The 57,671-nt window shown below is 46.5% G+C and carries 53 protein-coding genes and 2 riboswitches (2 of these 55 cut by a window edge); of the genes, 27 read left to right on the top strand and 26 right to left on the bottom strand.

The features are described from left to right. Positions 1-578, bottom strand: the start of a protein-coding gene (locus B2M23_RS20535) for a uroporphyrinogen decarboxylase/cobalamine-independent methonine synthase family protein (protein WP_038351228.1). It extends 580 nt beyond the left edge of the window; only the first 578 of its 1,158 coding nucleotides appear in the window; the start codon lies at positions 576-578; the stop codon falls past the left edge of the window. Between the two features lie 162 nt (positions 579-740). Between B2M23_RS20535 and B2M23_RS20530 the strand changes: the two genes are divergently transcribed. From B2M23_RS20530 to B2M23_RS20475, 12 genes are all read left to right on the top strand, one after another. Beyond that, positions 741-1,451, top strand: a complete 711-nt coding sequence (locus B2M23_RS20530) for a TetR/AcrR family transcriptional regulator (RefSeq protein ID WP_038351229.1) — start codon at positions 741-743, stop codon at positions 1,449-1,451. 147 nt (positions 1,452-1,598) lie between these two features. Next, positions 1,599-1,722, top strand: a riboswitch (cobalamin riboswitch). Between the two features lie 149 nt (positions 1,723-1,871). After that, on the top strand, positions 1,872-2,624 hold the full coding sequence (locus tag B2M23_RS20525; protein WP_013381138.1) for an energy-coupling factor ABC transporter permease: 753 nt from the start codon (positions 1,872-1,874) through the stop codon (positions 2,622-2,624). A gap of 1 nt (position 2,625) precedes the next feature. Then, a complete protein-coding gene (locus B2M23_RS20520) occupies positions 2,626-2,946 on the top strand; it encodes an energy-coupling factor ABC transporter substrate-binding protein (RefSeq protein ID WP_013381137.1) in 321 nt (106 codons plus the stop codon). 81 nt (positions 2,947-3,027) lie between these two features. Further along, a complete protein-coding gene (gene cbiQ / locus B2M23_RS20515) occupies positions 3,028-3,915 on the top strand; it encodes a cobalt ECF transporter T component CbiQ (RefSeq protein ID WP_081571323.1) in 888 nt (295 codons plus the stop codon). 11 nt (positions 3,916-3,926) lie between these two features. Further along, complete coding sequence (locus B2M23_RS20510) at positions 3,927-4,760, top strand: energy-coupling factor ABC transporter ATP-binding protein (protein WP_038351230.1); 834 nt, start codon at positions 3,927-3,929, stop codon at positions 4,758-4,760. Positions 4,761-4,906: 146 nt separating this feature from the next. Beyond that, entirely contained in the window at positions 4,907-5,551 is a 645-nt protein-coding gene (locus tag B2M23_RS20505) for a cobalamin B12-binding domain-containing protein (protein WP_038351724.1), read from the top strand. Next, a complete protein-coding gene (locus B2M23_RS20500) occupies positions 5,524-6,240 on the top strand; it encodes a GntR family transcriptional regulator (RefSeq protein WP_052237094.1) in 717 nt (238 codons plus the stop codon). The genes B2M23_RS20505 and B2M23_RS20500 overlap by 28 nt, the downstream gene beginning before the upstream one ends. Further along, the gene (locus B2M23_RS20495) at positions 6,237-6,938 is read left to right on the top strand and encodes a GntR family transcriptional regulator (RefSeq protein ID WP_038351231.1); all 702 of its coding nucleotides are present in this window, start codon (positions 6,237-6,239) and stop codon (positions 6,936-6,938) included. The genes B2M23_RS20500 and B2M23_RS20495 overlap by 4 nt, the downstream gene beginning before the upstream one ends. Positions 6,939-7,159: 221 nt before the next feature. Further along, entirely contained in the window at positions 7,160-8,566 is a 1,407-nt protein-coding gene (locus B2M23_RS20490) for a trimethylamine methyltransferase family protein (protein WP_038351232.1), read from the top strand. A 77-nt stretch (positions 8,567-8,643) separates the two neighbouring features. Continuing rightward, positions 8,644-9,948 (top strand): MFS transporter, encoded by a 1,305-nt coding sequence (locus B2M23_RS20485; RefSeq protein ID WP_052237095.1) that lies wholly within the window; start codon positions 8,644-8,646, stop codon positions 9,946-9,948. Between the two features lie 48 nt (positions 9,949-9,996). After that, the gene (locus tag B2M23_RS20480; RefSeq protein WP_038351233.1) at positions 9,997-11,271 is read left to right on the top strand and encodes an MFS transporter; all 1,275 of its coding nucleotides are present in this window, start codon (positions 9,997-9,999) and stop codon (positions 11,269-11,271) included. Positions 11,272-11,294: 23 nt separating this feature from the next. Further along, a complete protein-coding gene (locus B2M23_RS20475) occupies positions 11,295-12,701 on the top strand; it encodes a trimethylamine methyltransferase family protein (protein WP_038351234.1) in 1,407 nt (468 codons plus the stop codon). A gap of 55 nt (positions 12,702-12,756) precedes the next feature. Here B2M23_RS20475 and B2M23_RS20470 read toward each other — a convergent pair whose 3' ends face one another. Further along, on the bottom strand, positions 12,757-13,641 hold the full coding sequence (locus B2M23_RS20470; RefSeq protein WP_038351235.1) for a LysR family transcriptional regulator: 885 nt from the start codon (positions 13,639-13,641) through the stop codon (positions 12,757-12,759). Between the two features lie 155 nt (positions 13,642-13,796). Here B2M23_RS20470 and B2M23_RS20465 point away from each other — a divergent pair, with 155 nt between their 5' ends. From B2M23_RS20465 to B2M23_RS20430, 8 genes are all read left to right on the top strand, one after another. Next, a complete protein-coding gene (locus B2M23_RS20465; protein WP_038351236.1) occupies positions 13,797-15,560 on the top strand; it encodes an ABC transporter ATP-binding protein in 1,764 nt (587 codons plus the stop codon). After that, entirely contained in the window at positions 15,560-17,446 is a 1,887-nt protein-coding gene (locus B2M23_RS20460; protein ID WP_038351237.1) for an ABC transporter ATP-binding protein, read from the top strand. Before B2M23_RS20465 ends, B2M23_RS20460 begins: the two co-directional genes overlap by 1 nt. 214 nt (positions 17,447-17,660) lie before the next feature. Next, entirely contained in the window at positions 17,661-18,242 is a 582-nt protein-coding gene (locus B2M23_RS20455; RefSeq protein ID WP_038351238.1) for an MptD family putative ECF transporter S component, read from the top strand. Continuing rightward, positions 18,242-18,976 (top strand): energy-coupling factor transporter transmembrane component T, encoded by a 735-nt coding sequence (locus B2M23_RS20450; RefSeq protein ID WP_052237096.1) that lies wholly within the window; start codon positions 18,242-18,244, stop codon positions 18,974-18,976. The genes B2M23_RS20455 and B2M23_RS20450 overlap by 1 nt, the downstream gene beginning before the upstream one ends. Before the next feature lie 7 nt (positions 18,977-18,983). Further along, a complete protein-coding gene (locus tag B2M23_RS20445) occupies positions 18,984-20,483 on the top strand; it encodes an ABC transporter ATP-binding protein (RefSeq protein WP_038351239.1) in 1,500 nt (499 codons plus the stop codon). Further along, positions 20,473-21,468 carry a helix-turn-helix domain-containing protein gene (locus tag B2M23_RS20440; RefSeq protein ID WP_038351240.1) on the top strand — a complete coding sequence of 332 codons (996 nt, stop codon included), beginning with the start codon at positions 20,473-20,475 and terminating at the stop codon, positions 21,466-21,468. The genes B2M23_RS20445 and B2M23_RS20440 overlap by 11 nt, the downstream gene beginning before the upstream one ends. Before the next feature lie 64 nt (positions 21,469-21,532). Further along, positions 21,533-23,308 (top strand): ABC transporter ATP-binding protein, encoded by a 1,776-nt coding sequence (locus B2M23_RS20435; protein WP_038351241.1) that lies wholly within the window; start codon positions 21,533-21,535, stop codon positions 23,306-23,308. Further along, positions 23,301-25,049, top strand: coding sequence for an ABC transporter ATP-binding protein (locus B2M23_RS20430; RefSeq protein ID WP_038351242.1), 1,749 nt, complete (start codon positions 23,301-23,303; stop codon positions 25,047-25,049). Before B2M23_RS20435 ends, B2M23_RS20430 begins: the two co-directional genes overlap by 8 nt. A 211-nt stretch (positions 25,050-25,260) precedes the next feature. On the opposite strand, the gene B2M23_RS20425 is transcribed toward B2M23_RS20430, so the two are convergent. Genes B2M23_RS20425 through B2M23_RS20415 form a run of 3 tightly spaced genes read right to left on the bottom strand, consistent with a single transcriptional unit; the run spans position 25,261 to position 28,610 of the window. Then, entirely contained in the window at positions 25,261-26,841 is a 1,581-nt protein-coding gene (locus B2M23_RS20425; RefSeq protein WP_038351243.1) for an ABC transporter permease subunit, read from the bottom strand. A gap of 13 nt (positions 26,842-26,854) precedes the next feature. Next, positions 26,855-27,619 carry an ABC transporter ATP-binding protein gene (locus B2M23_RS20420; protein ID WP_038351244.1) on the bottom strand — a complete coding sequence of 255 codons (765 nt, stop codon included), beginning with the start codon at positions 27,617-27,619 and terminating at the stop codon, positions 26,855-26,857. Position 27,620: 1 nt separating this feature from the next. Continuing rightward, the gene (locus B2M23_RS20415; protein ID WP_038351245.1) at positions 27,621-28,610 is read right to left on the bottom strand and encodes an extracellular solute-binding protein; all 990 of its coding nucleotides are present in this window, start codon (positions 28,608-28,610) and stop codon (positions 27,621-27,623) included. Positions 28,611-28,911: 301 nt separating this feature from the next. Here B2M23_RS20415 and B2M23_RS20410 point away from each other — a divergent pair, with 301 nt between their 5' ends. Then, positions 28,912-30,297 (top strand): sigma-54 interaction domain-containing protein, encoded by a 1,386-nt coding sequence (locus B2M23_RS20410; RefSeq protein WP_052237097.1) that lies wholly within the window; start codon positions 28,912-28,914, stop codon positions 30,295-30,297. 38 nt (positions 30,298-30,335) lie between these two features. On the opposite strand, the gene B2M23_RS20405 is transcribed toward B2M23_RS20410, so the two are convergent. From B2M23_RS20405 to B2M23_RS20375, 7 genes are all read right to left on the bottom strand, one after another. Beyond that, on the bottom strand, positions 30,336-31,787 hold the full coding sequence (locus B2M23_RS20405; protein WP_038351246.1) for a trimethylamine methyltransferase family protein: 1,452 nt from the start codon (positions 31,785-31,787) through the stop codon (positions 30,336-30,338). Positions 31,788-31,824: 37 nt separating this feature from the next. After that, positions 31,825-33,081 (bottom strand): MFS transporter, encoded by a 1,257-nt coding sequence (locus B2M23_RS20400; RefSeq protein ID WP_038351247.1) that lies wholly within the window; start codon positions 33,079-33,081, stop codon positions 31,825-31,827. A gap of 280 nt (positions 33,082-33,361) precedes the next feature. Beyond that, positions 33,362-34,153, bottom strand: a complete 792-nt coding sequence (locus B2M23_RS20395; RefSeq protein ID WP_038351248.1) for an XdhC family protein — start codon at positions 34,151-34,153, stop codon at positions 33,362-33,364. Between the two features lie 14 nt (positions 34,154-34,167). Beyond that, positions 34,168-34,944 carry an ABC transporter ATP-binding protein gene (locus B2M23_RS20390; protein ID WP_038351249.1) on the bottom strand — a complete coding sequence of 259 codons (777 nt, stop codon included), beginning with the start codon at positions 34,942-34,944 and terminating at the stop codon, positions 34,168-34,170. Next, positions 34,944-35,951 (bottom strand): FecCD family ABC transporter permease, encoded by a 1,008-nt coding sequence (locus B2M23_RS20385; RefSeq protein ID WP_038351729.1) that lies wholly within the window; start codon positions 35,949-35,951, stop codon positions 34,944-34,946. Before B2M23_RS20385 ends, B2M23_RS20390 begins: the two co-directional genes overlap by 1 nt. A gap of 64 nt (positions 35,952-36,015) precedes the next feature. Continuing rightward, positions 36,016-37,056: an ABC transporter substrate-binding protein gene (locus B2M23_RS20380; RefSeq protein WP_038351250.1), complete on the bottom strand. Its 1,041-nt coding sequence runs from the start codon at positions 37,054-37,056 to the stop codon at positions 36,016-36,018. Beyond that, positions 37,047-37,181, bottom strand: a riboswitch (molybdenum cofactor riboswitch). Its footprint overlaps the gene before it by 10 nt. A 97-nt stretch (positions 37,182-37,278) precedes the next feature. Beyond that, complete coding sequence (locus B2M23_RS20375) at positions 37,279-38,190, bottom strand: DHH family phosphoesterase (RefSeq protein ID WP_038351251.1); 912 nt, start codon at positions 38,188-38,190, stop codon at positions 37,279-37,281. Positions 38,191-38,429: 239 nt separating this feature from the next. Between B2M23_RS20375 and gpmA the strand changes: the two genes are divergently transcribed. The 3 genes from gpmA to B2M23_RS20360 all read left to right on the top strand — a co-directional run bounded on the left by gpmA (position 38,430) and on the right by B2M23_RS20360 (position 41,261). Continuing rightward, positions 38,430-39,173: a 2,3-diphosphoglycerate-dependent phosphoglycerate mutase gene (gene gpmA, locus B2M23_RS20370; RefSeq protein ID WP_038351252.1), complete on the top strand. Its 744-nt coding sequence runs from the start codon at positions 38,430-38,432 to the stop codon at positions 39,171-39,173. Between the two features lie 185 nt (positions 39,174-39,358). Further along, positions 39,359-40,675, top strand: a complete 1,317-nt coding sequence (locus B2M23_RS20365; protein ID WP_038351253.1) for a sensor histidine kinase — start codon at positions 39,359-39,361, stop codon at positions 40,673-40,675. Positions 40,676-40,706: 31 nt separating this feature from the next. Further along, positions 40,707-41,261 carry a nitroreductase family protein gene (locus B2M23_RS20360; RefSeq protein ID WP_038351254.1) on the top strand — a complete coding sequence of 185 codons (555 nt, stop codon included), beginning with the start codon at positions 40,707-40,709 and terminating at the stop codon, positions 41,259-41,261. Between the two features lie 71 nt (positions 41,262-41,332). Here B2M23_RS20360 and B2M23_RS20355 read toward each other — a convergent pair whose 3' ends face one another. Further along, positions 41,333-42,010, bottom strand: coding sequence for a methyltransferase family protein (locus B2M23_RS20355; protein WP_038351255.1), 678 nt, complete (start codon positions 42,008-42,010; stop codon positions 41,333-41,335). Between the two features lie 166 nt (positions 42,011-42,176). On the opposite strand from B2M23_RS20355, the gene B2M23_RS20350 reads away from it, so the two are divergent. Beyond that, positions 42,177-42,905: an NAD-dependent protein deacylase gene (locus B2M23_RS20350; RefSeq protein WP_038351256.1), complete on the top strand. Its 729-nt coding sequence runs from the start codon at positions 42,177-42,179 to the stop codon at positions 42,903-42,905. A gap of 26 nt (positions 42,906-42,931) precedes the next feature. On the opposite strand, the gene B2M23_RS20345 is transcribed toward B2M23_RS20350, so the two are convergent. After that, positions 42,932-43,861 carry a DMT family transporter gene (locus tag B2M23_RS20345; RefSeq protein ID WP_038351257.1) on the bottom strand — a complete coding sequence of 310 codons (930 nt, stop codon included), beginning with the start codon at positions 43,859-43,861 and terminating at the stop codon, positions 42,932-42,934. Beyond that, the gene (locus tag B2M23_RS20340; protein ID WP_038351258.1) at positions 43,851-44,711 is read right to left on the bottom strand and encodes a helix-turn-helix domain-containing protein; all 861 of its coding nucleotides are present in this window, start codon (positions 44,709-44,711) and stop codon (positions 43,851-43,853) included. The genes B2M23_RS20345 and B2M23_RS20340 overlap by 11 nt, the downstream gene beginning before the upstream one ends. Before the next feature lie 308 nt (positions 44,712-45,019). On the opposite strand from B2M23_RS20340, the gene B2M23_RS20335 reads away from it, so the two are divergent. Both B2M23_RS20335 and B2M23_RS20330 read left to right on the top strand, forming a co-directional pair. After that, positions 45,020-46,813: a putative bifunctional diguanylate cyclase/phosphodiesterase gene (locus B2M23_RS20335; RefSeq protein ID WP_038351259.1), complete on the top strand. Its 1,794-nt coding sequence runs from the start codon at positions 45,020-45,022 to the stop codon at positions 46,811-46,813. Positions 46,814-47,061: 248 nt separating this feature from the next. Next, positions 47,062-48,384, top strand: coding sequence for an MATE family efflux transporter (locus B2M23_RS20330; protein ID WP_038351260.1), 1,323 nt, complete (start codon positions 47,062-47,064; stop codon positions 48,382-48,384). A gap of 47 nt (positions 48,385-48,431) precedes the next feature. On the opposite strand, the gene B2M23_RS20325 is transcribed toward B2M23_RS20330, so the two are convergent. From B2M23_RS20325 to B2M23_RS20275, 11 genes are all read right to left on the bottom strand, one after another. Then, the gene (locus tag B2M23_RS20325) at positions 48,432-49,193 is read right to left on the bottom strand and encodes a peptidylprolyl isomerase (RefSeq protein WP_038351261.1); all 762 of its coding nucleotides are present in this window, start codon (positions 49,191-49,193) and stop codon (positions 48,432-48,434) included. 62 nt (positions 49,194-49,255) lie between these two features. Further along, a complete protein-coding gene (locus tag B2M23_RS20320) occupies positions 49,256-50,269 on the bottom strand; it encodes a spore photoproduct lyase family protein (RefSeq protein WP_013381065.1) in 1,014 nt (337 codons plus the stop codon). After that, positions 50,241-50,774 carry a hypothetical protein gene (locus B2M23_RS20315; RefSeq protein ID WP_013381064.1) on the bottom strand — a complete coding sequence of 178 codons (534 nt, stop codon included), beginning with the start codon at positions 50,772-50,774 and terminating at the stop codon, positions 50,241-50,243. Before B2M23_RS20315 ends, B2M23_RS20320 begins: the two co-directional genes overlap by 29 nt. Positions 50,775-50,821: 47 nt before the next feature. Beyond that, positions 50,822-51,121: a nitrous oxide-stimulated promoter family protein gene (locus B2M23_RS20310; RefSeq protein WP_013381063.1), complete on the bottom strand. Its 300-nt coding sequence runs from the start codon at positions 51,119-51,121 to the stop codon at positions 50,822-50,824. Then, complete coding sequence (locus B2M23_RS20305; RefSeq protein ID WP_013381062.1) at positions 51,121-52,773, bottom strand: amino acid ABC transporter ATP-binding/permease protein; 1,653 nt, start codon at positions 52,771-52,773, stop codon at positions 51,121-51,123. The genes B2M23_RS20310 and B2M23_RS20305 overlap by 1 nt, the downstream gene beginning before the upstream one ends. Further along, positions 52,724-54,508 (bottom strand): ABC transporter ATP-binding protein/permease, encoded by a 1,785-nt coding sequence (locus B2M23_RS20300; RefSeq protein WP_013381061.1) that lies wholly within the window; start codon positions 54,506-54,508, stop codon positions 52,724-52,726. The genes B2M23_RS20305 and B2M23_RS20300 overlap by 50 nt, the downstream gene beginning before the upstream one ends. Then, on the bottom strand, positions 54,501-54,875 hold the full coding sequence (locus tag B2M23_RS20295; RefSeq protein WP_013381060.1) for a YbaN family protein: 375 nt from the start codon (positions 54,873-54,875) through the stop codon (positions 54,501-54,503). The genes B2M23_RS20300 and B2M23_RS20295 overlap by 8 nt, the downstream gene beginning before the upstream one ends. Positions 54,876-54,897: 22 nt before the next feature. Further along, positions 54,898-56,988, bottom strand: a complete 2,091-nt coding sequence (locus tag B2M23_RS20290) for a heavy metal translocating P-type ATPase (RefSeq protein WP_013381059.1) — start codon at positions 56,986-56,988, stop codon at positions 54,898-54,900. A 14-nt stretch (positions 56,989-57,002) separates the two neighbouring features. Continuing rightward, on the bottom strand, positions 57,003-57,245 hold the full coding sequence (locus B2M23_RS20285; protein WP_013381058.1) for a DUF6110 family protein: 243 nt from the start codon (positions 57,243-57,245) through the stop codon (positions 57,003-57,005). Positions 57,246-57,333: 88 nt separating this feature from the next. Then, the gene (locus B2M23_RS20280) at positions 57,334-57,555 is read right to left on the bottom strand and encodes a FeoA family protein (RefSeq protein WP_013381057.1); all 222 of its coding nucleotides are present in this window, start codon (positions 57,553-57,555) and stop codon (positions 57,334-57,336) included. A gap of 12 nt (positions 57,556-57,567) precedes the next feature. Continuing rightward, positions 57,568-57,671: the 3' end of a FeoA family protein gene (locus B2M23_RS20275; protein ID WP_038351731.1), read on the bottom strand. 112 nt of this gene lie beyond the right edge of the window; only the last 104 of its 216 coding nucleotides appear in the window; its start codon lies off the right edge, out of view; its stop codon occupies positions 57,568-57,570.

Here is a 57,671-nt window from a genome sequence, read left to right as displayed (position 1 = left end):
GTGATGCCCCGCAGATGGTCGGCCAGAAGGTCGAAGGGGGCATAGAACATGGTGCCATAGTAGAGCAGAGCGCCATTAGCCATGGTTTTTTCAAAAATCTGATCATAGAAATGGTGTACCTGATTCTTTTCATAGAGAAGCGCTTTGGCAAAAGCCATGGTACAGTAGGGGGCTTCACGCCCCAGTTCGGTGTACATCCTGGGCAGCACGCGGGATGCAATGCAGTGGATGGGGTCTTCGATGAGTTCGGGGTATTCCTCTGGAAGCAGTGAGGTTACCTCCGGATGCTGCATATAGCCGTTGACACGGTTTTGAATCCAAACCTTTGAACCCAGCAGGGCATTTTTCTGAGGCGGCATAAAGACCACACTTTGGGTCAGGTCGATGTCGAAGTCCTTCATAACCTGATCATAGCCTTTGATGAAGCCGTCGTAATCCCAGAAGGAACGAATACAGTCCCGTTTTGTATATTCACAGATATAGGTGGGCTCAAAGTCCATCATAATGGGAACATAGTCCATTTTTTCGCCGCGAACGCCGCGCATAAAATTATCGAGCTTTGCCTGAGCGTTTTCCATTTTATTTTTTCTCCCTTATTTTTTACAGATTTAAACAAAATGTGCACATATTTTGAATACGTTCAATATACACCCTTTTCTAAAATTTGTCAACGTTCAAAATTCATTTCTTTATTTTTTTTACGGCGGGTGCTATAATAAAATAAAAAACGTGGAGGAGCCATGGCAAACTATAAAAATGGTCTCGAGACAAAGGAGAGCCTTTACCGGAGCGCCAAAAAGATTTTTTACCAGAAGGGCTATGATAAGACAACGGTCAAGGATATCATTACCGATGCCAGAACAAAGCAGGGCCTTTTAAACTATTATTTTGGGGCGAAGGAGAACCTGGCGGTCCAGATTTATAAGGACTTTTGCAACGATGTTGTTTTCTGTGTGGATGAGCAGACGGCTGAGCTGGGCAGTCTGCCCCGGGGGCTGCTGTTGGATATGATTGGCTATCGGGCGTATTTTAAGGCGCTGTTTACAGATACCTCTGTCATGCGGTTTTACGCGGAGGTCTCAAAACTGCCGCTGTTCGCAAGAAGCATGCTTGATCTGCGGGACTATTTTTTTAACCTTGAGCTTGAAAGCGAGGCATACGCGGGTATTAACCCAAGGCTGAAGGAACGCAGGTATTTTGAGTATCTGAAATCTCTGACGGTTGGAATGGAGATTCAGGTTTTCAGAGATGTGCTTGAAAAGCAGATTGATCTGGAGCTCCAGGATGCTGTCGACTGGTTCTTTTTTGACTATTACAGCTTTCTTTTCACCGATGCGGACTATATCCGTGAAAATATCGAAAGGTCAAGGCAGGTTGTCGGCCGTTTTACTTTTGAGATCACCCCTGTATTTGAGATCAGTTTGTCGGTACAGGCAGACACGAAACTTTAGTAAGAGATAAGTAATAAAGTTAGTTGCGCCAAAGTATACCCATAAGGGGTACGGGTATAAGAGGTGCTGATGGCTTTCAAATAAATGCAACAGAGGTATTGACAAAACAGGCTTGCAAGCATATAATAAATGTAAATTCGGCATTGTTATTATTGTCCTGTGGTTGTCCATCGGCCTCACGATGGTTTGAGCACAATTGGGTGAAAATCCCAAACGGTCCCGCCGCTGTAAGACGAAAGTCAAGTCAGATTGCTGACCATAGGATTTTAAGCTGCATTTGGTTACGAGAGATAACTGAATGTAAGGACGAGGCTGTGTGTATCTTTGGCACACCCATTTCGTACTTTCATCGCTTATCTTTTTTGATGAGCGATTTTTTTATGGAAAAGTACGTTGGGAACAAGTTTGAGGAGGTAGAAAATGACAAAGAGACAAAAACAAGTTGTGACCATGCTTGGGGCATGGGCGCTGGTCTTTGGCATTGTGCCCGCGGCAAACGCGATGCACATCATGGAAGGCTACTTACCGGTTGGCTACTGCATTATGTGGGGTGTCTTATGTATACCTTTTCTGGCGGCCGGCTTTTTCTCCATTAAAAAGACTCTGACAGGCAACAGAAGAGCGATCACCTTACTTGCGATGGCGGGCGCATTTATCTTCGTGATCTCTTCTTTAAAGATTCCATCCGTTACGGGCAGCTGTTCGCATATGACAGGTACAGGCCTGGGCGCCATTTTATTCGGACCCAGCGCAGTCAGTATTCTGGGGATTATCGTATTGTTATTCCAGGCGATCCTTCTGGCTCACGGTGGTCTCACCACCCTTGGCGCCAACACTTTCTCCATGGCCATCGCAGGCCCCTTTGTATCCTTTGGGATCTACAAGCTGTGCCAGAAAATGAAGGTAAACCGCAAAATTGGGGTGTTTTTGGCAGCCTGCATCGGAGATTTGTTTACCTACTGTGTTACCAGTATCCAGCTGGCTTTTGCCTATCCCTCAGAAACAGGCGGCGTGGCAGCTTCTGCTGTTAAGTTCCTGGGTGTGTTTGCCCCTACACAGCTGCCGCTGGCCATTATTGAAGGGATTTTAACGGTTATTATTGTCATTGCTCTGGAAACCTATGCGAGCCCAGAGTTAAAATCAATTGGATTTTTAGCAGCGGAGGAAGCGTAAGATGAGCAAAAATAAAAAATTAGTCATTGTTCTGCTGGTAATCGTCGCACTTTTGGTGGTTGTTCCGCTCTTTGCCCTTCAGGGCGCTGAGTTCGGCGGCTCCGATGATGCAGGAAGCACCATGATCGAAGAAATTCAGGGCGGCGAATATGAGCCTTGGTTTACACCAGTGCTCGAAACACTGATCAACGGTGAACTGCCAGGTGAGGTTGAATCACTGATCTTCTGTCTCCAGACCGGTATCGGCGTTGGCATTCTGGCCTTTTTCATGGGCCGTCTGGTAGAGCGCAAAAAGCTCGGCAAAGAAGATTCAGAGCTGTAACCGCATTTCCGGGGGTAGGGCAACCTGCCCTCTTTTTATGATTAAGCGTAAAAAAATTCCTTAGAGTAAAGGAGCTTGTTCGTGAAGGTATTTTTAGTAGCACTTGCAGTTCTGTGTGTGTGTGGCCTGGTATACTGGCTGCGCCACCGGGAGTGCGCCCACAGACACGGCGGGCATCATGGCCATTCCCACGGCGGGGCGGTTTTTTCCATTGATGTGCTCGCCTACAATTCAAAGATCAACGGCTGGAATCCCAGCTTTAAGGTAGGGTTCTCCCTGCTGCTTCTGCTCATTTGTGTCATTGCCAATAACCTTTATGTGTCGGCTCTGGTTATTTTGATCACAGCCTTTATTACAGTGGTTATGGGAGGCGTGCACTTCAGGGATTACCTGAGCTTTCTGAGAGTGCCGGTGGCGTTTCTCATACTTGGGAGTATAGCCATCCTCTTCAATTTTTCAAACGAGCCTCTGGGACTCTGGTCCCTCAACTGCCACTTCTTTTATATCTATATTTCCCACGACAGCCTCATGACGACGCTGTATTTATGGGGTAAGGCCTTTGGCGCAGTCAGCGCCATGTATATGATGTCTCTGTCTACCCCGTCCACTGAGGTTTTCGGGGTTTTGCGCCGCGTGCACGTTCCCAAGCTTGTTATTGAGCTGATGAACATGATCTACCGGTATATTTTTATTCTGATGGACACTCAGGCCAAAATGAAAAACTCGGCGGAGTCTCGGCTGGGCTACTGCGATTTTAAGACAGCGGTTTATTCCTTCGGCCACTCCATGAGCAATCTCTTTGTGGTTTCAATGAAGCGTGCCAGCCAGTACTATGACGCCATGGAGGCAAGGTGCTACGATGGCGATCTGCTGTTTTTAGAGGCTGAGAAGCCCCTTCACAGGGAACAGGTAATGGCTGCGGCGCTGGTGGTCCTGCTGCTGGTGGCTGTTTGGATTTTAAAATTCTAGGAGAAGGCAACATGAAAGAAACAATCATTGAAATAAAAAATCTCAAGTACGCATACACCAGCGACAAGCCGGCGCTTCGCGGCATTGATGTTACCATCGGGAAGGGAGAGCGTATTGCGGTTATCGGCTCTAACGGGGCTGGAAAGTCGACCTTTTTCTTGAACCTTAACGGCGTGCTCACACCGGACAGCGGCGAAATTTATTTTAAAGGTCAGAAGCTAACCCGGGATAAAAAGGATCTGAATACGCTGCGGAAGTCTATCGGGATTGTTTTTCAGGACGCGGACAACCAGATCATTGCCTCCACAGTCATGGGGGAGGTCTCCTTTGGCCCTATGAATCTCAAGCTTCCCAGAGAAGAGGTTGTCCGCCGGGTCGACGAAGCTCTGGAATATATGAACATTACGGATTTTAAGGACCGGCCTCCCCATTATCTGAGCGGTGGAGAAAAAAAGCGGATCACCATTGCCGACATCATTGCCATGCACTCCGAGGTCATTGTTTTTGATGAGCCCACTGCGGCCCTGGACCCGCTGAATGCGGAAATGCTGGAGGAGGTGCTTGAGAAGCTGGCTGCTCAGGAAAAAACCATGCTGATCTCCACTCACGACGTCGATTTTGCCTACCGCTGGGCAGAGCGTGCCCTTGTTTTTTGCGACGGACAGATCATCGCCGACGCCCCACCAGTTGAAATTTTTAACGATGCGGAGATCCTAAGACGGGCGAATCTGAAAAAGCCCATGATGCTGGAGGTTTACAATGCCATGGTGGCAAAGGGGATGCTCCCGGACGACCAGGCCTATCCGAAGGATGTGACAGCGTTTAAACACCTGCTGGGTGCCTAGCAGGCAGCAGACAGAGCCTCAAATTTATAGAAGAACCAGCCCTGAATATGCTGGTTCTTTTTTGTCATCAATTTAGCCTGCCGCGGTTGTTTTTTATGAGTATGCTATGTTATACTAAAAAAGATTACAATACCAGTGAGGCGGAAATGATTGAACAATTAATTACTGCTTTTGTAGAGCTTGACGAGGAGCTTGTCAATAAATTGACCAAACGGGCGCTGCGAAGCGGCATAAAGCCCTATGAAATTATCGAGGCAGTCAATTTTGCGCTCGGCGAAATCGGGAAAGGCTTTGAGACAGGGGAGGCGACGCTCTCAGACCTGATGATGTCGGGCATTCTCTATGAGCAGATCATTAACTCCAAAGAGATGCATCTTTATGATCAGATCGAGCAGACCAACAGCTCTGGCCTGATTCTCTTGGGGACCATAGAGTCGGATATTCATGACATCGGCAAGTCGATTTTCAAAAGCGGCGCGATTATCTCAGGCTTCAAGGTCATTGACCTGGGTGTAGATGTCTCCTCTGATATTTTTATAAAAAATATCATCAAGTATCAGCCGGATATTTTGGGAATCAGCGTAGTCTTGACCAGCGCTGTGGACTACATTAAGCGGACCATCGACGTTATTACAGGCGAGGGGCTGAGACAGAATTTGAAGATTATTCTCGGGGGCAGCTTCATTGATGATGAGATTGTCCGATGCTGCGGGGCAGATGGTTACGCAAATAATATTTTGGATGGTGTAAAGCTGTGTCAACGATGGATGGAAGAAAGAGCCAATCGGTAAAATATCAGCAGATTGCTGACGATATCCGCTTAAAAATACTGGGTGGGATCTATGCCCAGAATGAAATGCTCCCATCAGAAAAAAAGCTGGGTGAGAAGTATGGTGCGAGCCGACTGACCGTCAGAAACACGCTTAATCTGCTGGAGAATGAGGGCTATATCTATACGAAGGCGGGAAAGGGCTCCTTTGTCAAGGGTGTGTCCACTGATCTGTACCGGATTGATATGGACATTAACAGCATTCTCAACGGCGGGTATGACCGGGTGGAGCTGATCAAGGCTAAAATGATCAAGCCCGATATTGACCTGGTTTACGAGCTTAAGGTTTCAAGGGAGAGCAAGATTGTCTTCATGGACTGGCATATTTTTAAGAACGAGGTAATCATTGGGTATGACAGGCGCTTTATCCCTTATTTCAGAGGTCTGCCCATTGATGAGAAGGATTTGACCTACACGGGTCTGAAGGATATGATCAAGGGCTCTCAGACAGATTTCAGGGAGGAGATTATCGTTAACGGTATTATCCCTGAGGCATGGCTGAAGGAAAAAATGGGCATTGACAGTAAAAATACAGACTCGGTACTTTTGGTGGAACGCAAAATTTATGATGACCGGGGAACCCCCACCGGCCTCGACCGACTGTATCTGAATGCGGATGAAAGCTGTATCAAAGGAGTTTTTAGCGTATGAGCAATGAACAACTGTTTACAACCTATCAGGTTGTCTACGAGGATTTGAAGGATAAGATTCTGGATAAAACGTTTCGGCCCGGGGAAAAGCTGCCCTCCTTCAGTGAGCTGTGTGAGCTCTATAACGTAAGCAATATAACAGTCCGTAAGAGCATTGAGCTGCTGCGGCAAAACGGCTATGTCCACTCTAAGCCAAGAGTCGGTAATTTTGTAAATGAAATCAAGAATGAGGTATATGCCCTGCGCTATAACCAGAAAACCTCCATGAAGCATGAGCCAACGGAGGTAAAAGTCCTCTCGGTCGATTCGGTCGATCTCGAGGAGATGAAGCAGTACACCAAGGTGCGGCCAAACCGTCGCGCCAAGTGTATTAAGATCGCCCGCATGCACTGCTTTGGACAGCTGCCTGTTATGTATGAGCTGATTTTCATCCTGCACAATCCACGGCTCAATATCCATTCCTTCAATGAGGAGCGCTGGATCAGTGACGGCATTGGCGTTATTAACAATTATGACATCAATAAAAAATTTTATCTGTCCGTCGACAACCACTGTGAGACGGTAAAGGATAAGCTCTATCTGGAGGAGGAGGATAGTATGTTCCGCATTCTCATCGAGTATTACACGAAGCAGAACCGGTTTGCGGGTATCTCTGTGAGTTTTGCCAGCTGTGACGATATTGATTTCCGGATTTCGTAAAAAATTGTAAATTTTCTTGACAACGCATACAAAAGGTGTTAATCTTATCTCAGAAATTACTGTTAGTGTAATTCAATTGAGTATAACATGTTATATATATTTAAATGAAAAGGAGATGGTTTCCTAAGAGGATTATTTTTTTATAGCAATTGAGTATAACATGATATTTATAATATCTTGGCAAATTAAATTGATTGATGATTAAAATTTAGGGGAGAATCATGAAATTAAATTATTCAATTGGAACAGACGAAGAGGTACAGCGTATTCACGAGACAAGCCTGAAGATCTTGTCAGAGGTGGGCGTGTCCTTTCGTTGTGAAACGGCCTTTGATATTTTTAGGAAACACGGGGCCAGGGTTGAGAACGGAATCGTCTATATGGATGAAAAGCTTGTTGAGAAGGCGCTGTCCACTTTGCCAAAGACCTATGACTGGTACGACCGGCTGGGGAACAAGATTACCATCGGCAACAAGGTTACGCATAATGCGCCGTCCTATGGACCGATGTATGTCTGCCAGAACGGGAAGTATGAGCTGTCAAACCATAAACATCTGGTCAATTTTCACAAGCTGCATGAGACCAGTAAAGTCATTGACATCTCAAACCCGAATGTCATCGATGTGTCCTATGTTCATGGAGAGGCAAGGGAAAAGTACCGCTTGGGCATTGCCCTGAAATACTGCCAGAAGCCTCTGATGGGGCTGGTGGAAGGCAAAGCTGTCGCGACAGAGAGCCTTGAGACAATGTGCCGTTTTTATGGTCTGGAAGATGTCAAAAGACAGATCATCGCAACCGGGCTTATTGACACAATGGGACCGATGCAGATGTCCACAGCAATGTCTGAGGCCCTGATCACATACGCCGAGCTGGGGCAGGCGGTAATTATCTGCGCGGGCCAGACCTTTGGCGTTACCACGCCGCAGTCCATGGCCGGTGTCTATACTTTGGGCAATGCGATGATTCTGGCAGCTATGGTTTTAGCGCAGCTAGCTCAGCCGGGCACGCCGGTTGTCTATTGCGGGAAGTTTGACTCGTCGGATATGCGGCTGCGTTCGGCGGCGGCCTATGGGGGAATAGAGGCCATGCTGGCCTGCGCCACCTCCAGAAGAATGGCTGACTTTTACGGTGTGCCGCTGCACAGCGGCACGAGCAATACGGATTCTAAGCTTATGGATTACCAGGCAGGGGCCGAGTCATTTATGAATCTTCTGACGGCTTATCTGCTGAAGGTTGAATGCCAGGTACATGCCTGCGGATTGCTGGATTCCATGAACTCCATCGGCTATGAGAAGTTTATTCTGGACGAAGAAAAAATAGAATCCTTGAAACATCTGATGAAGGGGTATGCGATTGATGACTCGACGATTATGTTCGATTCGATCTTAAAGACAGGGCCGACGGGACAGCATTTTGAAAGAACCCAGAAGTCTTACCGGAGAGATTTTATCATGCCGAAGCTTTCGATCCGTGACAACCACAACAGCTGGATGCAGGCAGGCTGCACCTCTGCTGAGTCTCTGGCGACAAAGGAATGGCAGCGGCGGCTGGAGGAATACACAATGCCTGAGTTGTCCAGGGAGCAGGCAAAAATTCTTGATACGCTCATCCCTGAAGAATACCGTTAATACTGGACTTACCGGGCGGCCGGATGACCCTGGCCGCCTGATAAGCACCGGTTTGTTAAATTAAAAAGGAGTAAAAAATGAAAAATTCTAAGTTGAAAAGCATCCTTCAGTTTATTGTACTCTGTGCAGGGGGAAATGCAATCTTTTATGTTATTTTCATGCGAAGCAGCTTCTATGAAGCCTTTCTGGAAGCCTTCACAATGACAAATGAGCAGTTTGGCGTTTTGTTCAGCTGCTATGCCTGGGTCGCGGTCGCAACCTATTTTCTGGGAGGGATTGTGGCCGATAAGGTATCCACAAAGGTGCTGATGGTCATATCCTTTGCGGGAACCGGCTTGCTCAATATCTGGTTTGGCACCTTTCCGAAATACGAGACGGCGCTGTTAATTTATGCGCTGATGGGCGTGACCACAACTTTGACCTTCTGGGCCGCACTGTTGAAGGCGACAAGACAGTTTGGACAGAGTGTAGGCAGTGAGAGTAAGGCCTTTGGCGGGCTGGAAGCCGGTAAAGCGATTTTTGAAGTCATCTTTGGGACACTGGCAGTTTTTCTGTTTACGAAATTTGCTGTTATGTCGGCAGGACTTCGCTTTGTCATCTTTATGTACGGTGGCATTCTCATTCTTCTGGCGATTATCTCCCTGTTTGTTTTTGACAACGGTACCGGTGACGAGGCGGCGATCAGTGAGGAAAAACCCTTTAAACTTTTGCTTCAATGTTTGAAAAATGTGGATATCTGGATCTGTGCCCTGATGGGGGCCGGAGCCTATGCCATCGGGAGCACTCTGGGCTCATATTGCGGTGACATTGTCGGCTCAAACTATGGTGCCACGGTCGCTGTTATGGGGTATGTTGGTGTTATGACTGCTTATTTTAAACCCTTTGGCGGATTGGGAGCCGGCTGGTTTGGCGATAAATTTGGACCGAGTGCAGTTCTGTTAATCCTGAGCATTGTTCTGACAGGCTTTGCCATTGTTTTCGCTTTCCTGCCGACAGGCCCGGAATATATATGGCTGTTCTTAGTCCTTTTCGCAGTTGAAATTGTGTGTACTGGCGCTTTCAGAAGCCAGAAATACGCGACCATCAAGGAAGCGCGGGTTCCCATGTCTTTATCCGGAACAGCTTTTGGCTTTATGGCCACCATTATTTACGCATCAGACGCTTTCCTGCCACCAGTGATCGGCCGTTTTCTGGACACTTATGACTCCGTTACCGCTTATCGCTACACCATGCTGATTCTGGCAGGGTTTGGCCTGTTGTCTGTTGTATTGTGTCTGATCTTCAGATACCGCAATAAAAACAATATTAAAGAGATTTTAGTTGAGGAAAAAGAAGCCAAGATCCTTCGCAAAGAGGCCAAACAAAAAAGCGCCCAGGCCTGAATCCATGCATTAGAAAAACCAATGGATTACACTTAAAGGGAGTTAATCATGAAAAGGCAGAGGATCAGAAGTGTTTTGCAGTTTATAGTATTGTGCTCTGGCGGAAACGCGATCTATTATGTGGTTTACATGCGGAGCAGCTATTACAATGCTTTTCTAGAAGCTTTCACGATGACGAATGAGCAGTTCGGTGTTTTATTCAGCTGTTATGCATGGGTAGCGACTCTGACATACTTTCTGGGTGGCATTGTGGCTGATAAATTTTCACCGCGAAAACTTCTGACAATTTCTTTTCTGGGAACAGGCCTGCTGAACCTTTGGTTCGGCACCTTTCCACCCTACAATGTTGCAATTGTGATCTATGCGTTGTTGGGGATCACTACAACACTCACCTTTTGGGCCGCTTTAATTAAAGCGACAAGACAGTTTGGAAGAAATGTAGGCAGTGAAAGCAAAGCGTATGGGGGACGTGAGGCAGGGGCTTCGTTTTTCGAGGTGCTAGTCGGAACCTTTGCGGCTTGGATGTTCACACACTTTGTATCGCTGTCCATGGGACTGCGCTTTGTCATATTTTTATATGGCGGTATCCTCATATTTCTGGCTGCAGCGTCCTGGTTTGTCTTTACAGATGATCTGGAGAACGACGAGATTATTAATAATGAGAAGCCCTGGAAAATCATCCTGCAGTGCCTGAAAAATGTCGATATCTGGCTCATTGCCATTATCGCTCTTGGAGGCTATACCATCGGAAGCACCATCGGGTCCTACGGCAGCTCCATAGCCAATCTGAACTTTGGGGCTTCTGTGTCATCAATGGCCTTTATCGGCATGCTGACTGCTTATTTTAAGCCGGTTGGAGCTCTGGCCTCTGGATTCTTTGGCGACCGGATGGGCGCCAGCAAATCAATGCTGTGGCTGGTTATTCTGCTGATTATCTGTGCACTGGCGATCGGTTATATACCAAATGGCGGCGCAAGCCTGTATCTGTTTATTATTGTATTTATAATTGAGATTATATTAACGGGCGCGGTAAGGGGACAGCTCTACGCGCCGATGAACGAAGCGGATATTCCGATGAAGTTTTCGGGAACTGCCATTGGTCTTATCTCCACAGTCGCTTATGCGTCCGATGCTTTTTTACCGCCGGTGATCGGCAAGCTGTTAGACACTTATCCTTCAGACATGGCTTACCGGTATGTAATGCTGATGCAGGTGGGATTTGGCATTATGGCGGTTGCTGCGCTGATAGTATTTATGAAGCGTAACAGAGAACGCATACGGCTGTTGGCAGAGGAAGAACAGAAAAAGAGAAAGAAGAATTAATATAACAACGAGGAGACAAGAGAATGAAGCTAAACTATTCGATAGGAACAGACCAGGAAATTGAAAGGATTCACGAGGAGAGCCTGAAAATTTTATCAGAGGTCGGTGTGGTTTTTCACTGCGAGGAGGCCATTGAAATTTTCAAGAATTATGGCGCAAAGGTCGAGAATGATATTGTCTATATCGACAAAAAAATGGTCGACGAAGCCCTCGCGTCAGTACCGCGTACCTTTGACTGGTATGGACGTGACGGTGATAAGATCACTGTGGGTGATGGAAAAACAAAAAATGTTCCAGCTTACGGGCCCATTTATGTCTTAAAGGAAGGCAAATATGAAAAGGCAAGCCATGAGCATCTGGTGAATTTTCACAAGCTCCATGAAACCAGTAAAATAATGGATGTGTCAAACCCTAATGTCATTGACGTATCCTACATTCCGCCAGATATCAGAGAAAGATACCGCCTTGGCGTGGCTCTTGAATACTGCACCAAACCGATGATGGGGCTGGTTGAGGGCAAGGAGGTGGCAGAAGAAAGCCTTGAAATGATGCGCCGTTTTTATGGTGTAGAGCACCTGAGTGATAAGATCATTGCTGCCGGTTTAATCGATACAATGGGGCCGATGCGTCTCTCAACCTCGATGGCAGAGGCTCTGATCACCTACTCGCGCAGCGGGCAGGCGTTGATTATCTGCAGCGGGCAGACACTTGGTATCACTGCGCCGCAGTCGATGGCGGGTACCTTCATTTTAGGTAACGCCATGATCCTGGCATCCATTGTGCTGTCACAGATTGTGCGGCCAGGGACACCGGTAGTCTATTGCGGGAAATTTGATTCTGCCGACATGCGTTTGTCCTCCGGGGCGGCCTACGGGGGCATTGAGAGCCTTTGGAGCGCGGCGACATCGGCGCGGATGGCGCGTTATTATAATGTGCCTTTACACACTGGCGCGGGCAATACAGACTCCAAGCTCATGGACTACCAGGCAGGTGCAGAGACCTTTATGAACCTGTTTTCGGCCTATGCGCTGGATACAGACTGCCTTGTGCACGCCTGCGGTACGCTGGACTCCTTTAATTCCATCGGCTATGAAAAATATATTTTAGACGAAGAAAAGATTGAATCACTGGAGCATCTGAAGCAGGGCTACGAGGTTAATGAAAAGACTGTGATGTTTGACTCCATCAAAAAGACTGGCCCCTCCGGCCAGCATTTTGAGCGGACACAAAAGTCCTACCGTACTGATTTTATCATGCCGAAGCTTTCGATTCGGGATAACCATAACAGCTGGATACAAGCCGGCTGTCCGTCGGCAGAATCGCTGGCGACAGAGGTTTGGAAGAAACGCCTGGAAGAGTATGTCAAACCCGACTTTAACAAGGAGCAGAGAAGTATTCTGGAAAACCTGCTGCCCGAAAAATACCGTTAGAAATAAGCAAAGCAGTTTTGCGCCGTGACGATGGTCCCGGCGCTTTTTTTAGCTGTTATTGGGAAAACCTGTCCTTTGTGAGCTCAATAAAAAGCTTGAGCAGCGGGTCTTTTTTCTTTCCCTTATAATACACGCCATAGGAAACCTCGCTGGACGGGCCGTATGGAATGTAGGCAAGCTCAGGGTCACGGCTTGGCAGCAGGTCGGGCAGAAGGGAGAAGCCCAACCCGGCCTTTACGAGGGTGCAGGCCTCGTCAATATTTTCAGAAAAGTAGGAATTGGCCGGTGAGAAATTGGATGCCTCCTTTTGCTGAAAGGCCGAAATATCCGAAAATACCGGCACTGGCGGCTGGCAGAGCACAATGCTAAGATCTTTAAGATCAGCCGGGGTAACAGACGGCTGCCTGGCAAGGGGGTGGTCTTTTTGCAGGACACAGGCGATGGATGCTTTGGTCAGCTCGACATAGTTGAGACGGAGCTTATCTGTCTTTTCGTTTTTAAATTCAAACATGACGTCAATGGTTTCATCGGTCAGGAGATTGGCAAGGGCGTGGAAAGGGACCATTTTGATAATGGGGTGCAGCAGCGGAACCTGTCGCTTCATTTCCTTAATAATATCGGGAAGAAAGGAGAGCTCCATTTTGCTGTGGAATCCCATGGCGAAAAAGGAGAGCTTGTCCGCGTTGTCATCGTGAAGCCGCATTTTTGAGATTTTCATGAGGGACAGGATGTTTTTGGCGTCGGTAAAAAAACTCAGTCCGGCCTGTGTCAGGGATACGGAGCGCGTAGTGCGATGAAAGAGCTTTACATTTAGCTCTGTCTCGAGGGTATGGATCTGGTGGGTGACTGAGGGCTGAGTGATGTGCAGAGCTTCCGCTGCCCGGGCGAAGTTCAGGTTCTCTGCGACCTGCATAAAGCATTCGAGCTGTGTACTGTTCATAAGGGCCTCCTTGATTTATCAATAAAATTTTTCTTTGTTTATTAATTGATACTCTTAATTAATGATAACATTTTTTGAATTCACTTTCAACAAAATTTGTAGTTTAATATTATATATAACAACCAAAAACAACAAACCTTGAAAGGAAGATAAAAATGGTAAAAACACTTTTAGGGCAGGTGAAGCAGTATAAAAAGGCTTCGCTGCTGACGCCCTTATTTACAGCCCTGGAGGTGGTGATGGAGGTTTTGATCCCCTGGGTCACATCACTTATCATCGACCGGGGCATTGAGGCTGGAAACATACAGCAGGTTTATTTTTACGGAGGGATCATGGTGATCATGGCCATGGCAAGCCTGATCTTTGGTATTCTGGCGGGCAAGTACGCGGCCAGCGCGTCCTCAGGCCTGGCCTGCAATCTGAGGGAGGGGATGTATGAAAATATCCAGCGCTTCTCCTTCTCAAACATCGACAAGTACAGCACGGCCGGGCTGGTCACGCGGCTTACAACAGACGTTACCAATGTGCAGAACGCCTATCAAATGATCCTGCGCATGTGTACCCGCGCGCCGCTGATGCTCATCAGCGCCATGGTCATGTGCTTTTTCATTAATACCCGGCTGAGCCTGGTCTTTGTGGCAGCTATTGTGGTTCTCGGCCTGGCTCTGGCATTGATTATTTTAAAGACCATTAAAATTTTTGACCAGGTTTTTAAAAAATACGACACCTTAAACGAGAGCGTCCAGGAAAATGTATCTGCCATACGGGTGGTCAAGGCCTATGTCCGGGAGGACTATGAAAATACACGCTTTACCAGGGCAGCCACTAACCTGTATCGGCTTTTTGTTAAAGCGGAGGGCATCCTTGCCTTTAACAACCCAGTAATGATGTTTGTTATTTATGGCTGCATCCTTGGGATTTCCTGGCTTGGCGCTCAGATGATCGTTGTCGGCAGTCTGACAACCGGCGAGCTGACCGCTATGTTCAGCTATATCATGAATATCATGATGTCCCTGATGATGCTGTCCATGATCTTTGTGATGGTGACAATGAGCCTGGCCAGCTGCCGTCGTATTGCCGAGGTGCTGGAGGAACAGGCCGATATTAAGGACCCGTCGCGTCCACTGACAGCTGTGGAAAGCGGCAGTATTGATTTTGAACAGGTCCATTTTTCCTATAAAAAGGGTAGTGGTAAGGAAACCCTTTCAGACATTAACCTTCACATCCGCGCCGGTGAGACAATTGGCATTATCGGAGGCACAGGCAGCGGCAAGTCGAGTCTGGTTAATCTCATCAGCCGACTTTATGATGTGACTGACGGCAAAGTGCTGGTAGGGGGCAGAGATGTCCGGGATTATGAGTTGGATGCCCTCAGAAACCAGGTGGCTGTGGTGCTTCAGAAAAACGTGTTGTTTTCAGGGTCGATTTTGGATAATCTGCGCTGGGGCAATGAACAGGCGACGCTGGAGGAATGTAAACATGCCTGTAAGCTGGCCTGTGCCGATACTTTTATCGAGCAGCTGCCCGACAAATACGACACGGTTATTGACCAGGGCGGTACCAATGTTTCCGGAGGACAGAAGCAGCGTATCTGCATTGCGCGGGCGCTCCTGAAAAAGCCAAAGGTGCTCATCCTGGACGACTCTACCAGTGCGGTGGATACCGCTACAGATGCCCGGATACGAAGCGCCTTTATCAGCGAGATTCCAGGAACGACCAAGCTGATTATCGCCCAGCGTATCTCCAGTGTCGAAGACGCTGACCGGGTTCTGGTGATGGACGAGGGACGTGTCAACGCTTTTGACACGCCGGATAATCTGATGAAAACAAATGCCATCTATCAGGAAATTTACGCCTCCCAGGTAAACGGCGGCGGAGATTTTGATGAGGGCAGTATGGAAATGGAGGCGGTGAGCTAATGAACAAAATTAAAAAAGATGGTCTGAGCATAAAGGCTCTTGGCCGTATTCTGGCAATGATTGTCAAAAATTACAAAGCAACCACAGTGGTGGTGCTTTTATGTATTTTTGGCTCGACTCTGATCACAGTCAAAGGAACCCTGTTTATGCAGACCCTGATTGATGATTATATTATCCCCCTGACCGGAGCCGCCAATCCTGATTTCGGACCGCTGGCCACAGCGCTCGTTCGTCTGGCTTGCATGTACCTCATTGGTGTGGGGCTGGCATTTGCCTATAACCGCATCATGGTTAATGTGAGCCAGGGGACCCTTAAAAAGCTCAGAATCAAGCTTTTTACCCATATGGAGTCGCTGCCCATCAAATATTTTGATACCCATGCTCACGGCGATATCATGTCGGTTTACACCAACGATGTCGATACCCTCCGCCAGCTCATCAGCCAGAGCCTGCCGCAGATTATCCAGTCGATTGTCAGCATTGTTACCACCTTTGTGAGTATGCTGTTTCTGGACATCCCCCTGACAATGGTGACGCTGGCCATGACGGTGGTTATGCTGGCCGCAACCTCAAAGCTCGGCGGAAAATCAGGCGCTTATTTTGCGGCGCAGCAGAGGGATCTGGGCAATGTGAACGGCTATATTGAGGAGATGATGAGCGGTCAGAAGGTCGTCAAGGTTTTCTGCCATGAGGAAAAAAGTCTGGAAGGCTTCAGGGAACGCAATGACCATCTCCGTGAGAGCGCCAACAGCGCCAATAAGTTCGCCAATATTCTCATGCCTGTCAACGCGAATCTGGGCAATATCAGCTATGTGCTGTGTGCCATTGTGGGCGCGGTGCTGGCCTTGAGCGGCAGTGTAAGCCTGACTCTGGGAACACTGGTGTCCTTCCTCACGCTGAACAAAAGCTTTACCCAGCCCATCACCCAGGTCAGCCAGCAGCTTAACAGCATTGTCATGGCTCTGGCAGGGGCTGACCGTATCTTCAACCTTCTGGAGGAAAAGCCAGAGTCTGATGACGGCTATGTCGAGCTGGTTAATGCGGTTGAACAGCCAGACGGCTCCCTTTGCGAGAGCACAGAGCGTACAGGCCTCTGGGCGTGGAAACACCCGCACAGAGCAGAAGGCACTGTTACCTACAAACGGCTGGAAGGAGAGGTTACCTTCAATGGCGTCGATTTTGGCTACGACGATATCCATATGGTATTGCATGACATAAGGCTTTTTGCCAAACCGGGGCAGAAGATTGCCTTTGTGGGCAGTACCGGCGCAGGAAAGACGACCATCACCAATCTGATCAACCGCTTCTACGACATACAGGACGGGAAAATACGCTATGACGGTATTAACATCAACAAGATTAAAAAGGCCGATCTGCGGCGCTCACTGGGCATTGTTCTGCAGGATACCCATCTTTTTACAGGCACAGTCATGGACAATATCCGCTTTGGACGGCTGGATGCCACCGATGAGGACTGCGTCGCTGCTGCGAAACTGGCCAATGCCGACGGCTTTATCAGCCGGCTTCCGGATGGCTACCAGACCATGCTCACCGGCGACGGTGGCAGCCTGAGCCAGGGACAAAGACAGCTTCTGTCCATTGCCAGAGCTGCGGTTGCCGACCCGCCGGTTCTCATTCTGGACGAGGCTACCAGTTCTATCGACACCCGTACTGAGGCCATGGTACAGGAGGGAATGGATCGCCTGATGAAGGGCAGAACCACCTTTGTTATCGCTCATCGCCTCTCAACTGTCCGCAATGCAGACTGTATCATGGTACTGGAAAACGGCCACATTATTGAGCGAGGTACCCACGATGAGCTCATCGCCGAGGAGGGGAAGTATTATGAGCTCTATACTGGAAACTTTGCCGAGGAGGCAGCCTGAGTTTAGAGAAAAGCCTAATTGCTCCTAAAAGACGGAGAATAAACCGTTTAGATGGTTTTTCTGTCTGAATAGATTTATTTTGTCCGGATGGAGCAGACGAGAGACAAAGGGTTATGCTACACTTAATATGCTTATGAAAGGACTCCGAGATCATGGAGTCCTTCTTTAAAAAATTGTAGTTAGATATAACTAACTAAAACGGGAGGAAATTTATATGAATAATAAGCTTCAGGCAAAGGACCTGATTAATGTGGGCATTTTCACCGCCATTCTTTTGGTTATCTGTATGGGTGTAGCTATGATTGGCTATATTCCTATTTTTATACCGTTGCTCTCCGTGATCGTTCCCTTTGTGGGCGGGATACCCTTCATGCTGTTTTTGACAAGGGTTAGAAAGTTTGGGATGGTGCTTATCATGGCTGCCATCATCGGTATTATCATGTGTCTGATGGGCATGGGTGTGTGGGCGTTGATTACCGCGCCGGTTAGCGGTCTGCTGGCAGAACTGGTACTAAAATCCGGTGATTACACCAGTTCCAGAAAGGGTGTTTTAAGCTACGGTGTATTTTCCATGTGGCTTATCGGCAATTACATTCCCATTGTAGTCAACCGGGGAAGCTATTTTGATATGCTGGTTTCTGGATATGGACAGGAGTATGCCAACACGCTCATGGCCTACATTCCCGACTGGAGTCTTCTGCCGCTTCTGGCCGCCTGCTTTATCTCCGGTGTTTTAGGGGCTCTGTTGGGCAAGTCAGTGCTTAAAAAGCACTTTATGAAAGCAGGGATTGTCTGATGGCAAAGGCGCGTACCAACGCGGATGTGTCTGGCGGTCTGTCGCTTGATCCAAGGACAAAAATGCTTCTGGTTATCACTGTTTCCACGGTTGTTATCGGTGGGGGGAATGGTGGTGTCATGAATTTTGTCAAGCCGGCCCTCACACTGGTTCCCTTTATGCTGCTGCTGGCCTCAAAAAAGCGGGGGGCGGCTTTTGTGTATTTAGCAACTTACACGGCGGCCTTCTGTGGCGAACTGTTTTTGGTGCCTGTCACCACAGGTTTTTTGAATTTTATCATCGTTGCGACCTGCGGCCTGTTTGCCCGGTTTATGCCCGGGATCATGATGGGGTATTTCCTGGTAAATACCACCACGGTCAGCGCCTTTATGGCAGCTATGGCCCGGATGCGCGTTACCCCGAAATTATCCATCCCAATGTCGGTTATATTTCGCTTTTTCCCAACAGTCCGGGAAGAGTACGGAGCCATCGGAGACGCTATGCGGATGCGGGGTATCCGCTTTGGCGGCGGCAAGGCAGGCGCCATGCTTGAATACCGTCTGGTGCCTCTTATGATGTCTTGTGTGAAGATCGGAGAGGAGCTTTCGGCAGCCGCTCTGACAAGGGGACTAGGCGCACCTGTGCCGCGGACAAATATTTGCCGGATTGGTTTCCGGCTGGCCGATATTCTGGCCATTGTTCTGTGCGTTGGCAGTCTGGCGGCATTTGTTTTGAATAAATTTGCGCTTCTGTGAGGTGAGTATGATTATATTTGAAGACGTATGTTTTTCTTACGGGCGGGACAAAAAAGAGGTTGATTTGGACAGTCTCAACCTTACCATCGCCGATGGTGAAATCATTTTATTGTGTGGTGAATCGGGATGCGGCAAAACAACAGTGACCCGGCTGATCAACGGCTTAATCCCGCATTACTACGAGGGTGTTCTGTCCGGCAGTGTCGTGGTTAACGGCCTGGATGTAAGGAGTGCTCCTTTGTACGAAACAGCAAAAATGGTCGGATCTGTGTTCCAAAATCCCCGGTCGCAGTTTTTTAATGTGGATACCACCAGCGAGCTGGTCTTTGGCTGTGAAAATCTGGGCCTGCCAGAGGATGAGATATACAGACGGCTGAAAAACACCACCGAAGCCTTTGGGCTTAATTCGCTTTGTGGCAGGAATATTTTTAAGCTTTCAGGCGGCGAAAAGCAGAAGATTGCCTGCGGGTCTGTGGCGGCGCTGTACCCGGAGGTCATGGTTTTGGATGAGCCTTCATCCAATTTGGATACCGCTGCCATAAAGGAGTTGAGAAGAGTCATCCGCCGGTGGAAAGCGCAGGGAAAGACCATTGTGGTGGCAGAGCACCGATTGTATTATCTGGAGGGCCTGGCGGACAGGGTGGTCTGTATGAAAAAAGGCCGGATTGACAAGACCTACACAGGTCGGGAATTTTACAGGCTGCCGAACAGCAGACTGGAGGAGATGGGTCTGAGGGCACTTTCTATGTCTGGTCTTTCAGAAATAAAGGTGGCCGGACTCAGCGACGAGAAGACCATGCGGCTTGAGCGGTTTCAGTTTGCCTATCCCCATTGTCCGCCGGCGCTGTCCATCGGACAGGCCGATGTGCCAGAGCGTGGTGTTATCGGTATCATCGGCCATAACGGCGCGGGTAAGTCCACCTTTGCGCGGAGCCTTTGCGGCCTGCAGAAAAAAGATAAAGGGATTGTACGCTATAAAGGTACAGCGCTTAAATCTAAAAAACGGCTGTCGGCCTGCTATATGGTTATGCAGGATGTCAACCACCAGCTTTTTACTGAGAGCGTGCTGGACGAGGTGCTGCTCTCTATGAAGCAGGAGGCACCGGAACGGGCAGCTTCCATCCTGGAGTCCCTCGACCTGCTGGTCTATAAGGAAAAACACCCCATGGCGTTGTCGGGCGGACAGAAGCAGCGTGTCGCGGTGGCCTCAGCCATCGCCTCACAGCGGGAGATTATTGTTTTTGATGAACCGACCAGCGGGCTGGATCTTCGGCACATGCGTGAGGTATCCAGCGATATACGCGGCCTTTCAGAGCAGGGCAAAACAGTCTTTGTTGTCACCCATGACCCTGAGTTTATCCTGTCCTGCTGTACGCATATCCTTCATATCGACCAAGGCAGGCTGGTGGGAAATTACCCCCTTAGCGCAGCAGGGAGGGACAGGATGCTTTCTTTCTTTTTAAAAAACAGTGAGGACGGGGAAGGAGGCAGACACCATGCATTTTGACCGGGAAGCAATGGGCCCAAACGTTTCGCTGATCTGTAAAGATGAAAGCTGTACGGTTTACCAGGTAAATGAGGACAGCGGCGAAGGGGTGATGACTGCCTACGATGTATTCCCGGGGGTTTATCTCCTTTATAATGATTTTCATATGGAAAAATGCTTTTCAGAGTTCAAGCCTGATGTAGACTTGTTCTGTATCGACCACTGCCGGGAGGGACGGATTGAGTGGGCGATCGTAAAAAATAAATTCATATACCTGGAAGCCGGAGATCTGCAGATGAATAACCGAAAGCATCACGTCTGTGATTTCAGCTTTCCCTTAAAGCACTATCATGGCATCACTGTTGGTTTTTATATGGAAAAAGCCATGAAGGTTCTGCCGCATGTCCTGGAGGGGTTTCCTGTTGACCTCGCAAAAATCCGAGAGAAATTCTGCGGGGATGAGCACCCCTTTGTCATGCGGGCAGGCGCAGGGGTGGAGCACATCTTTTCAGAGCTTTACACTGTCCCTGAGCATTTGAGGATGAGCTATTTTAAGATCAAGGTGCTTGAACTCCTTTTGTTTTTGGATGCGCTGGAGGTTGCCCAGAAGAGTGCCGAGCGCCCTTATTTTCACAAAACACAGGTCGAAAAAGTCAAAGCCATCGTCCGGCTTTTGACCGACAATTTGGAGCGGCATTACACGTTAAAAGAGCTCTCTGAACGCTTTGAGTTTCCGCTCACCTCTATGAAGCTTTGTTTCAAAGGTGTTTATGGAACCTCTATTTATGCCTATATGAAGGAATACCGGATGAACGCCGCTGCGCTTATGCTCCAGAAAACCAATGAAAATGTCGTTTCCATTGCCAACCGGGTAGGCTATGAAAACCCGAGTAAATTTGCAGCAGCTTTTCAATCCGTTATGGGCATGTGTCCGGCAGAGTATCGTAAATCCGTCGTCCGAATGGATCAGCATTGGCAGGAACGGAGCAGACAGGAAGCGCAATGATTGAGTATAATACGGATGGTTCTTAAAAAAGGACTGTCCGTTATTATTTTTAGGAGGCGAAAGCATGAAGAAAAAAGGAACCTTTCAGAGCATCTTCTCGTTTGCAGCTGAGTGCAGGACAAAGATGCTTTTGTCTGTGATATGCGCTGTGGTCAGTGTGCTGGGTGGGCTGGTGCCTTATCTCGGCGTCTATCAGATAATCCTGCTGTTTTTTAAGGGGACGCCCGAAGTACAGAGCATTCTGGCCTGGGCGGCGGTGTGTGTGACAGGGTACATCGTAAAGCTGGTGTTTTACGGCATTTCAACAACCTTTTCCCATATGTCGGCATATCAGATTTTAGAGAGTATCCGTCTGGCGCTGACCGATAAGCTGATGCGTGCGCCCCTCGGAACAGTTTTGTCCAAAACGGCTGGCGATCTTAAAAGTATTTTTGTCGACAGGGTAGAAACCATTGAGCTTCCGCTGGGCCACCTGATTCCAGAGGGAATTTCAAATCTGCTGCTGCCGGTCTGTGTATTTATTTATATGATCAGCATTGACTGGCGCATTGCCTTGGCATCGCTGGCCTGTATTCCGCCCGGAGCACTGGTTTATGCCATTATGATGCGCAACTATAACAGCCAGTACGCCAGATTCATGGAATCCAGCCGCCATGTCAACAGTGTGATCGTGGAGTATGTCGAGGGGATACAGGTCATCAAGGCCTTTAACCAGTCCTCGAGCTCATATGAGAAATTTACCAGGGCAGTGGGAGATTTCAAGGACTTTACCCTTGACTGGTTCCGCTCGACCTGGGGGGTGATGAATCTGGGAAACGCCATTCTGCCCAGTACCCTGCTTGGTATCCTGCCGGTGGGAATGCTTCTGTATATTTACGGTGCGCTCACACCTGCGGAGCTGACCCTGTGCATGATTCTCTCCATGAGTATTGTGGGTCCGGTGAGCTGGTTCACCACAGCGGTTAATGATTTTAAATCCATCCAGTATGCCATTAACGATGTCAATCAGCTGATGGAGCTTCCAGAGCTCCCGGAGGAAAAGGAGAACGTCTGTCTGGAGCACTACACGGTCGTGCTGGAGGACGTGAGCTTTGCCTACAATGACAGGGACGGCGATGTGCTCAGAAATATCAGTCTGCATCTGCCGCAGGGCAGCTTTACTGCGCTGGTCGGTCCTTCAGGCGGCGGGAAATCGACAGTTGCCCGGCTGATTGCCCGGTTCTGGGATGTGAGGGATGGAAGTATTTCCATCGGAGGTGTTGATATAAGAAAAATCCCACTGTCTCAGCTTGCGGATACAGTGAGCTTTGTCACCCAGGATAATTTTCTGTTTAACTGTTCATTGCTTGAAAATATCCGGCTTGGTAAACCGTCAGCTACCGACGAGGAAGTTTTTGAGGCGGCTAGGGCGGCCCAGTGCGAGCACTTTATCAGCCGTCTGGAAAAGGGCTGGGATACAACCGCGGGAGAAGCCGGCGGAAAGCTTTCCGGTGGCGAACGCCAGCGCATCGCCATTGCCCGGGCGATTCTGAAGAATGCCCCGGTGGTTATCCTTGACGAGGCCACAGCCTTTACAGATCCAGAAAACGAGGCACAGCTGCAGCGTTCCATCGCAGCGCTGACGGAGGGAAAAACCTTGCTGGTCATTGCGCACCGGCTGTCAACCATCCAGAATGCTGACAGAATTGTCGTTTTGGAAAAGGGGCAGATTACAGCTGAGGGCACACAGCAGGAGCTCCTGGAATGCTGTACACTGTACCGGGATATGTGGCAGGCCCATGTCGGTGCCAGATGTTGGGCAGCGGGAAAAGAGATGAAAGGAGAATTGACCGATGCTTAAAACCATCAGACACATTATAAAATGGACTGGCGGACGTAAAAACCGCTTATACTGGGGGTTCCTCTGGTCCTTTTTACAGAGTATTTTTACAGCAATGCCTGTTATCGGCGCTGCCTACGGGCTGGAGCTTATGCTGGAGGATCAGCGTGGAGAAATTGTTCTGACACCTGTCTGGGCCCTTTGGTTTCTTATCTTTATGGTTGGGATGATCCTTGGGCGCTTTCTGTTTTCATATCTCAAGGCGACCTTTCAGGAGAGCATCGCCTATGAAAAAACCGCCGAGGAGCGCATCCGGATCGGTGATATTCTGAAAAGAGTTTCCCTTGGCTTTTTTGACCGTAATAATACAGGGGAGCTTGCCGGGGCAGTAACCACGGACCTGTCTGTTTTGGAGATGTACGCCATGAAGATGACCGATGTGGTGGTCGGCGGCTATATCAGCGCACTGGCCATTATTCTCTGCCTGGCTTTTTATTCTTGGCAGATCGCCCTGATTGCAGTTGCCGGCGTTTTAGGTTCGGCCTTCTTTCTGAGAATACTGAGCCGCAGAAGCCGGATAAATGCAGCCGTACATCAGGAGGCCCAGAATGATCTCATAGCAGCAACGCTGGAATACATAAGGGGCCTGGCAGTCGTAAAGGCCTATGGACAGGAAGGCGTTTCTGTCGAGGGGATGAAGCGGGCCTGCAGGGAACACCGGCGCATCAATGTGAAGATCGAGCTGGACTACATTCCCTGCAACTGTCTTCATCAGTTTTGTTTGAAGCTTGCGTCGGTGGCAGTAGCGGCAGCGGCAGCTGTTTTTACCGCGGAGGGCGCCATGGCTGTGCCGGTCTTTTTAATGTTTGCGGTTTTCTCCTTTATGATTTTTACGCATGTCGAGCAGATCAACAATGCGGCCCATACCATGGAGCTGATTGAATCGACGTTTGAAAAGCTGGACAAAATTGAAAAGGCAAAATTTATTGATGAAAACGGAAAGGATAAAAAGCCGGATAACTTTAATATCACCTTTAATGATGTGAGCTTTGGTTATAACAGATGGACGGTTCTGGAAAATGTCAGCTTTGATATTCCCGAAAAAACAACCACAGCTATTGTAGGCCCCTCTGGCAGCGGTAAAACCACAATTTGCAGCCTGCTGGCCCGCTTTTACGATGTAAACAGCGGCGCCATTACCATCGGGAACATGGATATCCGGGAGTTGACCTGCGACAGTCTGCTCTCAAATATCAGTATGGTATTCCAGAACGTTTACCTTTTTCACGACACCATTTTAAATAATATCCGTTTTGGCAATCCCGATGCGGATATGAAGGAAGTCATAAGAGCCGCAAAGGAGGCACAGTGCCATGCGTTTATCACAGCCCTGCCCGATGGTTACAACACACTGGTGGGCGAGGGCGGTTCCTCACTGTCCGGCGGCGAAAAGCAGAGAATATCCATTGCCCGGGCTATCCTGAAGGATGCGCCGATCATAATACTGGATGAAGCCACTGCCAGTGTTGACCCGGAAAACGAGCACTTTATACAGGAGGCAATTTCCTCTTTGACAAATGGAAAGACCATCATCGTCATTGCCCACCGACTGGCAACCATCGAGCATGCCGACCAGATACTGGTTGTAGATAACGGACGGATCGCCCAGCGCGGAACCCATGCACAGCTTATTCTGGAAAAGGGAATCTACAGGCAGTTTGTCGATATTCGAGAAGCGGCTGAGGGCTGGAGGATTGCCTGAATAAAAGCCGCAGTCTTAAAGCTGGCTTAAGGGCAGACGGCACTTCACATAACCATCACATTGCCGGTTTATACTATAGTCAAGTTAAGAAATTAACTTACTAATCTCTAACGGGCTGTATGAGATTAAAACAAAAACTTTTTCATTTCTTTTCCTTTTTATAAAGACCCTTTCATGGAGTAATGGACATGAAGGGGTTTTTATTTTGTATTCAGTTCAGATGCTTTTGCCATTTTGAGGAGACAAAGCTGGTGAGCGCTTTCAGAATAAGGTTGCTCACAAGAATGATCAAAGAGACAAAAGCAGCGCATTCAAAGAGCCGCTGTCCCTCAAAGACAGGGATCATCAATGCCAGAGGCATATTGTCAACCGTGCTCAGGAACGAAATGGCAGAGATGGTGATCATACCATTGATAAAATAATAAGTGAACATCTCAAGCAGCGTACCGAAGGTGGAGGGCAGCAGCACATCCCGGATCATGCGGTGCTTTGGAATGTTCAGTGTCATGGCGATATCCTCAAAGTTCGGATTCAGCTTGAGTAGAGCGTTGTGCGCCATGAGATAGGGCGATGAAAAGAAATGGATGGTGTTGACAAGGACGAGGATCATGAGCGTCCCGTAAAGGATACTGCCGCTGAAAAGCGTAACATATCCAAGGCCGAGGACAATACCAGGCACCGCAACGGTTACCAGTGAGATAAGATGCAGGCATCTTGAGGTAAAGGTCTGTTTCCCTCTGGAGGTAAAATAAGCCACAGTAAAGGCGATGGCAGTCCCGACAAGCGCTGTCAGGAGAGACATGACAATGGCATTAAAAAAGTATTCGCCAGCGCCGAGCTGAAGCGTTTGCAAAATGCTGTCAAAGGAAAGGGACAGGTCAACCGGATATTTTTTAACAACAGATAAAACAACAAAAGCGATGATCGGCAGGTTAAACAAAACCGCAGTCAGGATACAGAAGCCGGCAGCGCAGCGGTCGCGCACCGGAGAAGCCTTGATTTTAAGCCTGACACTGTTGCTACCGCTTTGGCTGTCCTGGCTGAAAAAGTCGATGATAAAAGCCAGAATGGCCGGCAGAAGCAGGATAATCCCAACAACAGCACCGTTAGAGAAATTGAGCAGGCCCAGGACCTCGCGGTACATATAGGTTGAAAGCACACGATACTTGCCGCCGACTGCCAGAGGGACGCCATAGTCGGTAAAAATCATGGTAAACACAGCAAAAAAGGCCGAGATTAACGGTTTTTTCAGATAAACAAGGGTGAGGTCTGTAAACTGTCGAAGCTTTGAAACACCCATGACCTGTGCTGCTTCGTACAAGGCGTCATCTTCATATTTAAAGACATCCATAAGCATTAAAAAAGCGATGGGGAAGGTATAGAGAACAGAGCCAATGACAATGCCTGAGAAGCCATAAAGGTTGAAGTTGGTATGCAGCAGGTTTGTAACGATCCCCTTTGCGCCAAAGAGGATGACCAGCCCCATACCGTGCGAGATGGAAGGAATGAGCATCGGCAGGGTCAGTGCTGGGATCAAAATGTTTTTAAAAGGCATGGCTGTTTTCGCCACGCACCAGGAAAGCGCCAGCGCCAGCAGGATTGCAATAAGCGTCGCGGTAGCAGTCACCAGAACAGACCGCAGAATAACCTCCCCGAAAACCGGTGTAAACAGCAGGTTTTGAATGCTTTCTGTGGTGATGGTGGCAAACATATTGAACAGGGGAAGAATCAGGGTAACAAAAAAGAACACGACGAATAAAAGCCTCAGCGATTTAGATTTTATCCATTTCATGGTAGCGCCTCCTTTATTTTCCTGTGAAACGGCGGAACGCTGCCAGCTTTTCCATCAGGTGAAAGACAACAAATTCTTCAATATAGGCATTGGCGGGGTGATGATAAATGTTGAAAGGCGTATCCAGCTGCTCGATGGCGCCATTGCTCATGACCATAATGCGGTTCGACATGGAGAAAGCCTCCTCCTGGTCATGGGTGATGTAGATCATCGTCACGCCAAACTCCCGCTGGATACGCTCCAGCTCAAAGCGCAGCGTCAGCCGGGTAGAGGCGTCGAGAGCGGACATTGGCTCGTCAAACAAAATAATATCCGGGTTCAGCGCAAGGGTGCGTGCGATGGCTACACGCTGCTGCTGGCCGCCGGAAAGCTTGCTGGGCCTTTTGTCCAGATGGTCGGACAGACCAATGCTGTCAATAGCAGCGCGGGCGCGTTCAAGAGCTTCTTTTTTCGGGAATTTGTTGATTTTAAGGGGATAGGCCACATTTTCCAGAACCGTCATATTTGGGAAGAGGGCATAATTCTGAAAGACAATGCCCATGCCCCGTTTGTCAGCACTTAAGTGTGAGATATCCACGCCATCCTTTGTAATCCTGCCCCCATCCTGATCAGTAATGCCGATCAAAATCCGGAGTAGCGTTGTTTTACCGCAGCCAGATGGCCCCAGGATGGATAGAAACTCACCAGAGTAGACCTCAAAGCTGATATCATCCAGAATCGTTTTGCCGTTATAGGACTTGTGTATATTTTTAATGGTAAGTTTAACCGTTTGGTTCATGTCAGTACCTCCAGCGTTTTAGCAGATTTTCTTTGTGTTTTATGTCATTGATGTCCTTCATGTCGCCATAGACAATGTTTTGCGGGTAGTTAGGGATGGTAATGGTTTGGTTTTTAAAGACAGGCTCAGGAGAAAAAAGCGCCTTATCTCTGTAAATAAAGTGGTTGTACAGATAGCTGAATACTGCCGCTACATCCTCGGTGTTATCCCTGTCCTTCAGCATGGCAAAGGATGAGGTGTTGTAAGGGGAGCCCTCATCAAAATAGATGATTTTAAAGGGCATACCGTTGTTGATTTCCTGGACAACGGTAAAGGTAAGGCCCAACCCGATGGCCGCTTCCCCTTGGATCAGGAGGTTGACTGGCCCGGAGCCGGAGGCTGTGAAGAAAATAATGTTTTCGACCAGCTTATCGAGATAGTCGAAGGCCTCGTCCTCGCCCATAAAGTTTACCATGTTTTCAAGAAAAAGGTAGCCGGTTCCTGTGGATTTGGGGTCAGGCATAACGATCAGGTTTTTATACTCGGGCTTGAGCAGATCCTCGTAGCAGGTGGGCTCAAGCAGGCCTTTCTCAGCCAGAAGCGCCTCATTGATGGCAATACAGCCGCCGTAACGCTCCCAGATGGCGTATTCCCGGCCTGGTATTTTAAATTCATCCAGATACAGACTGTCATCATAGCCATTAAGTGGCTCCAGATAATCCTTAAGGCTTTCAGAATAGGCTGTGTCCAGCCCAATGATGATATCGCCCTCCGATTTTGTGCCTTCAGCCTTGAGCTTGGAGGCAATCTTGCCAGTGGAGAGGCTCTGGACATTGACGGAAATATGAGGGAGGTCCTTTTGCAGCTGTTCGATCATGTCCTGGTTTCTGAAGGACTCAAGACAGGAATAGATGACGACACGCTGGCTGTCCCGCTTGGCACAGCTGCAGAGATTAAACAGAAGAACAGTAATGCTGAGAAAAATAATAATGGCCGATAATTTTTGTTTCATGTGAGGAACCTCCTTTTTACTATTTATATATGCAATATTAATGCCATAAGTCAAAATAATCAACAAAAACGCTGTATTATTTTTAAATTTACGAAAAATAGAAAAATAAGGCTGTTTATATTGTTTGAAAGGATGAAATCTCTTAAAAAATAAAATTCACTCAAAAAAATTTGTTTCAAATCTGAAAATAGCAGTTCAAATCTGACTCAAAATCGGTTATAATAGGCAGGGAAAACGATTGTAATTTTTAGATTAGTTGTAATAATGGATAAATTACAAAAAAAGTGGAATGAGGAGAGTAATGGCAGAATTAGGTTACAGTGAAGAATATCAGACATATTTAGACAGCCTGACAAAGGAAACGCTGCTCAAAATTTTAGAAAATGCGTATACAGAGGTTTTTGTGACGGATGCTGATGACCAGTATGTCTACACCAATCCGGCGTGTATGCGCCACTATGGCTTGACGCCGGAACAGATGAAGAACATGAACCTCCAAAGTGAGCTGAGGCCTGAGCGGTGGAAAATATCCCTGTCGGGTCGGGTAAAAAAGTCGAAGAAGGTCATTATCGCGGAGAACAAGTATTACGCTATGGAGCAAAACGTGGTCACCATCTCTGTCCCGATTCTCGATGAAGAGGGAAATGTGGAGATGATCGTTTCAACGACTCAGGACCCTATTAACAGCTATGATTTCAGCATTAAAAATGAGGTTAAAACCATCGTGTCGGAGGAAGAGGACTCTGGGGAGATCATTGGCTCAAGCAAAGCGATTAAGCGCTGTCTTTCCATTTTACAGAAGGTGTCCAAAACGGATATCAACGTTCTTATTTTGGGCGAATCCGGGACAGGCAAAAGTTTTTTATCGAAATATGTTCATACCAACAGTCTGCGCAGAGACAAGCCCTTTATCTCGATTAACTGCTCGGCAATTCCGGAAACCCTGCTGGAATCTGAGCTGTTCGGTTATGTGCCACATGCCTTTACCGGCGCCAGCAATAAGGGGAAGGAAGGTCTGATCAAGATTGCCAACGGCGGAACCCTTTTTCTGGATGAGATTGGAGAGCTCTCCCTGCCCATGCAGGTCAAGATACTGGATGTTATTGAAAATAAACGCTTTATTCCTGTGGGGAGCACCACCCCAGAGCACGTGGATATCCGAATCATCACTGCTACCAATAAGGATTTGTATCAGCTGGTTCAGGACAATAAATTCAGAGAAGATCTCTACTGGCGTTTGAACAGCATTAAGACCACCCTGCCGCCTCTGCGGGAGCGGCCAGAGGACATCATCTCTCTGGCAAACTATTTTCTGAATGTGTTTAATGAAAAGTATAAAACCGACAAGTATTTTTCTAAAAAAGTGCCACCGCTTCTGTGCGGGTACCACTGGCCAGGCAATATCCGCCAGCTGCGAAACCTGATGGAAAGGCTTGTGATCCTGTCCGATGGCAAGGTCATCGAGGATTATGATTTTCAGCGTTTCACCTCAGAGGAAGAGTCCGGCTCGAAGAGGGCTGTAACCTCCGACTACGAATCAGTGATGGAGGAGGCAGAGCGCAGACTGGTGGAAAACAGCTATCTTTTTTATAAGAGCAGCCGAAAAATGGCAGAGGCCTTAAACATCAGCCAGTCCAAGGCTTACCGTCTCATACGCAAGTATGTATATAATGAGAAGGAAGAATAGGAAAAGGAGATGCACTCGGGGGTGCATCTCCTTTTTACTTAAAGCTCGTATTTATAAGGATCAGGGAGGTATTCGTTCAGTATTTCCTTTTGTTTCTTTGTCGTTTCAGGAAGCTCGTATTCGTCTACGCGGCGCTGTACATCTTTTTTCGCGCGATCCAGGGCTGTACCGAATTTTTCGCGATCCGCCAGCTTATCGCCCTGCTTATTAAAGTATTTTGGCAGGTAGTGCTCTTCACGGTAATCCTTTGGCGTTCTGCCTTTGAGGTAGTTTCCGCGTGGGCCGACTTTAAGCATCAGGTCGACGCCGTCCTTTTTGTCCGAAATGGCAATGCCTTCGTAGAGGCGCTTCAGCATGGAGACAGCCTCTTCATCCAGCACCAGCTTTTCAAAGCTGCCGAGGTTAAAAGAGCCGAGGGTGCCGACAGAGTGAGAAACAAAGTCTGCATTGCCCAGATAGGTTGGCAGAAGGGTCATCATGGTTTCTGCGCCTGCCTGGTAGTCAACGGTAAGAGAGTCGGAAAGACCGCCCCCAGAGCCTACCGGCACACCGTAGTAGCGGGCCATGGCGATACCAGCAAAGCCAAGGAGGGTATTTTCAGGGCTGCCGATTGCCAGCTTGACCTCACGCATATCTGTCGGGGAGCTTAAAGTACGGTAAATGGTCGGTGTTCCAGGCTTTATAAGCTGTGTGAAAACCATGGCGGCCAGCAGCGTTGCGTTATCCTGCACAACGGTCCCCATAATGCTTGGCGGGGAGGTCAGATTGGTCATGGAGCAGACCGTGAACTGGACAATCTGATCCTCATCCAGCATCGCCAGCATGTTTTCCAGAACCTCACTGCCGACAGAAAGGGGAGAAATACAGCAGTGGTCGGTCAGAATAATATTTTTGTCCCACACATCATAGAATTTTTTTATGAGCTGAATAGAATCGCGGGTACCCTGGCGGATGCTCTTACCGCGGGTATGGTTGCTGTTGACAATGGTGCCGTAAACAGGCTTGGTATTGTATTTTAACAGCAGCGCCTGCTGCGGGTTAAAAAGATTTTCAGAACTGCGGTCAAGGTCCGAGGTATCCGAGGATACGATACGGGTAACATCAATGACATCGCTGGATTCGATGAGCTTGTAAAATTTAATGACATCTTCAAGGGTAGAGTCACGAATCGAGTCATCCTCATGCACCAGCTGCGGTGGTCCGCCAGCAGTGGTGATGACCGGGGCCCCATCGACAGAAATGGTGGAGAAACCAGCACGTCCATGGAGTTCAAAGCTCTTGGGCACGGTTTGCAGCGCGTTGTTAATCATATTCTCATCGAGATAGACAATGGAGTTTTCGACACGGGCGCCGTGTTTTTTAAAGACATCCAGCACTTCTTCGTGTTTGAATTCTACACCGACTTCCTTTAAGACACGTAGAGTGCTCTCATGGATTTTTTCGACATCATCCAAACTCAGAAACAGATCATAAGCGTTTTTGCGTAACATTTTTCTACCTCACTTTTATTGTAATTTTAATTAAAAACTAAAGGGCCTGCTGCATGTTCTTTTTTTGAATCATCCGTCTTAAGATAATGCTGATCAAAAGGCCGACGACGACAATACCGAGAACGAGCATAAAGATATAAGTATAGCCTGCTTCGCCGTATTTATCCAGCATATTGCCGCCAATCAGATAGAAAAAAGCATCGGGTGAAAAGGCAACGGCTGAGACAATACCGACGATGGTGCCGTAGTATTTGTTTGGAATTTTGGCCTCTGTGATAGGCGTATACCAGCAGGGAACAGACAGATTATAGATCGCTGCAACCATGAGCAGAAGAATAACCGCAATGATGGCAAAGGAAGGATCGCCGGGCAGCAGCAGTGTAATACCAATAACGATGATACCGAGGATGAAATCCACGGTCATGACCTTGGTGGCAGATTTCATTTTATCAATGAAAATACCTGAGATGGGGTTCATGATAATGCGCACACCATAAGATCTGAAAATGGCAATAAAGTTCATCATAACAACCGGAATGGCAAAGGCGTCGGTCAGGTAGGGTGTGAAATAGGAAGCGCTGCATTTAAAAGTGTAGGAGCAGCAGCCCATTAAGGCGATTAACCAGACCTCTGGCATTTTTACGACGTCACCAAGATATTTTAACTGGAACTTTTCATCCTGGTCCTCCTCGGTCAGGTAAGTATCCCGTTTTTCGTTGTAGAAGAACAGAAGAACAATACCAGGCAGGATGTTAAAGAAGGCATACAGGTAAAGCATATAGCGGAAGGCTTCGACATCGCCTGATCCCGAGAGGCCTGCATAAATACCTGAGGCAATGAAGCCGAGGGTCATTCCAAGAAGCCCGTTAAAGGCAAACATGAAACCATACATTTTCCCCTGCTCATGTTCTTCACCAATGGTGTGGGTGAATTTTACAAAAGCGCCGTAGAAGGTACAGACAACCGTGACAGCAAAGCCCATCTGGATAGCCAGCATGATTGGATAGCTGGGAAGGGTGGCCATCAGCAGAATCAGGGCGCCGGTTCCAAAGCTTGAGATGAGCAGCAATGGTTTGAGCGGAAAACGGTCAGATAAAATACCAGCGATGATGTACATAAAAACGGCAATAATACCAAAAACCGTGATCAGCATCCCAAGCTGACCGTCGGTATAGCCGAGGGCCCCCTGCATGGCTTTGTAGTAGTAGGTTGAAAACCAGGGCATGACGTTTTGGGAGGAGTAAAGCATTCCCATAAAGAACATGAGAATATAACGTTTTTTCTTAAGGTCCATTGTTTCTTTTCCTTTCTAAAAAAATGATTCAGATCTCTGATGCCAATATGTAATGCAAGATGTGTGCCATAAAACAAGATAAAATATAAAATTACGAAAATACAGGGTAATAAAGGGGTTTTAAAAAAGAATTAGAAAATAAAAAAGAATAAATTACAAAAAATACTCAAAAGTGAGTCTGAAATGAATCGAACTTTCACAAAAACAACTCAAAGGCCAATGGACAAAAAATAAAAAACCGGAGACCAGACTCCGGTAAAAATTTTTCAACGATATAGATTTAGAGATCCTTTAAATGTACGCCACTTCGTTTATATTTGACTGCCAGCATTTCAGCGATAATAGAGATGGCGATCTCCTCAGGCGTTTCACCACCAATATCCATGCCGATGGGCGCATAGACGGCTTCCAGCTGTTCATTGGTAAAGCTCTCAGAACGAAGCTTTTCATAAACCGCTGCGATTTTTTTACGGCTGCCAATCATCCCAAGATAGGCGGCTTTTTTAGTAAGAGCTGCCGCAAGCGCTTCTTTGTCAAAACGGTGACCATAGGTGGTAATGACAATAAAAGCCCCGGCGGGAATCGTCAGAGCCATCATCCCTTTATAGAAGTCCTCAACGGGTACGTAGGTATCTGACAGCAAGATGGCATCTCCGATCTGGTCCTCCCCGCGGGTATCAACCAGTGTGATATCAAAGCCAGCCAGTCGGGCTGCTTTCATAAGGGCAGTCCCAACGTGGCCAGCGCCGCAGAGAATCAGACGCGGTCTTGGGTTTTCAACCTCAATAAACACCGAGAAGTCACCTCCGCAGACCATGCCGCTTTCGTTGTTCAGGGTATAATCCTTAATGGCGTTTTCTCCATAGCGGATACATGCCTGGGCATCCTGTATGGCCAGCAGCTCTGAACTGCCACCACCAATGGTGCCGATGCTGTTGCCATCCGCAGTTACCAACATTTTACCGCTTTTTCTGGGGACGGCGCCATCAGCCCGGATAATCGTGACAACCGCGTAAGGTCGCCCGGCTTCCTCCAGCTTAAGCTGTTCTTCCAGTAATTTTTTTGGATTCATGGTAAACCTCCATTTTATAGTTTTGGTGCAAAGCAGACCCGGCGGCCAACGGAAGTGATTTCCTCAAGCCGGAGGTCTATACCGTAAAGATGGTTGAGAAATGGCTCGGTTAATACCTCTTTGCAGTCGCCAAAGGTAAAGGTACCATCACGTTCCAGAACAGCCAGCTGATCGCCCAGGAGCAGCGCATGGTCTGGATTGTGTGTGGTCAGAGCAATGCCGTAGCCCTGAGAAGCCATTGAGCGGATCGTTTTAAGAACCTGAATCTGATTGCCGTAGTCCAGATGGGAGGTGGGCTCATCCATCAGGATGAAGGATGGCTTTTGAGCAAGGGCCCGTGCAATGCTGACCTGCTGCCGTTCACCGCCGCTGATCTCGTTGTAGGGCTTATCTTTGAGTGCTGTAATACCCATTTTTTCAAGCGCGGCCATAGCAGCGTCAAAATGAATCTGCTTTGGCCGTTCAAAGGTACCGATGTGAGGCGCGCAGCCTGTCACCACATAATCCAGAACAGAATAGGAAAAGGTGGGGACAATGATCTGTGGCACATAACCGATTATTTTGGCAATCTTCCGGTGGGTGAGCGAGTCCATGTCTCTTCCATCAATGAGGATGCTGCCCTCTGCGGGCTTAAACAGACCGGCAATACAGTTGAGCAGCGTCGTTTTCCCTGCTCCGTTTGGCCCGAGGATGGAAATTACACGGCCAGAGCTAAGGGTAAAGCCAATGTTTTTTAGCAGAGGAGCGGATTCATCGTAAGAAAAAGACAGGTTTTCAATCTGTATCTTCATCAGCTCACCTTTGCTTTCTGCCGGTATAAAAGCCAGGCAAAGAAGGGGGCTCCGATGAGTCCTGTCAAAACCGAAAGCGGAATTTCCAGAGAGGTGGCGGTCCGCGCAATGGTATCAATGAGAAGAAGAAAAATGCCGCCCATCAGCATGGTTACCGGTAAAGATTTAATATGGTCAGAACCGGCCAGCATTCTTGCAAGATGGGGCATGATCAGCCCAATCCAGGCGATGGTTCCGCTGATACAGACAGCGCTAGCTGTCAGCAGGCTGGCGATCAGGATGATGACCCATCGGATTTTCTTGACATTAACCCCAAGGCTCTGGGCTTCAATGTCGCCAAAGGAAAGGATATTAATCCGAAAGGAGAGGCTCAGCAGGATAAGTGCACCAACAGCAAAGACAGGCAGCACAGAGAGAATTTCATGAACTTTTATGGAAGACAGACTGCCCATCTGCCAGAAAACAATGGCGGTGAGGTCCGTATCATTTTCAGAGGTGAATTTCATAAGTCCGAGGATTGAATCCATAAAGCCGCTGGTGATGATACCGGCAAGCACCAGGACAAGGTTGCTCTGGTTGCGCAGAAGCTTTGGAAAGGTCATGGTCATGAGCATGGCGATGATGCCAAAGGCAAAGGCAGACAGCTGGCGCGCAAGCATGCCGCCGCCCAGAAGAATCGCCAGTGCCGCGCCGACACAGGCACCCTTGGAAACGCCGAGCAAATCCGGTGATACCAGCGGGTTTTTGAAAATGCCCTGATAAACCGCACCGCAGAGTGAAAGCACTGCGCCGATGCTGACCGCGGCAATGACACGGGGCAGCCGAATGACAAAAAAGACGTTTTCCATAGCCAGATTCCCCGGCACGCCTGTCATTTTAGTCTGGATGGCATGGAGCATATCCTTGGGATTAACTGTATAGCGCCCCACACAGCAGGCAATAACAATGAGCGTGAGCAATATAACCGTCAGTATAATAATGAGATGTCGATGTTTTGTGTTCTTCATAGCAGATAAAATGAAAGGGCCGGCAGGCAATCGTAAAGCCCGCCAGCCCGGAAGACCTCAATGCTTATTGAAGCCCAAGCTGTTCCTTGGTAAAGGTTTTGCCATAGACCATCTGATAGAAGGCATCGACATCCTTCATAAAATCATCTGAGTTGTAAAGATCTCCGTGGAGATTATTGGCTGCCCAGCAGACACCCAGTACAGAGGAGGCAGTGGGGTAGTCCCACGGCTCCAGGGAGGATGGAAAAACATAAACGGCTTTGTTCTGAACCGCTTTGATACTGGTCCAGGCTGGGTCATTCAAGATATCGTCCACCTTATATTTGGCGTAGGAGGGTACCCAGATGATGTCGGGATTCCAGCCTACAATCTGTTCAATGCTCACATCGGCAAATTCACCTTTTTTGTCCAGACCGCTGACCGCATTGGTGCCGCCAGCCTTTTCGATAATATAAGTTTGAATCATGGCGTCAGGCGCAACAGTGAGAGAGCTGGTGCCGCCTAAAAACAAAATGGATGGCTTTTCTGAAGCAGCACCTACCTTTTTGCTGATGTTGTTGATTTTATCATCGATAAAGGAAGTGATCTCTTCAGCCCGTTTGTCTTCACCCAGAGCCTTTCCCACAATTTTTAAAGAGTTCGTGACTGTGTCAAAACTTTCATCATTGGGGAGGGCAACCACTGCAGGAACATTAACTTCGGCAAACTGGTCAGCCTGACTGGCAAAACGCTCAGGCAGAATAGCGAGGTCTGCGCCTAATTCCATAACGGTTTCCATATTGATGTCTTTGCCCTTACCAATTTGGGGAAGGTCATTGTATCCGTCGATTACTTCCTCATACAGGCCACGGGCCATGTCCTTGTTGCCAAAGCCGGCAATGTACTTTCCGCCGCCGCCAATGACAACTGCGGTATTTAGGGATGGATTATGTGTTCCCACCACCTTGGTCGCCGGTGCGGTAAGAGTAACCTCGCGTCCAATGGCGTCTGTGACCTTGATTTCGCCGAAGGTTTTGTCGGATGAGGCGTCCTGCTTAGGGCTGCAGGCAGTCACACTTAAAATCAAAGTAAGGGCCAGAATCATACATAGCAGTTTTTTTTTCATTTTTTACTCCTTTTCAAATACGGAAGGTAAAGCCGTTTCCAGCATTACCCTATCGTGGCAAAACCATGGACAGGTGATTTTGGAAGCCTGTATTTAGGTTAAGGCCATCAGAGTTTGTTCAATAAATCCATTATAGCATGGTTTGATAACGTTTTAAAGAAGAAAAAATAAAAGCCCCCGGTCCTGTGACAGAAGCGGGGGTTATAGAAAGGTAAATTTCGATTAAGGGTTCACAAGCTCATTCAGCAGTTTAGGCAGCTTGTCTTTGATTTCCTCGTCTTTAAACTGACAGGTACCGACCGCTTTGTGACCGCCACCGCCGTATTTCAGCATTAAACTGCCAACATCGATATCGGAGGTCCGGTTTAAAACAGAATAGCCAACAGCGACTGAACAGCCCAGTCCGCCTTTGCCACTGACAATCCAGGCTGAGATGTTCTGTTCAGGGTACATGCTGTAAATAAGAAATCGGTTCCCTGTATAAATAGGGTCTACGCCACGCAGGTCAGAAATGATAACATCACCATCGGTACGGGTATATTTGCTTACCATTTCCTTGAACCTGGCTGTCTGCTCAAAATAAATTTCGATACGCTCCTGGACATCCGAGAGGTTTAGAATCTCATCAGTGGACATGGTGCGGCAGGCATCAATGAGCTTTTCCATCAGCTGGTAGTTGGAGATGGTAAAATTACGCCAGCGTCCAAGCCCGGTTCTCGGGTCCATTAAAAAACCAATCAGTATCCAACCTTCAGGGTTTTGAATTTCATCAATGGTCAAATTGCCGGAGTCTACCTTGTCGACTGCAGCCAGCATTTCATTGAAGTGTGAAAAACGTTCCTCACCGCCATAGTATTCATAAATAATTCTCGCACAGGATGGTGTAATACGGCTTTCACCTTTGTATTTGCCTTCAAGCTGGTTGCGCTCAAACTCACTGGAATGATGGTCAAACCAGAGGCCGCAACCCTCCACAAAGGGGACGTTTGCCAGACAGTCATCTTCGTTGATCTCAACCAGGCCATCCTGTAAGTCTTTAGGATGGGCAAATTTCCAATGATCAATGATTCCGGCTTCCTTGAGCAGTGCGCCACAGACAAGGCCGTCGAAATCAGAACGGGTAATTAATCTCATAATATTAGCTCTCCCTCTCAGATATTATAATTATCAAAATTGATGTTTTATTGCTTGTATGTCAATTATAGTTGATAATACCAGGGACTTCAACTTGATTCTAAAATAAAATTTAGATAAAGATAGGAATAAATCTCTGCTGTGAAAATAATGAGTATAAAAAGGAATCATTTTTGAAAAATATGCAATTTTCAGAGACTTTTGGGTATAATTATTTAAAAGAACAGGAGATGATAAAGATGAAGCTTGTACTTTTAAGACATGGTGAAAGTGAATGGAACCGCCTGAACCTGTTTACAGGATGGACGGATGTAATTTTATCGAATAAAGGTATCAAAGAAGCTGCAGACGCTGGTAACATGTTAAAGGGGAAGGGCTATGATTTTGATATCTGCTACACCTCTTTTTTAAAAAGAGCAGTGGATACCTTAAATGTGGTTCTGGATACCATGGACCGTGCCTGGCTGCCGGTTGTAAAGAACTGGAAGCTTAACGAACGCCATTATGGTGCCTTGCAGGGCCTGAATAAGGCGGAGACAGCAGAGAAATACGGAGAGGAACAGGTCAAAATCTGGCGCCGCTCCTTCGATGTCCGTCCCCCGGCCCTTGAACCGGATGACCCCAGAAATCCGCAGCTGCAGGAACAGTATCGAAATGTGGAAAAAAGCGAGCTGCCTCTGGCAGAAAGCCTGAAGGATACCATCGCCCGTGTCATCCCTTATTATGAAAATGTGATCAAAAAGGATATGCTGGAGGGAAAACGTGTTCTTCTGGTAGCCCATGGCAACTCGATCCGGGCACTGGTCAAATACTTTGAAAACCTGTCAGAGGATGAGATCATGGGCGTCAACATTCCAACCGGTATTCCTCAGGTCTATGAATTTGACGATGACTTTAATATGACAGACCACTATTATCTGGGAGACCAATCCATCATTGAAACACGAATGAAAAAAGTGGCTGAGCAGGGAAAAGCAAAATAAAAAAACAGAGAAAAACGGTGCTCAGGAAGTCACCGTTTTTTTGACGTGGGAAGACAATGCGCTGCCTTCTAAAGGATAAATGGTATGACCATTTTAAATGCTGGTTGAATGCAGTGACGGATTCACTTTGCATCTTGGACTCTTTTTCGTTATAATAGAATCAAAAGTAAGGGGAGGAAACAGACATGGATGCACTCAGTTTATGGAAAATTATTATTACCGCACCCTTTGGCATTGTCTACTTCCTGCTTTTATCAAACTGGCGTTTTTCAAAAACCAAAACCTTTCTGATTACCGGAGCGGGAATACTCGGAGTCATTATTCTTGATATTTTAATGGAGCTCAGGCTGCCATATACTCTGAATGATCTGGAGTTTCGTCTGCTGCATATTGTTATTGCTGTTGGTTTTAATATTATCCTGTCCCGTTATAATGATGCGAGGACCTTTTTCTCCTTTCTTATGTCGTGTACCTTTGTGGCGATCCAGGATCTGTTCTGCGGTATCTTAGCACCGTATATGCCAAATGGTATCGGTCAGCTTTTAAATCAGGTATTGATTTTTCTGGTGATAATACTGGTAATCATAAAATTTATCCGGAATCCGCTTCTTGAGACACTCGAACAGCTGCAAACAGGTTGGATACGCCTGTCGTTGATCCCTATTTGCCTGCTGCTTTCGTTTTTAAATGTCGCTTCCTATCCTGCGCCGTTAAATGAACGGCCCGAAAACATTCCGGCGGCCAGTGGTCTCTGTGTCGCTATTGTTTTATATAATGGAACCATCTATACGATCCTTAAGCAGCAAAACAGCTATTTTCAGAGCACGAGGGAGCTTTCCTCCATGCAGCTTCAGGTGACATCCCTCAAAAAACACATGCAGGGCATTGCTGAGAGCGAGGAGAATCTCAGAATTTTTCAGCATGATCTCAGGCATCTTACCAGTGCGTTGACTGTATGTATCAAGACAGGGCGTGACGATGAGGCGCTGGCCCTCCTGGCTTCTATGAATAGTACCATTGAGAAAATCAGCCGCCCGGCGGTTTATTACTGTGAGGATGAAGTGTTGAACGCCGTACTGTCTGTTTATGGGCAGATGGCTGAAAATGCAGGTGTTGAGGTGAGCATAAAAGTTGATCTTCCGGAAGAGCTCCCCATCAGCGGTGAGGAGATATCCCTGGTTTTCGCCAACGGCATTGAAAACGCCATTAACGCCTGCCATCAAATGGACAGCTCTGATGAGCGGAAAATCGGTGTTGTATGTTCTCCGGTAGGATCACAGCTGTTTCTTGAGATTACCAATACCTATACAGGCAAGATATTGTTTAATGCAGAAACGGGTTATCCGGAAACACAGGCAGAGGATCATGGCTTTGGAACACAGAGCATTTCGGCCTTTGCCAGACGGTATGGCGGTTTGTTAAAATATAAAGCGGAAAACGGTTTATTCTCAATGCGGCTCATTCTGCCGCTTTATGAGGATAGAAGCGACATCACGCTGTAGCCAGTTATTTTAGTGGAGAAAGGGAATAATAATGAAAAACGAAACACTGCAGACGATTCTAAAGCGAAGGAGCATCCGAAGTTACCGAACAGATCAGGTTGCCAGGGAAGAGCTTGAAACCATTCTGGAAGCAGGCATGTATGCGCCTAATGCAGGAGATCAGAGATGGAATTTTACGGTCATCCAAAATAAAAAGATGCTTAACCGGATGGAGAGTCTTGCAAAAGAAACCGCTAAACAGCTTGGCGGCCATCTGGCAGATTTAGGAAATGATCCGGAATTTGCCTGCCTCTATGGCGCGCCGACACTCATTGTCGTTTCAAGTTCAGAAGAAAATGTTGGTCTGGACTACGATTGCTCTACCGCCATGGAAAACATGCTTCTGGCCGCAGAATCAATGGACATCAGCAGCTGCTGGATTTATTTTATCCTGCTGTCCTTTTTTTCGCGGGAGGGAGAACAGCTCAAAAAAGATCTGAAAATTCCCGGAGGATACAAACCGTCAACCGCAGCAGTTTTTGGATATAAGGCTGAAGAGGTTGAGGCGGCGCCCCGCAAAGAAGGCTTAGCGACGTGGATTTTGTAAAAGTATGCTAAAAAAACTGTGTGCAGACCGTCGAGATAACAAAATAACTGGTCTGCATACAGGTTTTATGTTTACCAGACAAACGGAATTAATCGGTATTTTACCTGTTGGGCATAGCTTACATAGCCGGGGAAAGAGGCCAGCAGCGACTTATCCTCATAATAGGTTCTCAGGATCAGCAGAAGGACAATGACAGCAGACACAATACCTGTGGCCCAGCCAAAAATCATCGCGACAGTGATGGCCCAGAAGCTCATGAAAAGATAGCCGGGATGTCTTACAAAATGGTAAGGACCACCGGTACAGACGACAGGCTGAGCATCCTTCAGCATGGGCGTATCCGTCTCATAATATTTGTTTGAAAGCAGCGCCCAGGACATCAGCAGGTTGGCGATGGCGCTGAGGACGAGTCCGGCAGCCACAACTGGCTGAGAGAGCGAAGACCAGTGAAATCGGGTTTCCAGCCCAGCGACAATATATATGCCATAAAAAGCCAAAGGACTGCAAAAATTGCGAAGGGTGATATCAATCCCGACAGCCTTTTCTGCATTTTTTTCTGGAAATGACAGAGCGTTTGGGTTACGGTGTAATAAGACAGCCAGCGTGGCGGCCATGACAATCAGATATAAAATAAAATAAATCCAGCCACGTATACAGCCCAGCGTGCCGGCTGCAATTAAAAAACAGGCCAGACTCAATATTTTTTGCAGCATTGCCAGAGCGGCAAAGCCAATGGTTTGTTTTTTCATAAAGCAGTCTCCTGACAAAAGTTGTATTTTAAAAATGTGGTTATTATACCATATCTCAAGGCGCTTATACAGTGGCGGAGGCTGATTTTATCATTGCTTTAGCAGAAATGTTTGATTTTTTTATCATAAAGTGTGATATACTAAAAATAAAAAAGAGGTTTTAGCCATGGAACAGATTGATCAATTGCAGAAAATTATTGATGAGGGTAAAAGCATTGTTTTTTTTGGTGGCGCAGGTGTCTCAACAGAAAGCGGGATTCCCGATTTTCGCAGCAGTAATGGCCTTTATATGCAGGAGTACCGTTATCCGCCTGAACAGGTGGTGAGCCACAGCTTTTTCGCCAACCATACAGAAGCCTTTTATGATTTTTACAAAAACAAAATGATGTTTCTGGATGCTAAGCCAAACGCTGCCCATATGAAGCTGGCAGAGCTTGAAAAATGCGGCAGGCTTAAAGCCGTGGTGACACAAAATATCGATGGCCTGCACCAGGCTGCGGGCAGCAGGACTGTTTATGAACTGCACGGCAGCATTCACCGCAACTATTGTCAGAAATGCGGAAAGTTTTTTGATGCCGCCTATGTCAAAAATACTGAGGGAGTACCAAAATGCGACGCCTGCGGAGGAATGATTAAGCCAGACGTAGTACTGTATGAAGAGGCGCTTGATTCGGATACCATCCAAAAGGCAGTGCAGGCAATCAGCGAAGCAGACACGTTGATTATCGGCGGAACATCCCTGGTTGTTTATCCGGCGGCCAGCTTTATCGACTATTTTAGAGGAAAGAATCTGGTAGTTATTAATAAGGATGTCACTGCCAGAGAATCAGAGGCTGATCTGGCGATCCACGATGCCATTGGCAGGGTTATGGAACAGATCAAGGTTGAGTGTTAATATAGAAAAAAGGAGGAGCTGTGTGCTTAGTCGCGCAGCTCCTCCTTTTTATTTATTGTTTTCTGACGTTTGAAATCAAGTCGGCTTTCTGAAAGGAACAGGCCGGCGATGGTCAGTCCAATGCCCAAAACGGCCGGAAGAGTAACGTGCTCATGCAGAATAATGACAGAGGTAACAACCGTAATAACCGGGACCATGTAGATATACACACTGGTTTTGACTGGACCCAGCAGCTTGACAGCCAGATTCCAGGTGACGAAGCAGAGTGCCGATGCGCCAAAGCCCAGAAATAAAATGTTTGCCAGATTTTTAAACTCAGTAAAAACGGAAAGATCCAGATGAAAACCAAAAATAAACAGGGCCGGGATCATAAAAAGCAGGCCATAAAAGAAGATTCTTCGGGTAGTCAGGATGGTTCCGTAGCCAAAAGTGCTGATTTTTTTGGTGAAGGTTGAGTAACCGGCCCAGACGACAGCGGCGGCGATGGCAAGCAGATCACCTGCAGGGTTGAGCTGTACTGTATTGTCACCGCGGAAGCTGATGAGGCAAATGCCCGTGATCGCCACGACAAATCCGATGAAAAACCGTGGACCGGGCCGCTCTCCATGAAGGAAAAAATAATCAAACAATGCAGTGAAAAAGGGAGCAATGGCAATGATCACTCCGACATTTGCCGCCAGAGTAAAAGTGAGGGCAAAGTTTTCCAAAAGAAAGTAGAGCGTAACGCCGAGAAGACCAGCGGCTATAAAATAAAGCTCCTGCTTGCAGTTATCCAGCTTAAGGTTTTTGGGAGCGACCAGCCATAAAACGAGATAACCGAGAAAAAAGCGGTAAAACAGAATCTCAACGGGGGTGAGCAGCCGCAGAAGCACTTTTGTGGCAATAAAAGTAGTTCCCCAGATGATAATGGTAAAAAAGGCAGCGATATGGCCAATGGATGCGCTTTTAGTGTTCATTTGGGGGAGCCTCCTTATTTGAATGCTTGTCTATTTGAAAGATTTTCTGGTACTGTCTGGGCGTCAGTCCAATAAAATCCTTAAAAAAACGGGAAAAGTGGCTCTGGTCCGAAAAGCCTGTCATGGCAGCAGTATCGATGGCTGGTATGCCCTGTTCCAGCAGTTTTTTAGCCCGCTCAATACGAATTGACTGGAGATAACGGTATGGAGAGACACCGACCTGTTTTGTGAACAGCAGTAAAAAATAAGACTTGCTGAGCCCGGCAAGAGCCGTTAAATCGTCCAGAGAGATGTTGTCTGAAAAATGATCTTCCATATAGGTGCAGACAGCTTTGATTTTATTATCTGGCTCAGCAGTATTGCTCTGTTCAAAGGGGGAGCTGTATTCACGAAAAATCTGTTCCAGAAGCAGAAAGAAAGCTTCTTCCTTTTCAAACCGTGATGAAAGTTCAACGATACCTGTATAGAGATCATTCAAAGCCGATGTAATATCACTTTGATAGACGACGTTCTGGGTAAAAAATGGCGTGTAAGGCTGACCAGTAACTTCACGAGCGGCGCGCTGCATAATATCAGATGGAATATTGACCGCTCGGTAGTCCAGAATTTCTCCGTTTCTTGGAGAGCAACGGTGGCTGTCTCTTGGATTAAAGAGCACCAGATCCCCGGCGCTCAGGTCATACTCCTGGTCTTTGCACCACAGATGCCGCCGCCCGCCTTCCACAAAACCGATGACGTAATAATCATGAAAATGGTTGGGAAACGGCTGCACAATTCCGGTCAGATGGTATGCTTCGATTTTTAGTTCTGTATCATAATAAACATGCCTTTGTTCTTGTTCAAATGTCATGTAAATACCTCTCTTTCTGGCTTTATTTTAGCAGAAGTACCGGCTGGTGTCTTGTATGATCTTCCAGATGAAAAATAAAATTTTAAGGAAAAGAATTGAACCGCTCTTTATAATATTCACAGCCATAGGAAATGGATTGCATACAAAGTGGAATGGTGATACAATAAGAATAATTTATATTTACACAAAACGTTTAAATTGAAAACTCGCGACAACCGATCAATCCATCAAATCTATGATAATAAAATTTAAGGCTTTAGATACCTTGATATAAAAGGTTGGAACTGAAGTGAAAGAGACGGAAATAAATGGAAGATCGAAAAAATGTTGTCCTGTATACAGTAATCTGGCTTTTGGGTGCTGTGATTTTGCTCTTTTTTCTGTTTCAAAATGCTGGTGATTCAAGAATCATTAATTATACCGGGATTGTAAGAGGCGCAACGCAGAAGCTGGTTAAAAATGAAATCAGTGGTGACCCAAATGATCCGTTAATCAACCGACTGGACGGTATTCTCTATGATTTACAGACCGGAAAGGGTGATTACCAGTTGAATGAATGCTGGGACAGCGATTATCAAAATAAGCTTCTTGAAATTCAGGAAGTATGGAAGGATATTAAGCTTGAAATTGAAGCGGTTCGAAATGGGGCTGATGAGGCCAGTCTTTACCTCCTTAGCGAACAGCACTTTAAGCTCTCTGACCAGGCTGTTTCTTTGGCTGAGCAGTATTCAGATAAAAAACTCTATCAGACCTTTATGATTTTGGTCGTGTACATTCTGGCGTCAAGTACCTGGGTTATTTTCAGAGAACGCAAGAGATACAAGGATTTCAAACAGGTTTACTACCATGATGCTTTGACGGGAATTCCCAATTATCTGGCCTTTATTCAGGGGACAGAAACGATTCTAAACCACCGTGATCGTTTTGATTATCTTATTATCAATATGGATATTGACGATTTTAAATACATCAATGATCTCTATGGATATCAGATGGGAGACAGTATTCTTAAAATTATTGGAGTTGGTCTGTCTGTAATGTTTGCGGGTGATGAGCTGTGTGCACGAGTTTCAGCCAATAATTTTATGATTCTGGCCAGAAAGCGGGAAAATATTGACGAAGAAGTTCGTGATTATCTTAATCGGCTGATTTATGAAAAAATGAAATTTTTGGAAAAGCTTTCTTACTCCTTTGGTATCTATAAGGTAGAGGAGGGAGAAGGATCAGTTGAGGCAATGATTGATAAAGCAACCTTTGCTCATAAGACCGCTAAAAACGGAAAAAGTGCTACCACTGTATGGTATGACATTACGCTGCTTGAACAGCTCACACGAGAGACAAAATTGACAAAAGCCATGGACAAGGCTCTGGAAATGGAAGAGTTCAAGGTTTATCTGCAGCCTAAGGTGGATATTTCCAGCGGCAGTGTCATCGGCGCGGAGGCGCTGGTAAGGTGGATATCAAAGGAGCAGGGGTTTTTGCCGCCAGATGCGTTTATTTCGCTTTTCGAGAGTAATGGTTTTATAACAAAGCTTGATTTTTATATGCTGGAAAAAGTTTGTATTCTTCTGCGTCAGACGTTAGATGATCCAGAAAAAATAGCGCTTCCGATTTCAGTAAACTTTTCAAGAGTTACTGTACGTCAGATGGATTTTGTGCGCCAGTTTCAGCGGATCGTTGAATCCTACAATATTCCACCCTGTTATATTGAAGCGGAGGTAACAGAAAGCGCCTTTGGGACAAATTCTGAAAGGGTCGTTAAAACAATGGAGACACTCCAGAAAAATGGCTATTTAATCGTTATGGATGATTTTGGAGCAGGCTATTCGTCTTTGAACTTACTAATGTCTCTGCCCATTGATGTTTTAAAGCTGGATAAAGAGTTTTTGCTGGAAGGAACGAGTGTAAAAAGAGCGCAGATTATTATAAAAAATATCGTCGAGATGGCAGGATTGTTGGGAATTCAGGTGGTCTGTGAGGGCGTGGAGACAGAGGAGCATCTTCAGTTTTTAAAGAAAATCGGTTGTGAGATTGGACAAGGCTACTATTTTTCAAGACCTCTGCCGGTTAGTGTGTTTTGGGATAAATACCATGTTTTTTAGAGATGAATAAAATGTTTGAATACCGCTGATCGGGGTATATAAGTAATGCAATATCATACCAAACCCTTATCTTTGATAATCTCGGACAACAAAAAAGACCGCCGGTGCCTTTCCGCACTGGCGGTCTTTTTTGCAGTTAAAGTAAATTATTTTTCCGTAACGTAAAGGCTTATGTTATAATCGTGAAGGATTAATAAAAACTAACGGGTCTGCTGATTTATGGTACATGGCCCCAAAGGGAGGATAAAATGGATAAAAACCAACTGGTTAAACAGTCTGTTCCAAAACTATTCTTTCACTATCTGCTTCCAGCGATCAGTGGGACGATGGTAACCTCTATTTATATTTTGGCAGATACAATCATTATTGGAAAAGGCATTGGCACAGAAGCGATGGCTGCCTTAAATATTGTTCTGCCTGTCTTTAACCTTGTTTTTGGGACTGGATTGCTGTTTGGTGTAGGCGGCTCTGTGCTGATGTCCATCAGCAGGGGGCGGGGAGAAGAAAAAAGGGGACAGCAGTACTTTACCACTGCCTTTATCCTTAATCTGCTGGCTGGGCTTATTTATATAACGGTTTTCTTTGCTTTTGGAGAAGAAATCATGCTTTTCTTGGGCGGGACCTCTGTTACCATGCCGTACATCATGGGGTATGCTCCTTATATTGCCGGTGGCGCGCTGATCTTTAGCTTTTCATCGTTTTTACAGGCCTTTGTCCGAAATGATGGTGCGCCCAGGCGTGCAATGGCGGCTGTTATCGCGGGCGGTGTGTTTAATATTATCTTTGATATACTGCTGGTTTTTCCCTTTCAGATGGGAATGTCCGGCGCTGCACTGGCCAGCGTTATGGGATCTGTATTAACAGATTGTATCCTGATTTCGCATTTCTTTTCCAGGCAAAACGGGCTGCGGTTTTGTTTTGGAGGGCTGAGATTATCTTTTTTCAAAGCTGTTTTTGCCAATGGCTTTACCAGCTTTCTGATTGAAATTTCAGCTGGTATTGTTATTTTCGCGTTTAACCATCAGCTTTTACGCTATGTGGGAGAGATTGGCGTCAGTGCTTATGGTGTTATTACAAATACGGCCTTTGTGGTCACCGCTTTAAGTAATGGTGTCAGCCAGGCAGCTCAGCCAATTTTGTCAACCAATTATGGCGCTGGAAAGTTTGACCGTATCTACGAAGTGCGGGCTCTGGGGGTGAGGACAGCTCTAGCCGTTTGTGCTTTGCCGGCGCTTCTTGGGCTTTTGATGCCGGATCTGTTTACCTATATTTTTTTAAACCCCTCACCGGAAGTACTGGCGCTGTCTGCAACGGCCATACGCATTTATTTTATTGGTTTTTTTGTTACAGGAACCAACATGTTCATTATCAATTATTTTCAGGCAGTTGTACGGCCGAGGATTTCTTTAGGCCTGTGTCTGTTTAGAGGCTGTGTTTTCAATTTGTTTTTAGTCACTGTGCTGCCGCTTTTATGGGGTGTGACAGGCATCTGGATGGCAGTACCCTTAACAGAGTTTATCTCGCTTGGAATAGGTGTACTCTTGATAAAAAGAATTTCCATTGAACAGTAAAAAAGATTGAAAAAGAAAAGGCCTGAGCAGAAAGCCAGGCCTTTAAATTAGAATAAGCCGATTTTTACATCGACATCATATTCTTTTTTTAGTTCATCGACACGATCAAGGAAAGCGCGGTTTTGTTTTTGCCCAAGAAGATACTGGCGGGCGCTCTCCTTTACTACATCGTAAGGAATAGTTTCAGAGGTTTTGCTGTCGGTCACCTTAATGATGTGCCAGCCAAAGTCTGTTTTTACAGGTTCATCGCTCATTTCGCCAACCTTCATAGCAAAGGCGGCATTTTCAAATTGTGGTACCATCTTTCCTTTTGAGAAATAACTCAAATCGCCGCCCTGTTCTCTTGACGGGCAGACAGAGTAAGCTTTTGCGGCTTCTTCAAAGGTTTTGCCTCCATCCTTGATTTCCTTAATAATATCAATGGCCTGCTGTTCAGATGGCAGTAAAATATGGCTGGCGCGGATGCTGTCCGGTGCGATGAACTGTTTGGGGTTTTCATCATAAAACTTTTTAACCTCTTCATCGCTGACTTCTACATTTTTCATGAATTTGGCAATCATATGCGATTTCAGCAGCTTTTCTTTTGCATCCTCAACCAGAGCGAGATACTCTTCAGATTCGTCCTCGTGATCTTTCTTCCCTTCCAGATAGAAAAGTTCCTGAGCAACAAGCTCCTCGAGTAATTTTCTGCGCCCTTCCTTTGTACGGAACTGGCCCTGCTGCTCCTGAGGTAATTGTTGTATTAAAGCTTCCAGGTCGGTATTGTAAATTTCTTTACCTTCGACCACTGCTACGACTTGTTTTTCCATTTAGAAAATCTCCTTCTATTAATAGTCATTAAATTAAATATTATAGTTTATATTTCTCTTTGTCAAGGGGCGGTTTGGTATACAATGATTTTTTCAGGTTTTACAAAGCTTTTCAAATCCCGCTCTATTTGCCTGATCAGAGCATTGCTATCTGCATAGCTGACGTCGCAGGTGCTTTCGGTTAAAGACCAGGCAAAAACCGGACAGGTCGGATCTTTTTTATAAAAGGTCTTAAACTGCTTACCGCTGATTCGAAAACCGCCGATGTTAATATCCAGCAGCTGGTTTAAATCAAACTGTTTTCCCAGGCTGTCGATAAAGTCGCGGTATATCCTCGCACTGTTGTTGATAGGCATTACGGGCTCAATGGAGAATCGAACTGTCGCATGGGCTCTAAGCGCCTGAGATACTGCCGCCATCCGCGTTGCAAGGGAAGGGGTATGACGTTCGTAAAGATGGATTACCGGATCGGGGAGCAGCGACCAGGCAAAAATGACATTTTGAGGCGGGTCTGAGATGGGAAAACGCCCGGCTTTTGTTTTCACCTCGATCGTCAGGTTAGCATGTCTTTTAGCTAATGCGAGCCATGGGCCCAGAAAGTGGGTAAGCGGATCAAGCGCCATCAAATCACTGTCATAGGAAATGGCCAGATAAAGGGGCTCACAGCTGGATAATAAATCCTGTTCTACAGAGGTGATGAAATCCTCATTATTGACAAAAATAACTATGTGCCCGGAGGGGTAGATGCTTTTTAAGTAACAATAGCTGCAATCATAAAGGCAGTTCATGATAATACCAGTATAGTAAAAGCGTGCATGTCCAAAGTTTTCACAGTAGGGAGAACCATCATAATAAAAATCCTGCTTTTTTCGGGCTAAAATAAGATTTGGGGAACGCTTCTGTGCAATGAAATCCTGATGGTGCCGGTTGAAAATTTGTGAGTAGTCATCAATATAAATAAGACTGTCGTAATTGATTTTTTGTAAAATAGCCTGTGTGTTTGGATGATGGGCTGCCCCCTTCTCAATGTAAATGTGTGAAAAGGGCTTAGCACCAGAGGTTTTTAAGTAATGCATTAAAAGCGAAGCTCCTTTCTTTTTTGATGGTAATTTTAAGCTCAGTATAAGGGAGAAGAGTATTAGAAAGGCAGGCTGAATCTCTGAGCTTTTTCGAAACGCATGCTTTTGTAAAAGTAATTTTTTGTGTCTGAGTCAGGCGAAGCGCGGACTTTGTTTTTTCCATCAGCAGAGATTCCTCTGGGGTAAAAAAGGGCTCCTCATCTTTTTCAAACATAGCCTTCCAGCGGGAAAAGGTTTTTTGCCATTCAGGGTTGTCATTAATCCTCAGCAGAACAATACGATGGGGCGGAAGCTTTCTAAAAGCTGTTTCCAGCGCAGCGGTAACATCAGTGCTCAGAGCATCATCGACAGAGAGATATAAAGACCCCTCGTCAAAGGGATGACGATAGAGAATATCCGGGAAATAGCAATGTGTTTTCCCATTTTTTCTTATCGAAACTTGATTGACGAGGGTCCAGTTTTTAATATTTTGATCATTAACGAGCAAGTAAAAATATTTCATGTCGGCCTCCTTTGAGGTTATTTTACCTCAAAGAAGGCCGTTTGTCATCAGCGATTGCTTTCAATCATATGCTTAACCACCAAAACAGGATGATGAAAAAGCATCCGGGGGCCTGAAAAACGCATTACCTCCTGCACGCGTTTTCGCATTTCCGGTTTGTAGCAGTGGACCGGACAATGGCTGCAGAATGATTTTGAATCCTGAAAAGGACATCGCTCCAGGCGGCCCAGAGCATAATCCAGAAGTGCCTGGCAATCGGGACACAGGTTTTTTTGGCGGTGCTTTTTTAAGCAGTAGAGGCGGATCATTTTTTCAATAATATGCTGTTCAGATTTTACACATGCCATTAGGAGAGCCTCCCGTTTTCTATGGAATAATCCAGGTCGGTGATACCCATGGTGGAACGCCGGTGAGAAACCAACACAACGGTATGGTTAGCTGCATGCTCCCGGATGGATTTCAAAATAATCCCTTCATTCAGGCTGTCCAGATTACTGGTAGGCTCATCGAGAAGAATAAAGGGTGCCTGGTGTAAAAAGGCCCTGGCCAGCCCAATACGTTGTCGTTCGCCGCCCGACAGGGATTCGCCAAGTTCGCCTACGGGAGTATCGTACCCTTTAGGAAGCCGAGTGATAAAATCATGGATAGCGGCTTTTTTTGCGGCTTCGGCCACCTCTTCGTCACTGGCGTTTAAACGGGCAACACGGATATTTGCTCCGATAGTATCATTAAAAAGGTAGGTGCTTTGAGTGACATAGCTTTCATTTTCACGGAGACTGCGGGTATTAACAGAGCGGATATCATAACTGGAAAGCTCAAGGCTGCCGGACTGGCGGTCCCAAAAGCGCATGAGCAGTTTAAGAAAAGTAGACTTTCCAGACCCACTTTTTCCATGAATGCCAATAACCTTTGAGGCGGGGAGTTCCATGGTAATATTGTCGAGGATTATTTCGTCGTCATAGGCGAAAGAGAGGTTTTTACATGAGGCTCTGTCAAAGGTAATGTCCACACCCTTCTCCACTTCACTAACAACTGGACTTTCGTCTAGAATATCCAGCACACGCTCTCCGGCGGCAAAGGTTTGAAGCAAATTGTTTGAAAGGCTGCTGAGCGCTGCGGTTGGACCAAAGGAGCTGAATAAGGCAACGGTTGGAATTAAAATACCTTCAAAGCCGACAATCCCCTGACGCATTAGTATAATAGAGGAAAAAAGCATCGCGAGATCAAAAAACAGGATAACTGTATTTGTAACAGCAGCCGATAAACCTTCCTGATTTTTCAAGGCTTTTTGATGAATATCAAGAGCATCGGACTGGCGTGTGATCTCTTTTAGCCTTGAGGGGCCGCAATGGTATTGGATACATTCCTTTAAACCGCGCAGGCTGTCCAGAAAATAGGTGTTGAGCTCGCCAAAAAGTCTCCGATAGCTTCTTCCTTTATCTGCCCCCAGCCGTGAGGCGGCTACGGGAATGAGAAGCCCTACACAAAGATAGGCGACGGCGGCAATAAGGCCGAGCAGCAGATGAAACTGCCCAATGAAGATTACCATGATTAAAGAGGTGATAATAGCGATGGCAATGGGGGCGATGGTGTGCGCATAAAATACTTCCAGAAGCTCGATATCGCCAGTAATGACAGCAATCAGATTGCCTTTATCCCTGCCTTCCAGTTTTGCAGGAGCAAGCTTGCGAAGGGCTTTAAAAACTTTGTCACGGATAATAGCAAGAAGCTTAAACGCGATATAGTGGCCGCTGGCCTGTTCAATATAATGAAGCACGCCGCGCAAAAGCCCCAGGATAAGGATGACCATAAAAAGCAGCTTTAAATCTATTTTCTGGATATCCAGAATGGAAAGAATACCATAGCTGCCCAGGATGGTAATAAAAATTGCACATAGATAGCCCGCAACACCCATAAGGATCGTGAGCAGCATGATGTGGATCAGCGGCTTAACCAGCCCGATAAGCCGCATCATGATTGAGATGGGATTTCTGCGCATAGACAGGAGTCTCCTTTCCATAATTTTCAAGAGATGTCTGGGTAAAATACAGATCTGCATAGTAGCTGCTGTTTTCCAAAAGCTCTGTATGCGTTCCGAATTCGATGATACGCCCTTTATACAAAACATAAATTTGATCGGTGGAACGCACATTGGCCAGTCGATGGGAGATCAGCACAACCGTTTTGGTATGTGACAGATCCTCGATGACGTCCATGATCTGTTCTTCGCTCTCCACATCTATGTTAGAAGTTGCTTCATCGAAAATGTAGATTTCAGAGTCGTGAAGAAGTGCCCGTGCGAGGGAAAGACGCTGGCACTGGCCTCCGGAAAGGTTTGAACCATTCTCCAGTATCTGTGTATCAAGCCCTTGCTGTTCTATAAGAAAATCATAGAGACAAACCCGTTTGAGTACAGAGTACAGCGCTTCGTCACTGGCATTTGGCTGGGCCATTAAAAGATTGTCACGAACAGTTCCCTTGAAAATCATACTGTTGTGACTTACGAGGGTGATATTTTCCATAATGCTGGCTTCAGACAGGGATTTTAAATTTTGCTTTCCAATACTGATATCGCCGCGGTAACTGCGATGGGCACCCATAATAAGCGAAGCGATGGTACTTTTTCCACTGCCAGATTCTCCGACGATGGATACAAATTTTCCCTTTGGAATGCTTAGGGAGACGTCTTCCAGAACAGGGCGCTCGACATCATAAGAAAACTCAATGTGATTTAAATGAATATCCGCGTCCTCTGGATCAATATTACCCGCGGCGTGGACAGGCTCATCAAGGTCAAGCAGACGAAAAATTTTATCCGATGCGGCCATTCCATTCATTGCGATGTGAAAAAAAGAGCCCAGCAGACGCAATGGGATAAAGAATTCCGCTGAAAGCATAATCAGTGCAAAGGTACCGCCAAAGGAAATATTTCCTTTCATAAATTCTGTGACCGCCAGAATAATCCCAACGGCAGCGCCCCCGTAGGCGATAATATCCATGACAGTTACAGAGTTTAATTGCATGGTGAGGACCTTCATGGTTATTTTTCGGAATTTTTCGGACTGAGCATTCATTTCTTCATTTTTATAATGATCCGCCTCATAAATTTTAAGGGTCGTCAACCCCTGAAGATTTTCAAGGAAGCTGTCTCCTAGTTCTGTATAGGTACTCCAATATTTTGATAGAAGCCTTTTGGCGATTTTTTGTACAGCTACAATTGAAACAGGGATAAGCGGCACACAGATCAAAAGGATCAGTGCGGTTTTTAAATTAACAAACGAGAGAACTGCAAACAGGGTTAACGGTGCGAGAAGACTATAAAAAAGCTGCGGAAGATATTTGCCAAAATAAATATCCAGTTGTTCAACACCCTCCACAGAAACCTGAACTACTTCGGCTGTAGAAATTTTTTCATTGTAGCTTATGCCCAGGCGAAGAAGTTTTTCATATATTTTTTCACGCAATGTTTTTTTTACACCGGAGGAAGCTGCGTAAGACATTTTTGAAGCCATAAGAGTAGCGGCAGACCGTACAATCAAAGACACACAGATGATTACCAGATAGCCGGATATTTTAATGCTTTCAATACCGTCTGTTAAAATATTCTGCAAAAGCCAGGCGATGGTGAAAACAATCGCCATGTTTGCTAAAAGACAGATCCAGTTAAAGAACACATTTAAAAAAATATAGCGGTTAGCCTTACCCATCATATGTGTCAGGCGTTTGTCAATCATTCTGTACCTCCTGAATGGTTTTAATCCTACAGATGAAGTAGTAGTATTTAAAAATCATTACCGCAATGATGAGGATACGCGCATAAATGACATCGACCAGACAGAAGGCCAGGATCAGCATAGCGGATGCAAAGGACAGAAGCGAAATCTTAGTTTTCAGTGTCATGGCTCGTTCCTTAACGAAGCTGTCCAGATGTTTTTGATAAATTTTGGTACTCAAAAACCAGTCATTAAACCGCTTGCTGCCCCGCGCGAAGCAATAGCTTGCGACAAGAAGGAAAGGGGTGGTTGGGAGCACCGGCAAGATAACACCGATGGCTCCAAGCCCGAAGAATAAAAAACCAATAATAAGATAAAGTGTTTTCATAAAACTCCTTTCAGATAATCGATCATACAGGTGGTTTTAAGCAGGGCCGCATACTGGCCGCGCTGATAAACATTGTAGAAAAATTGTGTAAAAAGGCAGAGGTAGCAGGAGGAATAAATCCAATGAGCCCGCCTGCCAGCAGCAGGCTGTTAAATCCAATGATGACATGGAAATTTTTTTGGATGCGTTCCATTAAAGACAGGCTGAGGTGCCGCAAAGTAACAAGCGCTCTGAGGTCTGTGCTGAGCAACGTAATATCAGCAACCTCACGGGCAATATCAGAGGAATCTTTCATGGAAACAGAGACATTTGCAGCGGCTAAAGCCGGTGAATCATTAATGCCGTCACCCACCATGATAACCTGGTGGCCATCTTCCTTCAGACGCTCGATGACTGATGCCTTGTCTTCTGGTAAAATTTGCGCCTGGTATTCCGTAATGCCAAGCTGGGCTGAGACGTCTCTCGCGGCTTCATCACTGTCGCCAGTGAGCATGATAATTTTCTTTATGCCAGATTCGCGGAGTGCTTGTATGGTTTCAGCAGCTTCTGGACGGAGAGGGTCATCAATACAGATCATTCCGGCCAATGCGTCACCCAAAGCTAAGAAAATCGCCGATTTGCCATGACCTTTTTCTTCGATGATGGATTTTTGTTCTGGCGTTACGGGAATCCCTTCATCCTCTACAATGAAATGGTAGCTGCCAATAAGCGCCTTTTTGCCGTGAAGCTTTGAACGAATCCCATGTGCAACGACATATTCTACTTCGGCATGTTCTTCACGATGCTTTAGATTTTCCTGTTCTGCTTTGTGAACAATGGCGTGAGCAACACTGTGAGGGAAATGCTCTTCAAGACAGGCCGAGGTTTTCAGAACCTCTGTCCTATTATACGGTGGAAACGAAATAACCTCATTGACACTTGGAGAGGCAACGGTGAGCGTTCCGGTTTTATCAAAAACAATGGTATCTGCCAGAGCATAAGATTCGAGAAATTTCCCACCCTTTACCACGATTTTATGGTTTGCAGCTTCACGCATAGCTGAGATGACGGAGATCGGTGTTGCAAGTTTGATGGCGCAGGAGTAGTCAACCAGCAGGACAGAGGCCGCTTTTGTCGCGTTTCTGGTGAGTAAAAACGCCAGACCAGATGCCAGAAAGCTAAAGGGAACAATGGAGTCCGCTAAATTTTCGGCATGGCTCTGTACATCTGCTTTCAGGTTTTCAGATTGGTCAATAAGCTCGATGATTTTGTTCATACGAGTCCCGTTTCCAATAGCACGTACCTTTATAACAATGCTGCCGTCTTCAACGACGGTTCCTGCATAGACTGAATCCTCCGCTTTTTTTAAAACGGACTGAGATTCGCCCGTCATACAGGCTTCGTTAATGTAGGCTTCACCCTCACAGATAGTACCATCTACTGGGATTGTGCCGCTGGTACGGACAATAATAGTATCATCCTCTTCAAGCTGGCTGATGGGTGTGCTTATAAAGTTGCCATAACTATCCTGTTTCCATACGGTGTCAACATTGACAGACAAGCTTCCTGCCAGGGCAAGCTTTGTTTTTTTTCTTGTGTAGTCTTCCAGTAAATCTGAAAGCGACAGGAGAAACATAATGGAGCTTGCGGTTCCATAATCTCCCTGTGCTAAAGAAACGCCAATGGAGGATGCATCTAAAACATCGACATTAATACGGAAATTAAGCAAGCTCTTTATTCCGCGCACAACATAGGGGACAGCGCGGAATAAAGTGATTACATGACGGACAGGAGAGGGAAGAAGCCCCCGGAAAAGTAATCGGCGGACAATTCTAAACGCAAGCGCATATTGAAAGCCTGCGTCAACTTCAGAAGTGGTGTCTCTCTCGGCTGGCGGTATGACGGGAAGTTCTGCAGGCACTAAAGTATCAATGAAGTCTAAAAGTAAAGAACGGGAGTCATCGATATAAAAAATTAAAAGGCTTCCGTTGATACTGGAAGCCTTTGCGTCGGTAACTATGGTTTGTGCCATCAAAACAGAAGTTATACTGTAGCCTTCATCAAGAGAAAAAGCATTACGCCCGCAACGCAGACGAATGCGTCCAGGCATATCGTGAACGATGGTGTATTTCATAGTCTGACTACTCCTTATTCTCCAGCAGATTCAGCTTTTTTTGACTCGAGTTTTGCTTCATAACAGAGATCAACAGCATCTTCCTTGATATTTTCATACATCACTTTAGCATCATCCTGCAATTTCATACCAGAGGCTAAAGCACTTACAAAGAATTTATGGGCGCATTTACTCTTTAAAGCTTTTACACCAAGAGTGGCCGCCGCAATACCGCCAATAAAAAAAGTCAACTTATCATTTTCTAAAACATTCTTCATAATTATACTCCTTATAAATTAGTCCACTCGATATTTGTTTTACTATCTATACATGATTAGAAAAAACTAACAAAAACATAAAATAAAATTACTCTACAATAATACTTTCGGCGTCAGCTTTTCTAAGTGATAGCTCATAACCTCGTACTGTTACTTCTATCGGGTCGCCTAAAGGAGCAACCTTTCGGACAAATATATCGACACCTTTGGTAATTCCCATATCCATAATACGACGTTTGATTGGCCCTTTGTTTTCAATTTTTACAACTTTTACTGTTTGACCACATGGAGTGGCTTTTAAAGTTTTCATATTCATATCTCCTTATTCGTTGATCATTATTCGATTTGCCATTGATTTATCAATTGCAACTCGTGTATCTTTAACATTGATGATCATGTTGCCGCCTAGTTGAGAAACGACAGTGA

Origin of the sequence: Eubacterium limosum (assembly GCF_000807675.2) — a bacterium.
GTDB lineage: Bacteria > Bacillota > Clostridia > Eubacteriales > Eubacteriaceae > Eubacterium > Eubacterium limosum.
This window is presented reverse-complemented; position numbering and strand designations above follow the sequence as displayed.

Coding starts and splice junctions, on each gene's coding strand:
- B2M23_RS20530 (WP_038351229.1), top strand. CDS start 741: ATGGCAAACTATAAAAATGGTCTCGAGACAAAGGAGAGCCTTTACCGG.
- B2M23_RS20525 (WP_013381138.1), top strand. CDS start 1,872: ATGACAAAGAGACAAAAACAAGTTGTGACCATGCTTGGGGCATGGGCG.
- B2M23_RS20520 (WP_013381137.1), top strand. CDS start 2,626: ATGAGCAAAAATAAAAAATTAGTCATTGTTCTGCTGGTAATCGTCGCA.
- B2M23_RS20510 (WP_038351230.1), top strand. CDS start 3,927: ATGAAAGAAACAATCATTGAAATAAAAAATCTCAAGTACGCATACACC.
- B2M23_RS20505 (WP_038351724.1), top strand. CDS start 4,907: ATGATTGAACAATTAATTACTGCTTTTGTAGAGCTTGACGAGGAGCTT.
- B2M23_RS20500 (WP_052237094.1), top strand. CDS start 5,524: ATGGATGGAAGAAAGAGCCAATCGGTAAAATATCAGCAGATTGCTGAC.
- B2M23_RS20495 (WP_038351231.1), top strand. CDS start 6,237: ATGAGCAATGAACAACTGTTTACAACCTATCAGGTTGTCTACGAGGAT.
- B2M23_RS20490 (WP_038351232.1), top strand. CDS start 7,160: ATGAAATTAAATTATTCAATTGGAACAGACGAAGAGGTACAGCGTATT.
- B2M23_RS20485 (WP_052237095.1), top strand. CDS start 8,644: ATGAAAAATTCTAAGTTGAAAAGCATCCTTCAGTTTATTGTACTCTGT.
- B2M23_RS20480 (WP_038351233.1), top strand. CDS start 9,997: ATGAAAAGGCAGAGGATCAGAAGTGTTTTGCAGTTTATAGTATTGTGC.
- B2M23_RS20475 (WP_038351234.1), top strand. CDS start 11,295: ATGAAGCTAAACTATTCGATAGGAACAGACCAGGAAATTGAAAGGATT.
- B2M23_RS20470 (WP_038351235.1), bottom strand. CDS start 13,641: ATGAACAGTACACAGCTCGAATGCTTTATGCAGGTCGCAGAGAACCTG.
- B2M23_RS20465 (WP_038351236.1), top strand. CDS start 13,797: ATGGTAAAAACACTTTTAGGGCAGGTGAAGCAGTATAAAAAGGCTTCG.
- B2M23_RS20460 (WP_038351237.1), top strand. CDS start 15,560: ATGAACAAAATTAAAAAAGATGGTCTGAGCATAAAGGCTCTTGGCCGT.
- B2M23_RS20455 (WP_038351238.1), top strand. CDS start 17,661: ATGAATAATAAGCTTCAGGCAAAGGACCTGATTAATGTGGGCATTTTC.
- B2M23_RS20450 (WP_052237096.1), top strand. CDS start 18,242: ATGGCAAAGGCGCGTACCAACGCGGATGTGTCTGGCGGTCTGTCGCTT.
- B2M23_RS20445 (WP_038351239.1), top strand. CDS start 18,984: ATGATTATATTTGAAGACGTATGTTTTTCTTACGGGCGGGACAAAAAA.
- B2M23_RS20440 (WP_038351240.1), top strand. CDS start 20,473: ATGCATTTTGACCGGGAAGCAATGGGCCCAAACGTTTCGCTGATCTGT.
- B2M23_RS20435 (WP_038351241.1), top strand. CDS start 21,533: ATGAAGAAAAAAGGAACCTTTCAGAGCATCTTCTCGTTTGCAGCTGAG.
- B2M23_RS20430 (WP_038351242.1), top strand. CDS start 23,301: ATGCTTAAAACCATCAGACACATTATAAAATGGACTGGCGGACGTAAA.
- B2M23_RS20425 (WP_038351243.1), bottom strand. CDS start 26,841: ATGAAATGGATAAAATCTAAATCGCTGAGGCTTTTATTCGTCGTGTTC.
- B2M23_RS20420 (WP_038351244.1), bottom strand. CDS start 27,619: ATGAACCAAACGGTTAAACTTACCATTAAAAATATACACAAGTCCTAT.
- B2M23_RS20415 (WP_038351245.1), bottom strand. CDS start 28,610: ATGAAACAAAAATTATCGGCCATTATTATTTTTCTCAGCATTACTGTT.
- B2M23_RS20410 (WP_052237097.1), top strand. CDS start 28,912: ATGGCAGAATTAGGTTACAGTGAAGAATATCAGACATATTTAGACAGC.
- B2M23_RS20405 (WP_038351246.1), bottom strand. CDS start 31,787: ATGTTACGCAAAAACGCTTATGATCTGTTTCTGAGTTTGGATGATGTC.
- B2M23_RS20400 (WP_038351247.1), bottom strand. CDS start 33,081: ATGGACCTTAAGAAAAAACGTTATATTCTCATGTTCTTTATGGGAATG.
- B2M23_RS20395 (WP_038351248.1), bottom strand. CDS start 34,153: ATGAATCCAAAAAAATTACTGGAAGAACAGCTTAAGCTGGAGGAAGCC.
- B2M23_RS20390 (WP_038351249.1), bottom strand. CDS start 34,944: ATGAAGATACAGATTGAAAACCTGTCTTTTTCTTACGATGAATCCGCT.
- B2M23_RS20385 (WP_038351729.1), bottom strand. CDS start 35,951: ATGAAGAACACAAAACATCGACATCTCATTATTATACTGACGGTTATA.
- B2M23_RS20380 (WP_038351250.1), bottom strand. CDS start 37,056: ATGAAAAAAAAACTGCTATGTATGATTCTGGCCCTTACTTTGATTTTA.
- B2M23_RS20375 (WP_038351251.1), bottom strand. CDS start 38,190: ATGAGATTAATTACCCGTTCTGATTTCGACGGCCTTGTCTGTGGCGCA.
- gpmA (WP_038351252.1), top strand. CDS start 38,430: ATGAAGCTTGTACTTTTAAGACATGGTGAAAGTGAATGGAACCGCCTG.
- B2M23_RS20365 (WP_038351253.1), top strand. CDS start 39,359: ATGGATGCACTCAGTTTATGGAAAATTATTATTACCGCACCCTTTGGC.
- B2M23_RS20360 (WP_038351254.1), top strand. CDS start 40,707: ATGAAAAACGAAACACTGCAGACGATTCTAAAGCGAAGGAGCATCCGA.
- B2M23_RS20355 (WP_038351255.1), bottom strand. CDS start 42,010: ATGAAAAAACAAACCATTGGCTTTGCCGCTCTGGCAATGCTGCAAAAA.
- B2M23_RS20350 (WP_038351256.1), top strand. CDS start 42,177: ATGGAACAGATTGATCAATTGCAGAAAATTATTGATGAGGGTAAAAGC.
- B2M23_RS20345 (WP_038351257.1), bottom strand. CDS start 43,861: ATGAACACTAAAAGCGCATCCATTGGCCATATCGCTGCCTTTTTTACC.
- B2M23_RS20340 (WP_038351258.1), bottom strand. CDS start 44,711: ATGACATTTGAACAAGAACAAAGGCATGTTTATTATGATACAGAACTA.
- B2M23_RS20335 (WP_038351259.1), top strand. CDS start 45,020: ATGGAAGATCGAAAAAATGTTGTCCTGTATACAGTAATCTGGCTTTTG.
- B2M23_RS20330 (WP_038351260.1), top strand. CDS start 47,062: ATGGATAAAAACCAACTGGTTAAACAGTCTGTTCCAAAACTATTCTTT.
- B2M23_RS20325 (WP_038351261.1), bottom strand. CDS start 49,193: ATGGAAAAACAAGTCGTAGCAGTGGTCGAAGGTAAAGAAATTTACAAT.
- B2M23_RS20320 (WP_013381065.1), bottom strand. CDS start 50,269: ATGCATTACTTAAAAACCTCTGGTGCTAAGCCCTTTTCACACATTTAC.
- B2M23_RS20315 (WP_013381064.1), bottom strand. CDS start 50,774: ATGAAATATTTTTACTTGCTCGTTAATGATCAAAATATTAAAAACTGG.
- B2M23_RS20310 (WP_013381063.1), bottom strand. CDS start 51,121: ATGGCATGTGTAAAATCTGAACAGCATATTATTGAAAAAATGATCCGC.
- B2M23_RS20305 (WP_013381062.1), bottom strand. CDS start 52,773: ATGCGCAGAAATCCCATCTCAATCATGATGCGGCTTATCGGGCTGGTT.
- B2M23_RS20300 (WP_013381061.1), bottom strand. CDS start 54,508: ATGATTGACAAACGCCTGACACATATGATGGGTAAGGCTAACCGCTAT.
- B2M23_RS20295 (WP_013381060.1), bottom strand. CDS start 54,875: ATGAAAACACTTTATCTTATTATTGGTTTTTTATTCTTCGGGCTTGGA.
- B2M23_RS20290 (WP_013381059.1), bottom strand. CDS start 56,988: ATGAAATACACCATCGTTCACGATATGCCTGGACGCATTCGTCTGCGT.
- B2M23_RS20285 (WP_013381058.1), bottom strand. CDS start 57,245: ATGAAGAATGTTTTAGAAAATGATAAGTTGACTTTTTTTATTGGCGGT.
- B2M23_RS20280 (WP_013381057.1), bottom strand. CDS start 57,555: ATGAAAACTTTAAAAGCCACTCCATGTGGTCAAACAGTAAAAGTTGTA.